55 protein-coding genes (1 of these 55 running past the window's edge) are annotated in these 57671 nt (G+C 45.3%); 23 read left to right on the forward strand and 32 right to left on the reverse strand.

From position 1 onward, the window contains the following. Positions 1-297: hypothetical protein (locus FHS57_RS31660; RefSeq protein ID WP_221225603.1), on the forward strand; the 297-nt coding region annotated here is incomplete at its 5' end. Positions 298-470: 173 nt separating this feature from the next. Here the strand turns inward: FHS57_RS31660 and FHS57_RS10760 are convergent. From FHS57_RS10760 to FHS57_RS10790, 7 genes are all read right to left on the reverse strand, one after another. Continuing rightward, positions 471-959: a hypothetical protein gene (locus FHS57_RS10760; protein ID WP_183973394.1), complete on the reverse strand. Its 489-nt coding sequence runs from the start codon at positions 957-959 to the stop codon at positions 471-473. Positions 960-981: 22 nt separating this feature from the next. Further along, positions 982-2085, reverse strand: a complete 1104-nt coding sequence (locus FHS57_RS10765) for a hypothetical protein (RefSeq protein ID WP_183973396.1) — start codon at positions 2083-2085, stop codon at positions 982-984. A gap of 45 nt (positions 2086-2130) precedes the next feature. Next, positions 2131-2748: a hypothetical protein gene (locus tag FHS57_RS10770; RefSeq protein WP_183973398.1), complete on the reverse strand. Its 618-nt coding sequence runs from the start codon at positions 2746-2748 to the stop codon at positions 2131-2133. Positions 2749-2828: 80 nt separating this feature from the next. Beyond that, on the reverse strand, positions 2829-3560 hold the full coding sequence (locus FHS57_RS10775; protein ID WP_183973400.1) for a hypothetical protein: 732 nt from the start codon (positions 3558-3560) through the stop codon (positions 2829-2831). A gap of 41 nt (positions 3561-3601) precedes the next feature. Then, positions 3602-4102 carry a hypothetical protein gene (locus FHS57_RS10780; RefSeq protein WP_183973402.1) on the reverse strand — a complete coding sequence of 167 codons (501 nt, stop codon included), beginning with the start codon at positions 4100-4102 and terminating at the stop codon, positions 3602-3604. Between the two features lie 130 nt (positions 4103-4232). Next, the gene (locus FHS57_RS10785; protein ID WP_183973404.1) at positions 4233-4892 is read right to left on the reverse strand and encodes a response regulator transcription factor; all 660 of its coding nucleotides are present in this window, start codon (positions 4890-4892) and stop codon (positions 4233-4235) included. 11 nt (positions 4893-4903) lie between these two features. Beyond that, positions 4904-7906 carry a ligand-binding sensor domain-containing protein gene (locus tag FHS57_RS10790; protein ID WP_183973405.1) on the reverse strand — a complete coding sequence of 1001 codons (3003 nt, stop codon included), beginning with the start codon at positions 7904-7906 and terminating at the stop codon, positions 4904-4906. Between the two features lie 216 nt (positions 7907-8122). Between FHS57_RS10790 and FHS57_RS10795 the strand changes: the two genes are divergently transcribed. Beyond that, positions 8123-9667, forward strand: coding sequence for a S8 family serine peptidase (locus tag FHS57_RS10795; RefSeq protein WP_183973407.1), 1545 nt, complete (start codon positions 8123-8125; stop codon positions 9665-9667). Positions 9668-9669: 2 nt separating this feature from the next. Here FHS57_RS10795 and FHS57_RS10800 read toward each other — a convergent pair whose 3' ends face one another. Together FHS57_RS10800 and FHS57_RS10805 are read right to left on the reverse strand one after the other, a co-directional pair. Continuing rightward, entirely contained in the window at positions 9670-10692 is a 1023-nt protein-coding gene (locus FHS57_RS10800; protein ID WP_183973409.1) for a phytanoyl-CoA dioxygenase family protein, read from the reverse strand. A 51-nt stretch (positions 10693-10743) separates the two neighbouring features. Then, a complete protein-coding gene (locus FHS57_RS10805; protein WP_183973411.1) occupies positions 10744-11463 on the reverse strand; it encodes a GntR family transcriptional regulator in 720 nt (239 codons plus the stop codon). A 65-nt stretch (positions 11464-11528) separates the two neighbouring features. Here FHS57_RS10805 and nuoK point away from each other — a divergent pair, with 65 nt between their 5' ends. Further along, positions 11529-11843 (forward strand): NADH-quinone oxidoreductase subunit NuoK, encoded by a 315-nt coding sequence (gene nuoK / locus FHS57_RS10810; RefSeq protein ID WP_028525359.1) that lies wholly within the window; start codon positions 11529-11531, stop codon positions 11841-11843. 105 nt (positions 11844-11948) lie between these two features. Further along, entirely contained in the window at positions 11949-13235 is a 1287-nt protein-coding gene (locus FHS57_RS10815; protein ID WP_183974123.1) for a GWxTD domain-containing protein, read from the forward strand. Between the two features lie 119 nt (positions 13236-13354). On the opposite strand, the gene sppA is transcribed toward FHS57_RS10815, so the two are convergent. Beyond that, the gene (gene sppA / locus FHS57_RS10820) at positions 13355-15112 is read right to left on the reverse strand and encodes a signal peptide peptidase SppA (protein WP_183973414.1); all 1758 of its coding nucleotides are present in this window, start codon (positions 15110-15112) and stop codon (positions 13355-13357) included. 251 nt (positions 15113-15363) lie between these two features. On the opposite strand from sppA, the gene FHS57_RS10825 reads away from it, so the two are divergent. The 3 genes from FHS57_RS10825 to FHS57_RS10835 all read left to right on the forward strand — a co-directional run bounded on the left by FHS57_RS10825 (position 15364) and on the right by FHS57_RS10835 (position 17290). After that, entirely contained in the window at positions 15364-15678 is a 315-nt protein-coding gene (locus tag FHS57_RS10825; protein WP_183973416.1) for a hypothetical protein, read from the forward strand. Then, entirely contained in the window at positions 15657-16316 is a 660-nt protein-coding gene (locus FHS57_RS10830) for an ATP-binding cassette domain-containing protein (protein ID WP_183973426.1), read from the forward strand. Before FHS57_RS10825 ends, FHS57_RS10830 begins: the two co-directional genes overlap by 22 nt. A gap of 170 nt (positions 16317-16486) precedes the next feature. Next, complete coding sequence (locus tag FHS57_RS10835) at positions 16487-17290, forward strand: enoyl-ACP reductase FabI (protein WP_183973428.1); 804 nt, start codon at positions 16487-16489, stop codon at positions 17288-17290. Positions 17291-17336: 46 nt separating this feature from the next. Here the strand turns inward: FHS57_RS10835 and FHS57_RS10840 are convergent, their stop codons facing one another. The 3 genes from FHS57_RS10840 to FHS57_RS10850 form a co-directional block, all read right to left on the reverse strand. Further along, entirely contained in the window at positions 17337-18542 is a 1206-nt protein-coding gene (locus FHS57_RS10840) for an exo-beta-N-acetylmuramidase NamZ family protein (RefSeq protein ID WP_183973430.1), read from the reverse strand. 56 nt (positions 18543-18598) lie between these two features. Beyond that, on the reverse strand, positions 18599-19516 hold the full coding sequence (locus FHS57_RS10845; RefSeq protein WP_183973432.1) for an alpha/beta fold hydrolase: 918 nt from the start codon (positions 19514-19516) through the stop codon (positions 18599-18601). Positions 19517-19751: 235 nt separating this feature from the next. Beyond that, the gene (locus FHS57_RS10850; RefSeq protein WP_183973434.1) at positions 19752-20498 is read right to left on the reverse strand and encodes an SOS response-associated peptidase; all 747 of its coding nucleotides are present in this window, start codon (positions 20496-20498) and stop codon (positions 19752-19754) included. A gap of 91 nt (positions 20499-20589) precedes the next feature. Between FHS57_RS10850 and FHS57_RS10855 the strand changes: the two genes are divergently transcribed. Genes FHS57_RS10855 through FHS57_RS10875 form a run of 5 tightly spaced genes read left to right on the forward strand, consistent with a single transcriptional unit; the run spans position 20590 to position 25422 of the window. After that, positions 20590-21612 carry an aldo/keto reductase gene (locus FHS57_RS10855; protein WP_183973436.1) on the forward strand — a complete coding sequence of 341 codons (1023 nt, stop codon included), beginning with the start codon at positions 20590-20592 and terminating at the stop codon, positions 21610-21612. A gap of 4 nt (positions 21613-21616) precedes the next feature. After that, entirely contained in the window at positions 21617-22060 is a 444-nt protein-coding gene (locus FHS57_RS10860) for a GreA/GreB family elongation factor (protein WP_183973438.1), read from the forward strand. Positions 22061-22074: 14 nt separating this feature from the next. Then, positions 22075-22710 carry an ApaLI family restriction endonuclease gene (locus FHS57_RS10865; protein WP_183973440.1) on the forward strand — a complete coding sequence of 212 codons (636 nt, stop codon included), beginning with the start codon at positions 22075-22077 and terminating at the stop codon, positions 22708-22710. Continuing rightward, entirely contained in the window at positions 22700-23929 is a 1230-nt protein-coding gene (locus tag FHS57_RS10870; protein ID WP_183973442.1) for a DNA-methyltransferase, read from the forward strand. The genes FHS57_RS10865 and FHS57_RS10870 overlap by 11 nt, the downstream gene beginning before the upstream one ends. Before the next feature lie 44 nt (positions 23930-23973). Beyond that, a complete protein-coding gene (locus tag FHS57_RS10875; protein ID WP_229601316.1) occupies positions 23974-25422 on the forward strand; it encodes a tetratricopeptide repeat protein in 1449 nt (482 codons plus the stop codon). 68 nt (positions 25423-25490) lie between these two features. Here the strand turns inward: FHS57_RS10875 and folE are convergent, their stop codons facing one another. Then, positions 25491-26189 carry a GTP cyclohydrolase I FolE gene (gene folE / locus FHS57_RS10880; protein WP_183973447.1) on the reverse strand — a complete coding sequence of 233 codons (699 nt, stop codon included), beginning with the start codon at positions 26187-26189 and terminating at the stop codon, positions 25491-25493. Next, a complete protein-coding gene (locus tag FHS57_RS10885; RefSeq protein WP_183973449.1) occupies positions 26152-26568 on the reverse strand; it encodes a 6-pyruvoyl trahydropterin synthase family protein in 417 nt (138 codons plus the stop codon). The genes folE and FHS57_RS10885 overlap by 38 nt, the downstream gene beginning before the upstream one ends. A 403-nt stretch (positions 26569-26971) precedes the next feature. On the opposite strand from FHS57_RS10885, the gene FHS57_RS10890 reads away from it, so the two are divergent. The 4 genes from FHS57_RS10890 to FHS57_RS10905 all read left to right on the forward strand — a co-directional run bounded on the left by FHS57_RS10890 (position 26972) and on the right by FHS57_RS10905 (position 31416). Beyond that, the gene (locus FHS57_RS10890; RefSeq protein ID WP_183973450.1) at positions 26972-28654 is read left to right on the forward strand and encodes a glutamine--tRNA ligase/YqeY domain fusion protein; all 1683 of its coding nucleotides are present in this window, start codon (positions 26972-26974) and stop codon (positions 28652-28654) included. A 108-nt stretch (positions 28655-28762) separates the two neighbouring features. Next, positions 28763-29455: a response regulator transcription factor gene (locus FHS57_RS10895; protein ID WP_183973452.1), complete on the forward strand. Its 693-nt coding sequence runs from the start codon at positions 28763-28765 to the stop codon at positions 29453-29455. After that, positions 29452-30825, forward strand: a complete 1374-nt coding sequence (locus FHS57_RS10900; RefSeq protein ID WP_183973454.1) for a sensor histidine kinase — start codon at positions 29452-29454, stop codon at positions 30823-30825. The genes FHS57_RS10895 and FHS57_RS10900 overlap by 4 nt, the downstream gene beginning before the upstream one ends. A gap of 93 nt (positions 30826-30918) precedes the next feature. Then, positions 30919-31416: a universal stress protein gene (locus tag FHS57_RS10905; RefSeq protein ID WP_183973456.1), complete on the forward strand. Its 498-nt coding sequence runs from the start codon at positions 30919-30921 to the stop codon at positions 31414-31416. A 47-nt stretch (positions 31417-31463) separates the two neighbouring features. On the opposite strand, the gene FHS57_RS10910 is transcribed toward FHS57_RS10905, so the two are convergent. Next, the gene (locus FHS57_RS10910; RefSeq protein WP_183973458.1) at positions 31464-32480 is read right to left on the reverse strand and encodes a GNAT family N-acetyltransferase; all 1017 of its coding nucleotides are present in this window, start codon (positions 32478-32480) and stop codon (positions 31464-31466) included. Between the two features lie 32 nt (positions 32481-32512). Then, on the reverse strand, positions 32513-34711 hold the full coding sequence (locus tag FHS57_RS10915; protein WP_183973460.1) for a PQQ-dependent sugar dehydrogenase: 2199 nt from the start codon (positions 34709-34711) through the stop codon (positions 32513-32515). Positions 34712-34777: 66 nt separating this feature from the next. Between FHS57_RS10915 and abc-f the strand changes: the two genes are divergently transcribed. Beyond that, positions 34778-36691, forward strand: a complete 1914-nt coding sequence (gene abc-f / locus FHS57_RS10920; protein WP_183973462.1) for a ribosomal protection-like ABC-F family protein — start codon at positions 34778-34780, stop codon at positions 36689-36691. A 144-nt stretch (positions 36692-36835) separates the two neighbouring features. On the opposite strand, the gene FHS57_RS10925 is transcribed toward abc-f, so the two are convergent. The 9 genes from FHS57_RS10925 to ccoS all read right to left on the reverse strand — a co-directional run bounded on the left by FHS57_RS10925 (position 36836) and on the right by ccoS (position 46891). Further along, positions 36836-37894 carry a response regulator gene (locus tag FHS57_RS10925; RefSeq protein WP_028525340.1) on the reverse strand — a complete coding sequence of 353 codons (1059 nt, stop codon included), beginning with the start codon at positions 37892-37894 and terminating at the stop codon, positions 36836-36838. A 4-nt stretch (positions 37895-37898) separates the two neighbouring features. After that, on the reverse strand, positions 37899-39140 hold the full coding sequence (locus FHS57_RS10930; protein ID WP_183973464.1) for a PAS domain-containing sensor histidine kinase: 1242 nt from the start codon (positions 39138-39140) through the stop codon (positions 37899-37901). A gap of 39 nt (positions 39141-39179) precedes the next feature. Further along, on the reverse strand, positions 39180-40541 hold the full coding sequence (gene hemN, locus FHS57_RS10935; protein WP_183973466.1) for an oxygen-independent coproporphyrinogen III oxidase: 1362 nt from the start codon (positions 40539-40541) through the stop codon (positions 39180-39182). 192 nt (positions 40542-40733) lie between these two features. Beyond that, the gene (locus FHS57_RS10940) at positions 40734-41432 is read right to left on the reverse strand and encodes a sulfite exporter TauE/SafE family protein (RefSeq protein ID WP_183973468.1); all 699 of its coding nucleotides are present in this window, start codon (positions 41430-41432) and stop codon (positions 40734-40736) included. A gap of 118 nt (positions 41433-41550) precedes the next feature. Continuing rightward, positions 41551-41985 (reverse strand): FixH family protein, encoded by a 435-nt coding sequence (locus tag FHS57_RS10945; RefSeq protein ID WP_183973470.1) that lies wholly within the window; start codon positions 41983-41985, stop codon positions 41551-41553. Between the two features lie 11 nt (positions 41986-41996). Then, positions 41997-43409: a cytochrome c oxidase accessory protein CcoG gene (ccoG, locus tag FHS57_RS10950; RefSeq protein ID WP_183973472.1), complete on the reverse strand. Its 1413-nt coding sequence runs from the start codon at positions 43407-43409 to the stop codon at positions 41997-41999. Between the two features lie 87 nt (positions 43410-43496). Next, positions 43497-44558 carry a cbb3-type cytochrome c oxidase N-terminal domain-containing protein gene (locus tag FHS57_RS10955; RefSeq protein ID WP_183973474.1) on the reverse strand — a complete coding sequence of 354 codons (1062 nt, stop codon included), beginning with the start codon at positions 44556-44558 and terminating at the stop codon, positions 43497-43499. A gap of 5 nt (positions 44559-44563) precedes the next feature. Continuing rightward, positions 44564-46708, reverse strand: coding sequence for a cytochrome-c oxidase, cbb3-type subunit I (ccoN, locus tag FHS57_RS10960; RefSeq protein WP_183973476.1), 2145 nt, complete (start codon positions 46706-46708; stop codon positions 44564-44566). A 36-nt stretch (positions 46709-46744) separates the two neighbouring features. Beyond that, entirely contained in the window at positions 46745-46891 is a 147-nt protein-coding gene (gene ccoS / locus FHS57_RS10965; protein ID WP_084332276.1) for a cbb3-type cytochrome oxidase assembly protein CcoS, read from the reverse strand. A gap of 172 nt (positions 46892-47063) precedes the next feature. On the opposite strand from ccoS, the gene FHS57_RS10970 reads away from it, so the two are divergent. From FHS57_RS10970 to FHS57_RS10980, 3 genes are all read left to right on the forward strand, one after another. After that, positions 47064-47828: a hypothetical protein gene (locus tag FHS57_RS10970; protein WP_183973478.1), complete on the forward strand. Its 765-nt coding sequence runs from the start codon at positions 47064-47066 to the stop codon at positions 47826-47828. An 85-nt stretch (positions 47829-47913) separates the two neighbouring features. Then, positions 47914-48225, forward strand: a complete 312-nt coding sequence (locus FHS57_RS10975; protein WP_183973480.1) for a type II toxin-antitoxin system HigB family toxin — start codon at positions 47914-47916, stop codon at positions 48223-48225. Between the two features lie 12 nt (positions 48226-48237). Further along, positions 48238-48594, forward strand: coding sequence for a helix-turn-helix domain-containing protein (locus tag FHS57_RS10980; RefSeq protein WP_183973482.1), 357 nt, complete (start codon positions 48238-48240; stop codon positions 48592-48594). A 45-nt stretch (positions 48595-48639) separates the two neighbouring features. On the opposite strand, the gene FHS57_RS10985 is transcribed toward FHS57_RS10980, so the two are convergent. Continuing rightward, the gene (locus FHS57_RS10985; protein WP_183973484.1) at positions 48640-51129 is read right to left on the reverse strand and encodes a heavy metal translocating P-type ATPase; all 2490 of its coding nucleotides are present in this window, start codon (positions 51127-51129) and stop codon (positions 48640-48642) included. 196 nt (positions 51130-51325) lie between these two features. Here FHS57_RS10985 and FHS57_RS10990 point away from each other — a divergent pair, with 196 nt between their 5' ends. The 3 genes from FHS57_RS10990 to FHS57_RS11000 are packed head-to-tail and all read left to right on the forward strand — an operon-like array spanning position 51326 to position 53937. Next, the gene (locus tag FHS57_RS10990) at positions 51326-52477 is read left to right on the forward strand and encodes an acyltransferase family protein (protein WP_183973486.1); all 1152 of its coding nucleotides are present in this window, start codon (positions 51326-51328) and stop codon (positions 52475-52477) included. 37 nt (positions 52478-52514) lie between these two features. Continuing rightward, a complete protein-coding gene (locus FHS57_RS10995) occupies positions 52515-53243 on the forward strand; it encodes a hypothetical protein (protein WP_183973488.1) in 729 nt (242 codons plus the stop codon). Next, positions 53224-53937: a glucosamine-6-phosphate deaminase gene (locus FHS57_RS11000; RefSeq protein WP_183973490.1), complete on the forward strand. Its 714-nt coding sequence runs from the start codon at positions 53224-53226 to the stop codon at positions 53935-53937. The genes FHS57_RS10995 and FHS57_RS11000 overlap by 20 nt, the downstream gene beginning before the upstream one ends. 57 nt (positions 53938-53994) lie before the next feature. On the opposite strand, the gene FHS57_RS11005 is transcribed toward FHS57_RS11000, so the two are convergent. The 5 genes in view from FHS57_RS11005 to FHS57_RS11025 are tightly spaced (at most 36 nt apart) and all read right to left on the reverse strand, a layout consistent with a single transcriptional unit that may run on beyond the window. After that, positions 53995-54273 (reverse strand): GNAT family N-acetyltransferase, encoded by a 279-nt coding sequence (locus FHS57_RS11005; RefSeq protein WP_183973492.1) that lies wholly within the window; start codon positions 54271-54273, stop codon positions 53995-53997. A 14-nt stretch (positions 54274-54287) separates the two neighbouring features. Further along, positions 54288-55166, reverse strand: a complete 879-nt coding sequence (locus FHS57_RS11010) for a pirin family protein (RefSeq protein WP_183973494.1) — start codon at positions 55164-55166, stop codon at positions 54288-54290. 36 nt (positions 55167-55202) lie between these two features. Next, positions 55203-56360 (reverse strand): lycopene cyclase family protein, encoded by a 1158-nt coding sequence (locus FHS57_RS11015; RefSeq protein WP_183973496.1) that lies wholly within the window; start codon positions 56358-56360, stop codon positions 55203-55205. A 29-nt stretch (positions 56361-56389) separates the two neighbouring features. Beyond that, positions 56390-57268, reverse strand: a complete 879-nt coding sequence (gene lipA, locus FHS57_RS11020) for a lipoyl synthase (RefSeq protein ID WP_183973498.1) — start codon at positions 57266-57268, stop codon at positions 56390-56392. Further along, positions 57265-57671: the end of an SGNH/GDSL hydrolase family protein gene (locus FHS57_RS11025; protein WP_183973500.1), read on the reverse strand. The gene runs 640 nt beyond the window's last position; 407 of the gene's 1047 nt are visible here — the last part of the coding sequence; the start codon falls outside the window, past its right edge; it ends in the stop codon at positions 57265-57267. Before FHS57_RS11025 ends, lipA begins: the two co-directional genes overlap by 4 nt.

Below are 57671 nucleotides of genomic sequence, written 5' to 3' on the forward strand. Positions count from 1 at the left end.
GAGCATCGCTTAGCACGTTTCGTGTCGGCGGTTTCTCAAAACCGCCGCGCTAGGGATTTTTACAAACTTGCGAAACTGGGTTTTGAGAAACCCGTGACGCGATGTGAGCATCGCTTAGCACGTTTCGTGTCGGCGGTTTCTCAAAACCGCCGCGCTAGGGATTTTTACAAACTTGCGAAACTGGGTTTTGAGAAACCCGTGGCGCGATGTAAGCATCGCTTGGCACGTTTCGTGTCGGCGGTTTCTCAAAACCGCCGCGCAAAGGATTTTTTACAAATTTGCGAAACTGGGTTTTGAGAAACCCGTGACGCGATGTGAGCATCGCTTGGCACGTTTCGTGTCGGCGGTTTCTCAAAACCGCCGCGCAAAGGGATTTTACAAATTTGCGAAACTGGGTTTTGAGAAACCCGTGGCGCGATGTAAGCATCGCTTAGCACGTTTCGTGTCGGCGGTTTCTCAAAACCGCCGCGCTAGGGGTTATCAAAAACAACCTGCCCCGACGATACACGGTATTTTTTACTGATAAATGTACTGCCCGACATCGAAGGGCCACTGCTATAAACCACTTCTACAATCATGAATCGGTACGAGCTGTAGGGAGGATTTCTGACGGGCACAGCAATTTTATTTACGGCGAGCTGGCCATTATTCAGGGTATATTGGGCTGGAACGGCCGAGCCCACCCGTAAATCATTTTCTCCGCCGAGTATCCCCGTCTCAATGGTTTCATTTTGGGATAAATACACGTTGAACGTCAAATCGTCGATGGGCGTTGAAGGTGAGGCGTGAAAAACGAAGGTTTCGGGGCCAAGGTTTTTAATGGAATACTTAAAAGGTATCGAAGCGATTGAGCAATTGCCAAAAATCACATTTTCAAGCTTTAGGGTGCTGTTGACCGTTTTTTGGCCAAATACTGAAAAAGTAATGGCCGATAAAAGAAGCAAAACAAGAGATTTCATGGGAGAAAAAAGGGTAAATTGGTTACCGCATCATACAAGCAATGCTTGCGACAGGAACCAGTGATTTGAAACTGAAATTTTGCCCGTAAAGGGTTCGTACGCCGTAACTTAACATGACATTGCGGCTAAAACGCCAGTCACCACCGTAGGCCAAGGTAACACTTTTGAAAGAAAATGGATTGTGCGGGTCGCGGGTGAGGACCTCGGCAAAAAAGTTAAACTTAGGGCTGCCGTAGCGCAAACTCGCTCCCAGAAAATACTCCTGTTTAATCGTTGCTTTTACTCCGCTAAAACTCGTATAACGAACCATCCCCGTCAGAAGCCACTTGCGCCCAATGCCTACACAACCGTTGATCCAAGCCGAAAGCCCATCTTGTACCAAATTCAAACTGTCCAGTTTTAGGTTGTCATACAGGTAGGATTTTCCGACGGCTACATCGACAAACGACGCGTTCCAATGTTCTTTCAGGTAGAGGGTTGTCAGTTGCGTAATTCGGTCTTTTTGAAGTTTTTCTAAAGTTTGAATTTTAGTTTGAAGCAGGTCTAACTCCTTCAATACCAGCATTTTTGTTTCGAGGTATTCATTGGTAGTGGGAAGGCGCTTTAGGCTATCTTCCAATTGCGTAACGAGTCCCTTCAGTTGACTCTGTTGTTCGTAAAACTCCTCCGTTGGGCCGCGATAGAGGGCGGGTACGTCGAGGGGATCGTGGCTACGGAATAACGTCACTTTTACGGCTCCTGCCAGTCGGCGATTGAGGTCATCATCTTCCACCGTTCCTGCCGAAATGTCAATGGTCGAGAGCATTTTGGCTAGTTTCGAGGCCGATTGGTATTTCAATAAGTTGGGGCGGTTGTAAAAAATCTCCCAAATTGGCTGCGCCTGAATCGCAATATTAGGTTTAAGTCGCCAGCTTTGGAACGACCAGTCCACCTTAAAATCACGGATATTGCCAGGTTTGATGACTTGAGCGGGTGTGACTCCCAGCAAGTCAAACGCGGCCGAGGTTGGAATAGAAAATTCCAATGGTTTGGAGGCATTGAGACTCGGAATTGGGTTTTCGTCGCTTTGGGCCAATGCAGAAATAGCGTATCCCCAAATTACGATAAAAAAATACCAAAAACGCATGATTGTAGAAGTTCAAATGTGAAAAAGTTGGTTTGCCAAAAAGTCCTAAAACCTCGTTTTAAATTCGGCACTTGTATTTCTCCCGCCGTCTCGCTCATAAACACTGACGCGAATCCCCCAAACCCAGTCAGGAAATTGAACATTTTCGGCTTTGAGCCGAACTTGGTACGACGTGGGCTTGGTAGGAGCTGTAGGTTTGTCAAATTTTGGCCCAAAAACATCCTCTACGGGTATTTTTTTGATGCTGTTTCGTAGGGTTAAATGCTGAGTTGATAACTGTTTGGTAAGTTTGGCAGCATTGATGACCGTCACGGCACTGCTCAAAGGCGGATTGGGATTTTGGTACATGGTGTACCACTCCTGCGAACTTCCTGCGGGGCAATTGTCCATGTCTGTGGCTGAGCGAGCACAGGCAAAAGAGATTTCAGACACTTCGAGTTGTACAGCTTGAATCTGTTGTGCCAAAAAATTGGCAGAGGTCGATTTTAACACAACTTCTACCGTGTATTGGTCACTTTCTTTGATTCGGTTCTTTTGGGAAGTAGTCAAGCACGAGTTCGTATTTTTACAAATCGTAACTTGTTCAATGGTATAGTTTTCGGCAGGAGGAGCCAGATAGCTGACCATTGTCGTTAGGAGGAGACCGAGGCTGATAATTTTCATGTGAATAAGGGCTATAAGCGAAAGAGAAAGTAGAGCTTACGTGTATTGGTAAGCTCTACAATGGATTGATTACAAATGGATTATATGCAGCCAAGTGCGCAGATACCAATGCAAACACCGCAACTTACCCCCGCACAAACCCCAAACGTAATCGCTAATACAGGAAAAGAAAGACCTCCTGTCGGCGCAGCAGTAGCTACTGCCAAGATAGCCGTTGCACCTCCACATACGGCAATGGAGGCCAAGCATCCCGTTCCGCAGTCTGAGGGTACGTCAAAACGGATGCCTTTCGCATCAACGACTGTTCGTGAAGTACCACGTACACATTTTCTAAAACAACGGCCCCAGCTTTGGGCTTTTTGAAGTTTGCCAGAGGCATCCGCAAAAAATTCTTCTGATAGTTCTAAGGCCTTGTCTAAATCTTCAACTCCCTCAGGATAAATCAAATAGGCTTTGTAAACTTCGTCGCCTACTTTGCGCCAAACCATGGTGCCGCCTTGGCCTTTTTTGCTTTTTGGATTGTAGAAATCGAACGCACAAAATAGTACGTCTTGCAATTTTCCATCGGATGTTTTTGCTTGCCCCTTAAAACCCCAAGCGGCTTTTTCGTGTTTGATGCGCTCAAAACTTCGGCTACTCATGGTGGCAGAGAGGTTTTTCCAGCCTGCATCTTTAGAAAATGTAGCCATCATTCCTTCCATTTCTTTGGGAGAAAACTGATAGTAATTGTCTATTTGTTTTTGGGCAAAAACACTGGAAACAAAACATACCAAAACAAAAAATAACCCGACGAATTTGAATGAACTTTTCATGTGAATAGTGTTTAAGTGTTAAAATGATTAGAAAAACTGGGTTATAGAGGTGCAATCATAAAATGCAGTTGAAGGTGAGACGTACGGTCGTAGCAATGAATCGTGCGGCGAACCGTACTGTTGATTTCGGATAAATAAATGCGGTGCTGCTCGGTGTTGTATTTTCGGCCTGAACTTTGGCTACTGAGCGAAACAGTAACGGCAAAATTGGCTTGCTTTTGGTCGCAGGTTGGAATGTCAAAAACCAGCGATTGGTTCAAAACAATAGGGGTATTTTCTTTGATTTTGACGTAGTTGTCGCCAGTACGCTCAAACAGTTTTAGGGTGCGCTCGCGGCTGTCAAAAGAGGTGCCCGTCTGGTTGTCGTTGGCATTACAAAATGCCCCCACCCACACCGACCCGTACAGGTTGTCGGAGCCGCCGATGCTTCCTGATTCTACCAATGAAATCTTCTCGAGCGTCACCCGAAAGCTGCGCGGAGGGTTGCTCCAAGCTTGATCGAAGACGAGAAAAAAGGTGAGCATCAGGATTTGCCATTTCATTCTTTTATGCTGTTTGAGTAAATCAACAGCACAAAATTGCTATACGAAAGGGCTCGAAAAAACATCCCTAAAGGGGAGAAGTGAAAAATCCCCCGTGGGGGGGAGAAAACAGGGGAGTGATCGTAAGCACTCAGGGCTGAACCAGTCCGTTTTCGAGGGCGTATTTGACCAAGGCTGACGTATTTTTGAGGTTGAGTTTATGAAGAATATTCTTGCGATGGCTCACGACCGTCGATTCGCTTACAAATAGCCGTTCGGCAATTTCGGCGCTGGTAAGCCCTTCTACCAACAAAGGTAAAACCTCCTTTTCCCGTGATGTCAACAACTCGATGGGGTTGAGATGATAGGCCGAACGCGCAGGGGCTGTTGTGGCAGTTTTGCGCCGTAGTAACGTATCCAAAATCGCGGGTGACGAATAAAATTGCCCTTTTTCAATCGTCTCAAACGCATTGGCAAGTTCGCTTGAACCTGTGTTTTTTAACACATACCCATCCACACCTGCCCGAATCATCTGTTGGATATTGCTGTAATCGTCGTGCATCGTAACGGCAATTACCTTGATGGTTGGGTTGATTTTTTTGAGCTGAGCCGTTGCCTTTACACCGTCGCAGTGGGGCATGTTGATGTCCATCAATACCCAATCGGCATGGGTGTTTTGGGCTACCTCAACGGCTGTGTCTCCGTTGGAAGCTTCTCCCACAATTTCGACGTTGGGTATCTGCGAAAGCACGTAGCGCAGTCCTTCCAAAAACAATTTGTGGTCGTCAACAATCAACGTTTTACGGGTCATAATGCGTAAAGTTAGTGGTGGGGGATTTCGATCGTAACATGCACGCCGCGCTGGGGGGCGGTATCAAAATGGAGTTGCCCTTTGAGCAATTGGACGCGATTTTCAATATTTTGCAACCCAAAACCCGACGATAACGGTTGTCGCTCAAAACCGCGTCCGTTGTCTTCATAAATGATGACCCAGTGCGCGTCGCGTTGGAGCAATTGCAGCGTAATGTGCGTAGCTTCGGCGTGTTTTAGGGTATTGTTTATTAATTCCTGAATGATGCGAAAAAGGTTGATTTCGATGACTTCGGGGAGCTTTTCGGGGAAATCTAGCCACAAAAGCTCAAATTTTATCAAACCTACCGCGTTGAGTTTTGAATTTACTTCCTCCACGGCCACGCGTAAGCCTTCCTCAAACAGAAGTTTGGGATTCAAATCGCGCAACAAATTACGGATGTCGGCAATGGCTTCGTTGAGCAAGGGAGTTAATTTGGAAGCCCGACTGTTTTGGGAAATATCTATTTCGGACAAATACATCTGCAAGGTCGAAAGGCGCATTCCTAAATCGTCGTGTAGTTCGGTGGCCAATTGTTTTCGTTCGGCTTCTTGGGTTTTGATGATTAGCTCCAAGCGCTCGCGTTGTTGGCGTTGGAGTTGCTGAATGCGCCAGCGATAGAAGCCAATCCCAATGCCAATCAGCAACAACAAATTGAGCAATCGGAACCACCACGTTTGCCAAAAAGCAGGAAGCACGGTGATTTTCAGACGGCGTACTTCGTCGCTCCAAAAACCGTCGCCGTTTGATGCTTTTACCTCAAAAATATACTCCCCAGGAGGCACCTGCACGTACCTGACTAGGTTGTCTGGAGTGGTGTTCCAATTGTCCTCTAAGTTGACCAGTCGGTATTGATAGTTGTTTTTTCCACTACTGAGGTAATCAATGGCAATAAAACCCAACGAAAACGTGTTTTGGTCGGCCTTGAGTGTCAGTTCGCTGGTTTCGCCAATGTACTGTGGAAGCTGGGCAGGTTGGTAATTTATCTCAAAATGAGTGAGTTGGATTTGCGGTTGAAAGGTGTTTGTGCGTATTTCGTTGGGACGGAAATAAGTGAACCCATTGGTGCCGCCAAAGTAAAAAACTCCCTCGCTGTCGGCCATATACGAGCGGTTGTTGAACTCATAACCTTGCAGCCCATCGCTGACGTGGTAGTTGCGAAACTGATGCGTATCGGGATTAAAACTACTCAGTCCACGGTTGGTACTGAGCCAAAGGTTGTGCTGAGAGTCGAGCAACAGCCCATAAATGTAGGCATTGGCCAGGCCATCTTTGGCCGTAAATTTCTGAACGATGCGCCCGTTTTGGTAGTTCAGTAGCCCATTGTTTGTGGCAATCCACCAACAATTACGATAGGCATCTTTGCGGAGTGCAAGGGCATTGCCTCCCACCAAAACCGTTGCTTGTGGGAGCCATTCATGGTTCCGAAGGGTGCCTTTCCAGCATCCTTCGTTGAAGCGAGTGAGCCAAAGTTCGCCTGGGGTAGGCTGGTCAATCCAAAGAATGCTGATGTTTTCTAACCCTTTGATGGGAATGAAAACTTTCTTGGATTTATCAAACAAGAAAAGCCCATTTTCGGTACCAACGAGCAAGTGCGCGGCATCCCATTCGGCCAAGCACCGAAAGATATTGTCGCCCATGTTTTTCTTAGTTGTCAGAAAATAACTTTCAAAAGCCCCGTCACCGAGGTATTTGGCGAGACCGTTGTAGGTAGCAATCCAAAGCTGTTGTTGGGTGTCACGAAAAAAATGGTAAATCGAAGAACTTGGCACTGAACGAGGGTTGGCTGGGTCGGATTTAAAGCATTTTTCGACCAACCCCGTTTGTTTGTTCCAAACGTTGATGCCGCCTTGTTCTGTCCCAACCCACACCTGATTTTTATCCATTTCAATCATCGTCCGAACGTTGGGGTCGCTGAGGGAGTTTTGGGCTTCGGCCACGTATTTGATGCTCCGAAATTTTTTGCCCGTTCCAATGAGCAAGTTAATGCCAAGGGGGTCGGGGTTTGCCCAAACGAGCCCATCTTTTGAGATATAAACCGAAGAAATGGTGTTGTTGCTGAGGCTGTTATTGTCATTTTTTTGGTGAATAAACTGCTGCGCTTTGCCGTCTTTCGATAGCCTAAATAGGCCACTTGAGCTGGTAGCAAGCCAAATATCCCCGTCGGGCGATTCATCCAAATCGTAAATTTCGTTTAATTCTATGCCATTGAGATGGGTAATGTGTTTGAAATCAGTGGTTTTTGGGTTGAAAATCGTCACACCGTTGGAATGGCTGAGGTACATCAAGCCTTCTTTGGCCATCAATATTTTTAAAATACTGATGGGATTGCCTGTGATGTTTTTGGGATGTTTGCTAAAAAAATAGCGCATCTGCCGACTACTTGTATCGTACTGCATGAGTCCTTCAGAAAGGCTCACCCACAAGCGCCCGTCTTTCCCAAATTTGGTGGCATTTGACACCGACAAAAGCCCTAAGTCGTACGAAACGTCGGCGAGGAGGACGGTTTTTTGTTGTGTGTCATAATTAAGTTTTACGATGCCTTCCGACTCCGACCAATACCATACAAAAGGAGGCCGTACCGCAAACGGGCTGCAAGCCGATGGCGTTTTGCGTTCGGGCGCGCTTGGAAAAAATCGAAAGTCGTCGGTTTGGCGTTGGTAGAGGTTAAGTCCGTAATCGGTGCCCAGCCACAGGTCGCCGTTGGGCGCTTCAATCATCGAGTTGACGAAGCCTCCGTGGAGGGCGTTGGGCTGGTCGGTATCCGAATAATACACCTTAAAGTGATGGCCATCGTAGCGGTTGAGGCCGTCTTGCGTTCCAAACCACATAAACCCGCGCGAATCTTTGAGCATGGCATAGACCGAACCCTGCGAAAGCCCTTTGTCGGTGCCTATTCGTTCAATTTGATAGGTTTGACCGAAAAGGTGCAGACTGAGTCCAATATACCAAACTAAAAAAAGGATTTTGCGCATGAGAGCGTAGCGGAAAGGGTTCAGAAAACACTACTAATGTACGGGTGAAAACGAAAAAGAAGGCGCGGTGGTCGCTAAAAAATCTGCTTTCTGCCGCAGATTGGGTGAAATTTAAGAAGTAGTGTATAAAAATTTAGACTTATTTCTTTATTTTGTTGAATTATTGCCAATGTATGAGCTGGCAGTTTTTCTTAACTTATAGACTAAATCTTCGTTATGTACCAAAAGGGCGGTTGTTTGTTGTTGCTTTGGATGTGGGGAGTCGTTACCGCATCTGCTCAAACCAAGTACTGGGTGTTTTTTAAAGATAAAAACCCCCATGACGCCCCTGCCGTGTCGGCTAAGACGCTCGAAAACCGCCGCCTGCAAGGACTTACGGAGTCGGACGAAACCGATTTGCCCGTTAATAAAGAATACCTAAAACAACTCCAAAGTCTTCAGTGTCAGCCCGTCATAGCCTCTCGTTGGCTCAATGCCGTTTCGGCCACCATTCCTGCGCAGCAATTGGAGGACGTCAAGCAGCTTTCGTTTGTTGAAAAAATTCAGCCCATGGACGGGCGTTTTTACATTGCCAAAACCAACGCGCGTCGCCGCTCTACGATGGCACCTGTGATGACCCAAATTCAGGCGGATGAATTTAAAAAAGTGGGCCTAACGGGCAAAGGCATTACGATTGGGGTGATTGATGCTGGTTTTTTTGAAGCAAAAGAGAGCCATTACCTCAAACATGTATTTGACAACAACGCGATTTTGGACAAACGCGATTATGTAAACCCACCTTTGACCCACTCGGATGCGTTTTACAAAACCCAAGAGACATTTTCTGATTTTCACGGAACGGAAGTAATGAGTGCCATCACGGGTACAAGTCGCACCGAAAATACCCAAAGTGGTTTGGCAATTGACGCCCAGTTTTACCTCGCCCGCACCGACCACGGAACGCGCGAATGGCGCGGAGAAGAAGACAATTGGGTGGCGGCGATGGAATGGATGGATAGCTTGGGGGTGCGCCTCATTAATACCTCGTTGGGGTATGCGCAAGGGTTTACTGATCCCAAAGAAAATTACTTGATTTCGCAAATGGATGGGCAGACGAGCGTGATTAGCCGCGCAGCCCAAATCGCAGCCGACAAGAAGGGGATATTGGTGGTGGTATCGGCAGGAAATGAAGGCGACGACCCAAGTTGGCGCATTATTTCTACCCCCGCCGATGCGCAGGGCGTTCTTTCGGTGGGTGCGACCAATCAGCGTTTCTGGAACCGAATCGGATACAGCAGCATTGGCCCCGAATATTTGTCGTACCTCAAACCCAACGTTTCGTGCTTCTCGCTGTACGGCACCTCCTTGGCGGCACCTGTCATTACGGGTTTTGCGGCTTGCTTGATGCAGGCTAATCCTGCGTTGAACAACAAACAACTGATTCAAATCATCGAAAAATCAGCGCATTTGTACCCTTACGGCAACAATTTCGTGGGCTATGGCGTGCCTTTGGCATCGCGGGCTTTAGGGCTTGTTCAAAATTCGGCCGAAGCCAGTGCCACTTATGCCAAAGAAGTCAAAGCGGAGGGTTTGACATATATTCTGAAAATTCCCGAAGCGGGCGATATGGTTTCTTTGTTCCATAAAAAAAGTCCCACACACGTACTTTCGCAAGAAATTGTACGGGTGCGGGACGGCCAACTCACACTCAAACGCCGTGACGGTGAAACACGTACCACCGTTGACCTCAAAAATGAGGTGATTGAGGTGATTTGGGAGTGAGATTACAACTTTTCGCCTGCCTTCAAGATGTTTTCTTGATCTCCAAAATCAGGGTTATTATAAATAGCTACGCCGTTGTGGTGCTCCGTGATGGGTTTCTGAGCGGGGCGGTGGCGGTGAAAAGGCAATGCTTCCTCTGTTGAATAATGGCAAACGTACGATTTACGAGTCTGTTCAGGATTACCGATAATATCGCCGCCGTGGGCCAACGCCGCGTGCCAGATGAGTACATCACCTCGCTTAATGAGCAGCGTATCTTTGGGGTAGTTTAGTTCGGCACATGTTTTGTCCAAATATTCCGCAAATTCAAGCGGCGTTCGAGTAGAGCGCTGGTTATACACAATGCCGTTTCCAAAATTGAATTTAGGCATTTTGTGCGAACCTATGTAGTAGTAAAGTGGGCCAGAATCAATTTTGATGTCTTCGAGCGGAATCCAAGCTGCTGCCAAATGGCTCGGCATTTTGGCCGTTACCCATGGGAAATCTTGGTGCGTAGGCTGCTGGCTTCCGTACAAAAAAGTAAGGCTTTGCATCACCACGGTTTTTTGCTGGAAAATGGCGTCCAAAAACGTCACAATAGCTGGGTGAGTCATCAACTTCTTTCCTGCCACGGAGAGATTATGGAAATCGTTGAGTTTTACATACTTCCCTTTTAGCGCTTCTTTGGGAAATTCTCCAATTTGGCGTTCGCGGACGGGGTCGAATTGGGGAAGGTCAATCCGCGTCCAAATTTTATATTTTGTAGGATTTTCTAATAACTCTTCCACATCCGACCAAAAAACGTTCAGTAATTCTGCTTGAATGGCTTGCTCTAAAACGACATAACCATTTTTCTGCCAAAACTTTAGCTTTTCCGCTAAGTCGTAGGATACCTCGAATGGAGGCTGATAATCTTTGATAAAAGTATCAATGTTTGCATCCGTGCGGTCAATCCAAGGAAGCGTGGCAGCATCAAACTCTGTTTGGGGAAATAACTGTTCTTTGACAGTAAGCGCTTTTTGCTTAATTTGAGATAATACACCCATGATAGAAAGTGGATAGTGGTTTATATCTCAAATATAAAAAAGATGCAGCGATTAAAACCGACCTTTTAATAAGTATTTGTTGGTGCAGGCAAACAAGGACGAAAAAAAGGTAAGATGCGGACGGTTGGTTTCAATTTTCTTTTCGAGACGCAAAATCGGCTTGCCCGTCGGGATACGCATCAGGTGGGCTATCTCATTGGGGGCGGTCATGGCCCATACCTTTTCTTCTCCGCCTTTTACAATTACGTTGTAACGTTTTCGTAAAGTATCAAACAATGACTTGTTTTCTAGGGTAATTCTGTAAAAATTAGGAAGTTCGCTGGCAGGAAGTGCGATTCGTTCGTAAAAAACCACTTCTTTGTTGACCGTGCGGAGGCGTTCGATGTAGTAAAAAGAGGAGTCCGTTTGCTCAGGTTGAAATAAAAAATCGGGCGGAAAACGAGACATCATACCTCGGGTTAGAATTTCGGTCTGAATTTCAGGCACATTTTTCAAATCGTGGTGGCTATGTGGCTCAATCGACAACATCCCCGAGCCCACAGGCAGTGGCAGCACCACACTCCCTTTCCCTTGGTATTTTTTGATATATCCCTCTTCGGCCAGCATCGACAACGCCTGTCGAATCGTTGGCTGAGTAAGCTTATACGCTTGCTGAAGCTCTTTTTCAGAGGGCAATAAGCTACCAATTTCATATATACCATTGTGCAGCTGTTGGCGGAGCGTCTCGTATAAAAACTGGTATTGGGGGAGGCGGGGAGCGGCTTCTGTCATAAGTACGATGAATTGAGGCAGCAAAGGTAGCACCTCTTTTTAAATATTTTTCTTAACATTGCATCATGCAAGTCATCGTACCCCTCCATTACTATCTTATCGTGGCAGCCGCTTTGTTTAGTATCGGCGTAGCAGTCATTATTACCAAACGAAACGCCATTGCGGTTTTGATTGGTATAGAGCTTATTCTCAATGCCGTAAATTTGAATTTGGTCGCTTTTTCTCAATATGACCCCGTGCGTCTTTCTGGACAAATGCTCACGTTGTTTGTGATGGTGATTGCAGCGGCGGAGTCGGCGGTGGCATTGGCTATTTTGTTAAAGGTATATCGGTATTATCAAACCGCTGATTTGGACAAAATTAGTTCGATGAAAAAATAACGCCTAATACGCGATTTGGTGATTACAATCGTTTTAATCAATAAGAAGTTATCGACTGAAGTTTGTAGTCGTAGGGCTTTGTTAAAAATATCCTAAAAAGAAATGATGAAGCGTATGAGAAGCGTTGTATTCCTGTTGATTCTTCTAGGAAGTGGCTTGATGGCGCAAGCTCAGTTTGGCAATAAAAATAAAAAACGGCAAGCCACCGCCACTGATGCCAACAAAAGCGTGGACGAGGTGACAATATTGGGAATCAAAAGCAAATTTTTAGCAAAAGATTCTACCAATGTCACGGTATTTATGCGGGTGGACTTGACCAAACCCAACAACGTTCCTGTGCGTTGGCGAGAATTTACCGAAAAATTTACCCTCAACTACGTAGTGTATCCCGACTTCTCTTCAAGAGAACGGTTAGCGTATGGCAATATTCCGCTGAACGAACAAAATGTGGTGCAGTTGAGTCATACCCGTTTTATGATTCGATTTGAGGTAAAAAGACCTGCCAACCATGCTTCGGGGGTGCTATTGGGTGAAATTTCTGAAATAGGAACCACCAAAAAAGTGCTGAATGACTTGGCCATTAAGTTTCGCGATACGAAGCTTGGCGAGCGGTTTGCCCTGTTTGAACGAACAGGACGCGTGCCGTTGCTTCAAAACTACGTAAACCTAAACGACACGGTTCAGCTTCAAGACATCAACAAGTCGGTGAAAGAGCTGTATGTGATGCGTTATCGCCACGATTTTGAACCTGCCCAGTCGCCGATGAATACCAATCCACGGAATGCCGCCCGAACGTTGGGGGTGGATACAACTTTTAAAATTTCGACAAGCTCACCGCTCATATTTAAGGAAGAAGGGCTTTATTACATGACAGAGGACACGACAGATACGTACGGTGTGGGAATCGTGGTGACCAATAAGCGCTTTCCTAAAATGACGCGCCCTGCCGAGCTCGTTCGTCCTGTGATGTACATGAGTCAGGCCAACGAAATCAACGAAATGCTGGCACCGAAAGACCCTAAAAAATCCCTCGACCGTTATTGGTTGAATTTAATGAACGGGAACAGCGACTTGGCAAAACGTACGATTAGCGCCTTTTATAGCCGCGTCGAAGAAGCAAACCGACTTTTTACAACTTACAAAGAAGGTTGGAAAACGGACAAAGGTATGATTTACATTATTATGGGTTCACCCGACCGCGTGCAACGAAGCAAAGACCGCGAGGTGTGGGTGTATTCGCAGCGGGCTAATTTTTCCGAAATAAACTTCACATTCAACCGCCGCCCCAATCAATTTGTAGAAGATCACTACGAGCTTCAACGTTACGTCGAATATCAACCTATTTGGTATCCAATGGTCGAAGCGTGGCGAACAGGCGCGGTGAGAGATTAGAAAAAAGTGCAGAATGTCGAATTAACCCATTCGACATTCTGCACTCGACACTCAAAAATCGGGTTGTGAGCAACCCTCTGCACAATTATTCGACACTCTGCACTCTACCCTCGACATTCCTACTTAATAGTAATATCAAATGGCAAGCGTGCTTGCGTTCCTTCCATTTGTTGGAGTTTCTTCAAGGTTTTGAGGTAAGGAGCGAAGTCGCCTAGTTTTTGCTGCAACATGGCTTCTTCGGCGTTATTAGAAAACTTCGTTATCATTTCCTCAAACACATTCTTTTCTTTTGGATAGCGAACGCGGTAGTCACCTTCTTTCAATTTGGCCGATTTTGCTGCAATTTCAATCGCTTTGTCTAACCCACCAAACTCGTCGATAAGACCGTTCCCTTTGGCTTCACGACCCGACCATACCCGTCCCGACGCCAATGACTGAAGCTTCTCCAACGGCATTTTACGACCTTCGGCTGCTTTTTTGGTAAATACGGCGTAGATGTTTTCGGTGCTGCGCTGCATACGGCTGTTCTCAAAAGGTGTCATTTCACGCGTTACACTTGGCCAATCAGAGTGGGCGTTGGTATTTACGCGGTCGAAGGTAATCCCCAATTTGTTGCGGAAGGTATTTTGGAAGTTAAACAACACGCTAAATACCCCGATTGAGCCCGTGATGGTGTTTGGATGTGCCACGATTTTGTCGCAACCCATGGCCATGTAATAGCCACCCGATGCCGCTACGTCCGACATAGACGCAATCACAGGTTTTTCTTTGCGGGTCAACTGAACCTCACGCCACATCACATCCGACGCCAAGGCGCTACCTCCAGGGGAGTTGATACGAAGCACGACAGCTTTCACTTTTTTATCTTTGCGGGCCTTGCGAAGCTCATCAACGATTGTCTCCGAACCAATGTTGCCATCGTTGCTTTTACCCGACATGATAGCACCTTCACCGATAATGACCGCGATACGGTTGTCGCTGCTGCCTTCTTTGACGTGTTTTTCGGCTTTTGAATACTTGCTGAGTCCTACAAACTTGATTTTATCATCTTCGCCCAACTTGAGTTCTTTGCGAAGTGCGCTTTCCACCTCGTCGTAGTAGCCCACGTGCGTGATAAGTTTGTGCGTGAGGGCATCTTGCGGAGAGTCAATGCTGAGTGAGTCAGCCAAGTTTTTCAACTGAGTAGGCGTGATTTTTCGTGCTTGCGAAATTTTATCCACCGCGTGGTCGAAAATGTTATTAATCAACACCTGATTTTGAAGACGACTAGCGTCGCTCATGTTTTCGCGAAAGAAAGGCTCTACGGCACTTTTATATTCTCCAACCCGAAAAATTAAAGGCTTCACTTCCAGTTTGTCGAGCGTGCCTTTGTAGAAATCATATTCAGCGCTGAGGCCGTTCCACTCCATTCCACCTGCGGGATTGAGGTAAATTTTGTCGGCAACCGACGCCAAGTAATACGCTTTTTCGGTCATTACTTCGCCGTAAGCATACACAAACTTGTTCGATTTCTTGAAATCAAGAATCGCATCGCGGATTTCCTCAGCGGTAGCCCAGCCCACCATTGGGTATTGTACATCAAGATATACCCCTTTGATATTAGGGTCTTGCTTGGCATTGGCGAGTGCCGAGCGAATATCGAGTAAGCCAAGGACATTGCCTTGCCCGCCCGAAAATTCGGCGAAGGGGTTCTCAACGGCTACTTCTTGAACAGGGTTGTTGAGATTGAGCTTTAACACAGAATTAGTTTCTATCGGTGTGCTATCTTCAGAAGAACCTACGGCGGCTACGATTCCAACAAAAAGGAAAAAGCCGAGGAGAGAAAACAGGAATAGACCGACGATGGTTGCGAAAACGTACTTAATAAACTGCCACATGAGTATAAAAGAGAAAAAATGTAATGGTCAAAAATAGGATTCTTAATTCACCTAACAAACAAAAATACGTTTTGGACTTGCGAAGGAGGAGGGTTTATGTTAAAAGGTGGATTGGTTGTACAAGTGGGAAAATGAGTGTATGGCTTTGAATGACATCGTGGTTGCACAAAAAATGTTAAAAGTCTTAAAGTTTCTTAACGAGCTTAGCACCTAAAAAATAATCTGGATAGTTTGCCAAAAACTTTACACAGATGCTATCGGTTGTGTTGCACTTTTACAAAAACTTTTGGATAATTCTGCACCTTGTGGCGTGGAGCGGCTGGTTGGCCGTGGGCGCACCCATTGGCGAGGAGTGGTGGGGAATGCTTGCGCCTCTTTTTTGGCTTAAACTGGCCTCTTACGGCGTAGTTTGGCTTTTGATGCAGACATTTTCTCGCGAAGGCTACCTCTTTTATCAAAACTTGGGCTATTCGCCAACGACGCTTTTTGTGGGTGCTTTTGGGCTTGACATGGTTTTATTTTTTACTTTATTAACCGCCATTCGATGGATGCTATTACTATTTTAGAGATAGACAGCGTGGAACTGTCGTTTGACGAACGTAAAATTTTACAAAGCGTTTATTTGAAAATTCCTCGGTATCAAATCACGTCTATTTTGGGGCGAAATGGTTGTGGGAAGTCTTCGTTGCTGCAAATTGTGTTTGGAACAATGAGGGCAACGAACAAGTCGGTTAGGGTCAATGGAAAGTACGTCGAATCACTTTACCGACAAGGCAACGTGGCGCGCTACCTGCCGCAGCATCCACTTACTCCGTCGTCGATGAAGGTAAAAGATGCCTTGACTTGGTATGGCGTGGATCTCCATGAAGCGAAGTACGACAAACTTCCGACGCTTATTTCGCAGCGAATGGGGGAGTTGTCGGGGGGAGAAAGGCGCTTTATTGAAGCATTGATGGTGTTGCTTTCGCCCGTGCCGTTTGTGTTGCTCGATGAGCCATTTACCAATTTAGCCCCCATTTATGTAGAAGCACTCAAACAGCATATTGTTGAGCAAAAACAAAATAAAGGGGTTTTAATCACCGACCATTTGCACCGAGAGGTGCTAGATATTGCCGACCAGAATTACTTGATTCAAAGTGGAAGTACGTATTTGCTCACGAACCCCCGTCAGGAGCTGGTCGATAGGGGGTATCTTCCAGGATAGATAACGACTATTTGCCCAAAAATTTGTTACTTTGCCCCGTTAATGATGGTTTACGGTTGGGAGATTTATGGTTTATGGTGGAAGTAATGTCCTGAACAGTAAACAACTAGCTATAAACTTTACAAACTCTAAACGGTAAGCTCTAAACCGAAAATAGCAAACTCAAAAAAATGGCAAACGGAATATTACAAGGGAAACGCGGCATCATCTCTGGTGCCCTCGACGAAAACTCAATTGCGTGGAAAGTAGCCTTGAAAGCTAAGGCAGAAGGTGCTTCTTTCACGTTGACCAACGCCCCAATCGCGATGCGTATGGGCGAAATTAAAAAATTGTCGGAGGCATGTGAGGCAGAAATTATCCCCGCCGATGCGACGTCACTCGAAGATATCGAAAACCTCTACGGCAAATCAATGGACGTATTGGGTGGAAAAGTGGATTTTGTGCTTCACTCCATTGGGATGTCACCCAACATCCGTAAAGGACGTGCTTACGGTGATTTGAACTACGAGTGGTTCCTAAAAAGTGTGGATGTTTCGGCGTTGTCGTTTCATAAATTTTTACAAGTAGCCGAAAAAATGGACGCCATCAACGAGTGGGGAAGTGTCGTAGCCCTTACGTACATGGCGGCTCAGCGTACGTTTCCTTTCTATACCGACATGGCCGAAGCCAAAGCGATGTTGGAGTCGATTGCGCGTAGCTACGGTTACCGTTACGGAAAACTTAAAAAGGTGCGCGTAAACACCGTTTCGCAGTCACCTACCAAAACTACGGCTGGAAACGGTATCGGTGGTTTTGATAAATTCTATGATTTTGCCGAAAAAATGGCTCCGCTAGGAAATGCCTCGGCCGATTCATGCGCTGATTTTGTGACCATGATGTTCTCAGATTACACCCGCATGGTAACGATGCAAAATCTTTTCCACGACGGAGGTTTCTCAAACGTCGGTATCTCAGCCGAAGTGTTGGAAGGATAGTTTTTTACAACTTCCCGAAAGCTTAGAGCTTTCGGGAAGTTCCTTGTTAAGGATACAACAAATACTTCTCCCGCATTTTTTTGTAGTTCGACAAGCCAGGCTCCCAGCTTTTACGAATCTCTTCTTCGCTCGTGCCTGCGATAATCTGCTTTTTAAGGTTCTCCGTTCCCGCCAATTTGTCGAAATTACCCATCTGCTTGCTTTGGCTCATGTCAAAGAACTTGTCTTTGTACGGATAAGCCGCATAGGTTTCAAACAACCACTTGAGGTTCAGTTTTTTAGATTTTACAAACGTATTGGCGTCAAACTTACGAAGGTCGAGTCCATAACATTCTTGGTCTTGGTGAAGCGGAGTTTCGCTCATGCCTTGGATGCTTACGGGCTTGAACGTAAAGCTGTATTTTCCCTTCAACGCAGGTGCACCCAAGACCGTAAAAGGCATGTAGGTGCCGCGCCCTTGGCTCAAAATTGTGCCTTCAAACAAACAGATACTTGGGTAAAGCATGATAGACTGCTGCGTGTTGAGGTTAGGCGAAGGCGGCACGGGCAACACATATGGCATGGCGTGGGTGTAGTTGGCAACCTTGATGATTTTTAATTTACACTGCATCTTGTTGGGAAGCCAGCCTTCGCCGTTAATCATTTGGGCAAACTCGCCAATGGTCATCCCGTGGGTAATCGGAATTGGAAACATCCCAATGCCTGATTTAAGGTGAGGTTCCAAAATAGGGCCGTCAACGCAAAAGCCGTGTGGGTTGGGGCGGTCGAGGATGACGAGTTCTTTGCCATTTTCAGCACACGATTCCATCACGTGTGATAGAGTGTTGATGTAGGTATAAAAGCGAGCGCCCACGTCTTGCACGTCAAAAATCATCACGTCAACGTCAGCCAAATGTTCCTTGGTTGGCTTGCGGTTTTTGCCATAAAGCGAAATGACAGGAATGCCTGTTTTGGGGTCTGAACTGTCGCTGACTTTAGCGCCATTGCTTGCATTGCCGCGAAAACCGTGTTCGGGACCAAAGATTTTGGTGATGGTCACGCCGAGTTTGACAAGGCTGTCAACGCAGTGAGATTTGCCGATGATGGAGGTTTGGTTGACCAACATTCCCACCCGTTTGCCCTTTAAGTAAGGAAGGTAAGTGCTGGTTTGGTCGGCACCCGTCATAATGGTTTTGGCGGGCGGCGCGACAAAAGAGGCGGTTAGAAAAATGGCTAAAAATGAGGCGATAACCGCCTTGAAAAGGTGTTTCATGTTAGATTGTTTTTGAAGAATACGCGATTAAAAGTGGGTAAAGATAACGACTTTACTCATTTATGTTCGCTTTGGCCGCTTCCTTGGGTGGTCGCAGAGGCGGCGGCTGTTCCTGCTATTGTGGTAAAAGGCGTTGAAACCAATTTGCGAACTAAGTCGGGATGTGAATAGGAAATCAGGTGGCCAGCTTCGGGTAAAAAGATGTAATGGGCGGGCTTATCGGCCAGTTGTTGACGCGCAAAATCAAGGTTGCTAGGGTCCACAATCCAGTCTTTCCCACCTTGCACCACAATCGTAGGGACTTGTAGCTTGGACCATTGTGGTTGCAGTTTTTTCAATTCGTTGGCGTGGGCAAATTTCTCAAACGTGGCTACGTTGAGCCGACGAGGCAGCCATGCACGGACAATCCACCACTTGGCAGGTTTGGAAAACCACCAGAATTTTTCTTTGGTTGGGTCGATGGCAGGGGCAAGCATCACCAACTGACTAAACGCGTTGGGGTTCAAAATCGCCATTTGTGCTGCAATCGGTGCGCCAAACGAACGACCCAAAAGAACCGCTTTTTGCTTTGAATGATTCAGCGAAAGGGCCAACATCGCGGCTTTGGCTTGGGTTTCGATGGAGGTTACAAAGCGTTTTTTGCGCAAGCTCGAATGGTTGTAGCCCAAGCGGTCGATGGCAATGATGTGAAAACGACTTTGTAGCAAAGAATCATCGACCATGTTCATGTACCCGTACCAAGCCCCAGGTGCTCCGTGAATGAGCAACAGTGGAGGAAGGGTATCAGCACCCGTAGTCGCCGCAAAAAGCTTGAGACTGTCGTTTTGAATGGTGTAAAAAGTAGGTTTGACGGGGCGATTGGCGTAGTGTTCGCGAATGTCACGGTCGTTTTTTCGCCACGACCGAAAACAAGACGAAAGGCTGCCTGTCAGAAGCACCAAACCCAGCCAGAAAAGAAGTTTACGATTTAGCATAATTAAAAGTATTTGTGCCGTCGGTTGCTCACAATGTGTGTAGCGGTTGCTCACAACCGCGTTTTGTTTAGAGTGTGTAGCGGTTGCTCACAACCGCGTTTTGTTTAGAGTGTGTAGCGGTTGCTCACAACCGCATTTTGTTTAGTGTGTGTAGTGGTTGCTCACAACCGCGTTTTGTTTAGTATGTGTCAGCTTTTGCGTAATAGGGAGGTTGTGAGCAACCTCCTTCACAGGCTCAAAACAAACTCAATTGCTGATGCGATAGTTCAGGGTACGAAACGCGTGTTAATACCTCAGGTACGTTAGACTGACTTTTAGGGTCGCTTATCGACTTGCCAATCGTAAACGCTTCCATCGTGGCATCGTCAATTGGTTTTTTAAACAATTCAAGGTCAAACGCATCCGATTGGGTAGTAAGCCAAACCGCTTCTAACTCTTTTGGTATAATAACGGGCATTCGTTGCTTTGTGTTGTGAATGCGCGCCATGAGCGGATTGGCATCGGTCGTAATAATGCTAAATGTATGCCAAATATCATTGGCTTGGGCAGGATTGTGCCACGTTTCCCATATTCCCGCCATGGCAAAAAGGGGCTGGTTGTGCAGGTGGATAAAGTACGGGTATTTTTGTTTGCCTACGGTTTGCCATTCAAAAAAGCCAGTAGAAGGAATAAGGCAGCGTTGGGCGTGTTGGAGGGCGTACTTAAACGAGGGCTTTTCGTCGAGGGTTTCGATTTTGGCATTCAAAGTACTGCTGCGGAGTTCGAGCGCTTCTTGAGGGCTGCGGGCCCACCGTGGAACCAACCCCCAATGAAAAAATTGCAAACTGTGCGGAGCTTGGGCGGTGATGATGGGCCAGATGGGATAGTCGAAGCCATTAGCGTGGTAAATAGGCTCAAATTCAACGGTTTTGGCCTGTTTTTGTACCTCAAATTGCTTCTCCATTTCTTCAACGGTAGCGGTCAATGAATTGCGAAAACACATGGCTTGTTAAGGGTATAAGTGGTTTTTTCTGTGTAGTTTTGAGCAAAGATTTGTTTTCTTTGCCCACCCTCATTAAACAAACTATGACTCTATGAAATTCAAATTATTGGGAAAATCTGGCCTTCGCGTATCAGAATTGTGCCTCGGTACAATGACTTTTGGTACCGAATGGGGCTGGGGAGCCGACAAACACGAGAGCAAAAAGATTTTTGAAGCCTACGCCAACGCAGGTGGTAATTTCCTCGATACAGCCAACCGCTATACCGAAGGAACATCGGAGACATTCTTGGGAGATTTTATCTCGGCCGACCGTGACCATTTTGTCGTTTCGACCAAATATACCTTGTACGACCGCAACGGCGACCCCAACTACGCGGGCAATCACCGCAAAAACATGATTCGTTCGGTCAATGAAAGCCTTAAACGCCTCCATACCGATTATATCGACGTGTTTTGGGTACACATGTGGGAATTTACCACGCCCGTTGATGAAGTAATGCGCGGATTGGATGATTTGGTTCGGAGCGGAAAAGTGCATTATGTCGGGATTTCGGACACACCTGCGTGGGTCATTTCACGCTCCAATATGCTGGCGGAGTTGCGTGGCTGGAGCCAATTTGTGGCGCTTCAGGTAGAGTATTCACTTTTACAACGTGGTGCCGAACGCGATTTGCTTCCGATGGCCCAAACCCTCGACATGGCCGTGACGCCCTGGGGAGTGATTGGAGGAGGAGCTTTGACGGGAAAATACTTGCGCGGCGAAACAGGGCGCGTACCCGAAAATAGCCTTCGCCGCAGCGAACGCAGCAGCGACATTGCGCAAGAGGTAGTGGATGTAGCGCAAGAATTGGGCGTTACCCCTACGCAGGTAGCGATTAACTGGGTGCGCCAACGGGTGTCAAATGTGATGCCAATTGTGGGGGCAAAACGCGTAGAACAGCTCCAAGATTCGCTCAAATGCCTTGATTTTGTCATTCCTGACGAAATTATGACGCGTTTGAACGAGGTAAGCAAAATAGAATTAGGCTTTCCGCACGATTTTCTTTCGTCGGAAGGGATGAAACAATCCGCTTTTGCGGGTATGTATGACCAAATTATAAATCACCGTCTTTAGTCCGTTGAAACAACAATTACTTACGCTGCTAAAAACGCAGTTTGATACCCGCGTGCAAGCGGCGCAGGAGGCGATGCAAAACGCCCAAGATTCGGCCAATGAAGAAACTAAAAGTTCGGCGGGCGATAAGTACGAAACGGGGCGGGCGATGGCGCAAATTGAGCGCGATCGCCACGCCCAACTCTTTGATCAACTGCGTCAAGAACGCGCCGTTCTCGACCGCATCGACCCCGATTTTGTGTTTCAACGCGTGGGGCTGGGGGCGTTGGTCACGACGTCCGTGGGAGTGTTTTTTGTCTCCGTCAGTGCAGGAATGGTAGTGGTAGAGGGTCAAAAAGTGATTGCGATGTCGCCTCAGTCGCCTTTGGGGGCGTCATTGATGGGGAAGCAAGCAGGCGATTCGTTTCTGTTTCAACAGAAAAAAGGGATTATTGAAGGGTTGACGTAAAATTGGTTTTTCTGATGGAAGAATTGATACAAAAGATAGAAAAACTAGCCGAAGTTTATTCTGTAAACTTGAAAAACAGAATTGACATTAGAATAGAAGAAATGAAAGCAGACGATAACTCACATTATCTCATCTATCGTGTGTTAGGGATTTCGCGCCAAGAAGGGCAACTTATTGATCAATATCAAAATACGGGAAGGTTCTTATACAAATATGCAGGGGCGTTTCTTGAAGAAGCCGCAACTTTATGTTTGAATTTTAAATTTCCAAATGGTATAAAAACCAAAATTGAAAATACAATTGGTCAACGCCCCAAAACTTTTGAAATTGATTTTTTGAATGGAAACGATGCCATAGAAGTAAAGTGGAAAGATGCAACTACCGATGGTGACCACATTACCAAAGAACACACGCGAGTGCAAGTAATCAGAGAACATGGGTACAAACCAATTAGAGTCATGTTTTATTACCCACAACGAGAACAAGCTATTAGAATTCAAGAGACTTTGAAAACGCTCTATAAGGGTGTTGAAGGAGAATATTATGGTGGTGATGAAGCTTGGGAGTATTTAAAAGCATACACAGGCGTTGATTTAAAGCTTATTTTGACACAAATCGCAAACGAAAGAGTACCTGAAAATGGAAATTAATCAAATCTATCACGGAAATTGTGTTGAAAAACTCAAAGAAATTGAGTCTAATAAAGTGGACTTAATTTACTTTGACCCTCCTTTTTTTACGCAACGTAAACACAGTCTTACTACCAAAGATAAATCTAAAACCTACGAATTTGATGATAAATTCAACTCCATTGAAGAATATTTAGGGCTTATCGAAGAGGTATTATATCAATCAAAACGAATTCTAAAAACGACCGGTAGCGTATTTCTTCATTGTGATAAAACAGCATCGCATAACATTAGAGTTGTAATGGATAAAGTTTTTGGACGTGAAAACTTCCAAAGCGAAATCGTTTGGTCATATAAAAGGTGGTCTAATGCCAAGAAAGGGCTTTTGAATGCACACCAAGTGATTTTCTTTTATTCTAAAACACAGGATTTTAAATTTAACACACTCTATACTGACTATTCTGCTACGACCAATCTCGACCAAATTTTACAAGACCGAGAGCGTGATGAAAATGGTAAATCAGTTTATAAAAAGGATAAAAATGGCAATATCGTTTTAGGTAAAGAGAAGAAAGGAGTACCACTTTCAGATGTTTGGGAAATTCCTTATTTAAACCCAAAAGCTAAAGAAAGAACAGGTTACCCGACTCAAAAACCCGTTTTGTTACTAAATCAGATTCTAAGTATTGTAACAGATGAAGGCGATTTAGTGTTAGACCCATTCTGTGGTAGTGGCACGACTTGTGTTTCAGCAAAGCATTTAAAAAGAGAATTTATAGGTATAGATATTTCAATAGATGCAGTTGAACTGGCGAATTCACGGTTAAGAGAAATGGTTATCTCTGAATCAAATCTACTAAATAAAGGAGTAAATGAATACCATGAGAAAACGGAAAAAGAATTAGGTATTTTACAAAATATCAATGCGTTTCCCGTTCAGCGAAATAGTGGAATTGATGGCTTTTTAAAAGAGCATTTTGAAGGGATGCCAGTCCCTGTAAAAATTCAAGGAGAACATGAAATGCTTGAAGATGCGATAGAGAAGCTAGAAAAGGCTTCGTTGGGAAAAGCCTATAAAATGAAAATCGTTGTTCAAACGAAGGAGACTGGCCTGAACCGACTTTTTGGTTTTGAATCGGATGTAACTATTCTAAAATCGCTTGAGTTACAAACCAAAGAATTGATAAAGAAAAACAGCTATAGTGTTTCTAATGAATCTAGAACGCTTTTAGGATGCTGAAAAACTGCTATTTCTTTTTCTTTATTTCGGCACTTTTAAGCTTTATGAATGGTCGCGCAAATGCGCAATCGACCGTTTATTCATTCTCTCCCAATCTTCAGCAAGCGTATCGAGAGGTTTTTAAACTTAAAGTCAATGCCGCCAAAGCGCTTTTTGTCAAAGAAAAATCGCCTAATGCACTTGCCGTCTATGTAGAGAATTACACCGACATGGTGACGTTGCTGGTGAGTGATAACAAGGCCCTGTTTGAACAACTATCTCCCAACGAAGATAAACGCCTTTCGTGGCTCGACGACCAGCCGAGTTCGTCCCCTTATCAGCGTTTTGTGCAAGCCGAAATACGACTCCACTGGGCATTCATTAAACTCAAGTTTGGGAAAGAAATGAGCGCCTCTTGGGATATTATCAAAGCCTATCGGCTACTGGCCGAAAATGCGCGGCTATATCCCGATTTTGTACCTACCTATAAATCGTTAGGGTTGTTGCACGTCCTAATTGGCTCGGCACCGCAGAGTTATCAATGGGTAGCTAAGTTGTTGGGTTTGAAAGGAAATATCCCCCAAGGACTGCGCGAAGTGCAGCGGGTGATTCAGCAAGACAACGTGTTTTCGTTGGAAGCGCAGTTGATTCAAACGTTGCTGCACGCGTATATTTTGACCTATACCGAAAAACAAAATACGGAGCTGCTGCAACTGGTGCATAGCCAGCCCGATAATCTGTTGCTGCATTTTTTTGGAACAACGGTGTCGATGAAAGACGGGAGGGGAGAACAAGCGCTTGGTTTGCTCAAACAACGTCCCAAAGGAAGTGCTTACTTTGCATTTCCATTTTTGGATTATTTGGAAGGTGAAATTTTGCTCCAAAAAGGCCAATACGCCGCTGCCAGAACCCAGTTGAACGAGTTTTTAGGACAATACAAAGGTCAAAACTTCCTGAAAGATACCTATTTGAAGCTGTTTTTGAGCCATTGGCTCGTTGGTGAAGATGCCGAGGCCAAGGTATTTTTAGGAAAAATCGGCAAAGTCGGGGCTGCCTATGTGGAGTCGGACAAAGCAGCGTTGAAGTTTGCCGAAAGCTATGCCAAAGGATTGATTTCTGGCCAACAAAAAATCTTGATGAAAGCACGTCTGTCGTTTGATGGCGGTTATTTGGAGGATGCGGCGGCAACGCTACGAAACGTCAATGAAGCATCGTTTGAGAACGGGAGAGACCGTGCCGAATACCGTTATCGGTTGGGGCGTATTTTTCAACGTCAAGAACATACCGAGGCGGCTATTCCCAATTACGAACGGGCGATTGTATTGAGTCAGGCGCAGGGTTTGTATTTTGGCGCAACGTCGGCTTTGCAGTTGGGATATATTTACCAAGCCAAAGGACAAAAGTCCAAAGCCATTCAGTACTTTCAGCAAGCGCTTAATTATCCCAAGCACGAATACAAAAACAGCGTGGACAATAAAGCCCGCGCTGCTTTGACCCTTTTGGGAGTGGAGTAGCTTCCTACCTTCCCGAAAGTTTGGAACTAATCAACCTCCCGAAAGTTTTGAACTTTCGGGAGGTTTTACTACGATAAATATTTCAAAAATTCACTCTTCGTGCTGTCTTCTTGGAATTTGCCGCCGTAAAACGCCGTCACAGTCGAGCTGGAATCGTCTTGTACCCCGCGAGAAGCGACGCATAAGTGTTTGGCATCCATGACGATAGCCACGTCTTCGGTTTGAAGAATTTGTTGTAATTCTTTGGCAATTTGTACTGTAAGGCGCTCTTGTACTTGCGGGCGTTTGGCAAAATATTGCACAATACGGTTCAGTTTAGAAAGCCCAATCACTTTCCCGCTCGAAATGTAAGCTACGTGCGCTTTGCCAAAAATAGGAACAAAGTGGTGCTCGCAGTTGGAGTAAAAACTGATGTCTTTTTCCACCAACATTTCGTTGTATTTATACTTGTTTTCAAAGAGCGTTGCCTTGGGCTTATTCGCAGGATTTAAGCCTGAGAATAGCTCTTTTACGTACATTTTTGCTACGCGATGCGGAGTTCCGTTGAGGCTGTCGTCGGTGAGGTCAAGTCCAAGGGTTTCCATGATGGCACGAAAATGCCCCTCAATTTTGGCCACTTTTTCTACGTCGCTCAATTCAAACGCGTCCTCGCGCAAAGGCGTATTGTAAGCACTAAATAGGTGATCATCTCCCCAGTCGTCGATGTTGAGTTCACCCAAATCTGCATGGTTAGGCAGGGTATTCCACAAAGTTTCGTTCTGTTTCATAAAGCCGTATTTTCAAATCGAGCGACTCTGCTAAGTGCTCACGTAAGAGGTTATAGATGACAATTGAAATGTTTTCTGCGCTGGGATTCATGTTTTTAAACTCCTCAGTATCCAGATTTAGATTTTTGTGGTCAAACTTGATCAAAACTGTTTCCTCGATTAAATCATTCAACCATTTCAAATCTACAACGTAGCCAGTTTCGGGGTTTACTTCGCCCGTCACTTGCACAATCAGCTCATAATTATGTCCGTGGTAATTGGGGTAATTGCATTTCCCAAAAACACGCGCATTCTGTTCGTCCGACCAGGTCGGATTGTTCAGACGGTGTGCGGCATTAAAGTGTGCCTTCCGAAACACCGCCACTCGTGGGTTGCTCATATAGTGATAAAAATCTGTTCAATTGTTGGTTTTACGTACGTGCCGAGGAGTCGTCAGAAAGTTTGTCTGCAACACCCTCTCGACCGTTGGGCGTGGTACCAATTAGCCCGAAGGTAAGTATCGTTTGTCAACAGTTTATTTAACATTTGCAGGTTTGAAATAGTTTTGAAGTTTTAGTAATAACGGCTAAAAATTATATATATTTTTTGGTAACTTTTTGGAAATGAGTTTGTTGAAAATGATGGATGTTGTTGAAGATGCGATGCGTAGGTTGAAAAAAGTGAGCAAAGCCAGTTATTTTCAGGTGTTCAACCCGAATAAATGTTAGTTTTGTGTTTTCAATACATACAGAAAAGATATGTATTAAGAAAACCGAAGGGTCGAAAAACACGTTAATAGTAGTATGAGTGAAATTGCCAAAGAATCCACCGAAGAGAAATCGCTGAACTTCATCGAACAAATCATTGAAGAAGACATCCGTACGGGTAAACACGAAGGCCGCGTTCTGACGCGCTTTCCACCCGAACCCAACGGCTATTTGCACATTGGGCATGCCAAATCCATCTGTTTAAACTTTGGAGTGGCTCAGAAATACGGAGGAGGTACCAACTTACGCTTTGACGATACAAATCCCGTCACGGAAGATACCGAATACGTTGAGTCAATCAAAAATGACGTTCAATGGCTTGGTTTTCAGTGGGTAAATGAATTTTATGCCTCTGATTACTTTGATAATTTGTATGCTTTTGCCATTGATTTAATCAAAAAAGGATTGGCATACGTGGATGAATCTACCTCAGAGCAAATCGCTTCTTTGAAAGGAACACCTACCGAACCAGGAACTAATAGCCCGTACCGTGATCGTAGTGTGGAAGAAAATTTGGATTTGTTTGAGCGAATGAAAAACGGCGAGTTTCCTGAAGGGTCTCGTACACTTCGTGCCAAAATCGACATGGCGGCGCCGAATATGATCATGCGCGACCCCATCATTTATCGGATTAAATTTGCCCACCACCATCGCACAGGCGACAAATGGTGCATCTATCCGATGTACGATTTTGCCCACGGTCAGTCGGATTCTATCGAACAAATTACGCATTCAATCTGTACGTTGGAGTTTATTCCTCACCGCGACTTGTACGATTGGTGCATCGATAAACTGGAAATTTTCCCCTCAAAACAATACGAGTTTGCGCGCCTCAACTTGACTTACACCGTCATGAGTAAGCGCAAATTGTTACAACTTGTCAACGAAGGGCACGTGACGGGCTGGGACGACCCACGGATGCCAACCATTTCGGGGCTTCGCCGTCGTGGCTATACGCCTGAGTCAATCCGTGAGTTTTGCGACCGCATCGGTATCGCTCGCCGCGACAACCTTATTGACGTGAGTTTGTTGGAGTTTTGCGTTCGCGAGCATCTTAACAAAATCGCGCAGCGCCGCATGGTAGTACTCGACCCGCTCAAAGTGGTCATTACCAACTTCCCCGAAGATACGGTTGAACTTTGCTTGAGCGAAAACAACCCCGAAGACCCCAACGGCGGAATGCGCGAAGTGCCATTTAGCCGTGAGGTTTATATTGAGCGGGAAGACTTTATGGAAAATCCGCCGAAAAAATTCTTCCGCTTGGCCGTAGGACAAATGGTGCGTTTGAAGAGTGCGTACATCATTCGTTGCGACGAAGCAATCAAAGACGAAGCGGGTAATATCATCGAGTTACGTTGTTCATACCTCGAAAACAGCAAGAGTGGGAATGATACCTCAGGTATCAACGTCAAAGGAACGCTCCATTGGGTGTCGGTTTCGGAGGCGTTGCCGATTGAAATTCGCCAGTACGACCGTCTCTTCAAGGTAGAAGATTTAGCGTCGGCGGAAGGAGATTTCAAAGACCACATCAATCCAAATTCGTTGGAGGTGATTACGGGCTACGCCGAGCCATCGCTCAAAGAAGCGACGGTTGACACCAAAATCCAGTTTGTTCGCAAAGGCTATTTCTGTTTAGATACCGACGCTACACCCGATAAGCTTATCTTCAACCGCACAGTTGGACTGAAAGATACGTGGGGAAAAGTAGCAGGGAAATAATTTTCTGAAGTTTTGATAGAAAAACGGCATTGTAGCTTTAGAAGTTGCAGTGCCGTTTTTTGTGGTTAAATTGCAAAGGAATGTTTTGGAAAAGGCACCAACTGAGCTATGAAGAAAATCTTGTTAGTGGAAGACGAAGTCAATGTAGTCAGCTTTATAAAAAAAGGCTTGACCGAGGAGGACTTTGAAGTATCGGTGGCTTTAGACGGTAATTCGGGGGTTCAGATGGCCTTGAGCAGTGACTATGATTTGATTATTCTTGACATTATGCTTCCCGACAAAAACGGTATTGAGGTTTGCAAAGAGCTGCGCAACAACCAGATTCAGGTACCGATATTGTTTTTGACGGCCCTCAATACCGCCGATAATATTGCTTTGGGGCTTAATTCGGGGGCAGATGATTATTTGGCCAAACCCTTCAAGTTCATCGAGTTGGTTGCTCGTATCAAAGCACTTTTACGTCGAGCTAGTCAAGGAGGAGGCGAGGCCAAGGCAAAAGAAAATGTGTATGTGGTGGCCAATTTGAAAGTGGACGATGACTCGAAGACCGTAGAACGAAATGGGGAGCTTATTTCCCTCACTGCTACCGAATATCGGCTGCTGGTCACCTTGCTAAAAAACAAAGGAAAAGTGCTTTCGAGGGTGGATTTGCTGGAGAGCGCGTGGGACATCAATTTTAACCTAGCCACGAATGTCGTGGATGTTTACATCAATTATTTGAGAAAAAAACTTGATTCGGCCTATGAACCCAAGCTCATTCATACCGTGATTGGCATGGGCTATGTGTTAAGAGAAGCATGAAAACCCAACTGAAAATAGCGCTTTTTCTGATTTTTACCAACAGCCTGATGCTGCTTCTGTTTGGGGGAAGTATCTATTACTTTTTGTATAATTATTCCTACACTGATTTTTACAAACGACTAGAAACGCGGGCGACGATTGCGGCGAAGTACAATTTTGATGCTGATAAAATTAATGCCGAGCCGTTTAAAATTATCCGTAAAGAACACCTTGAAAAGCTGTCGGCCGAAAAAGAGTACCTGTATAGGGTCGAAAATAATAATGATTTAGCTGAAATGGCGCAAAAATCAGAACTCCCAATGGCGTTTTTGAAGGAGATTTTGAACAAAGGGAAAGCCACGCGTCAGATGGACGAAACCTTTTTTACGGGAATTCGGCACGAGAGCAAGAATCAAACGCACATTGTGGTGGTATCCGCCAAAAACTACTACGCTTCCAATCACTTGTTGTTTATGCGCAATGTGATTTTACTTGGTGTGCTTCTTATTGCATTGATAACCACCTATTTATCTTTTTTCTTCTCAAGGCGAATTTTCGATCCAATTAAGCACATCACCGATCGGGTGAAACAAATAAGCAAGGATAATATTCATTTGCGCATTGAAGAGAAAAAAAATGATGCCGAAATTAGCCAATTGATTTCTACGTTCAATGACCTACTGAATCGGCTTGAGACTTCGTTTGAAACCCAAAACAATTTTGTTAGCAATGCCTCGCACGAATTTGGTACGCCACTCACGTCTATCATGGGAGAAGCCGAAGTGATGCTCATGAAACAGCGTTCACCCGAGGAATACCAGCAGTCGCTGATGAGTATTTTGGGGCAAGCCGAGCGCCTGAACCAAATCACGCAAACGCTGTTGTATTTGGCCCAAACGGGTTATACCAACAAGCGGGTTAATTTTGAAATTTTACGAACCGATGACCTGATTTGGCAAGTCAAGGAGATGATTGATAAGCTCAATCCCAAGAATAATATCCAAGTTGACTTTAGCCTGTTGCCCGAGAATCCCAAAAAATTGAAAGTGATGGGCAACCGCCAGCTGCTTTCTCTGGCTTTTACCAATATATTAACAAACGCTTGTAAGTACTCCAACAATAAGCCCGTTGTGGTGACGATTGCCTCCAGCGATGACCAAGTTTTTTTGGCATTTACGGACCACGGGATTGGGATTCCCGAGTCAGAACTTCCGTTTATTTATGACCCGTTTTTTAGGGCTTCCAACACCCGAAACTTTGAAGGCTATGGGATCGGATTGCCTTTGACCCGTAATATTATTAAAATTCATAACGGCCAATTGCAGCTTTCTTCGGTCGTAAATGAAGGGACGACGGTTCAAATTAGGATTCCATTGGCAAAAATTCCGTAAAAAAATCATTTCTTATCGAATTCTAATCTGCTTCTTAAATCATTCTTAGTTGGGGGTAGCACCTTTGCATTGGTTTTAAAAACGACTAAGCGCATGGAAAGAACAATATTAGTGCCGATAGATTTTAAAGTTGAGTCGCTAAATGCCCTCAGATTGGCATTGAATACCATCAATGCGGGAAAAGTAAACGTGGTGTTGATGTATGCCAAAATTCCTACAGATTCTATCTCGGATTTTTTGTTTTATTCGCCAGACGAAATGGTGGATAGCCTGATGACGACCGAATTTGAAGAAGCAATTGCCATTCTTAAAAATAGATACGAGTCTCTTTTGGGAAATATTAGTGTCGAACTTTTTCATGGATACAGTGCCAATGCCTTGAGCAATTTCCTAGAGGCACGCAACATTGATAAAATCTATTTCTCCAAAAACTATAAATTAAAACCTGGCAAAAAAGGTTTTGACCCTACTCCATTATTGAAAAAATCAAGGGTGTCTTACCAAGAGGTAGGCGGGGAAAGCGTTGTGGCTGAACGAAAAACCTTGAGCACCCTTTTTAACTATTTCGGACTTGAAATAGCTAATCATTGATTCAGACTTACATATAGATTGACCCACGCGTGATTCGATCGGCATTTTTACACTTTGGTAGAAATGCCGATTTTTCTTTCAAATTGCCATTTTTCGCATTCTTGGGCGCCAAGGTTACGTTTGAAACGCGCCAAACTGGTTTTGGGTTGGCCAGCGGCGTCAACTGAGATACCCAGATCTAAAATAGTTACACCTTCTTGCTGGGAAAATTCGTACAAACCTTTGGTCAACAACACCGAGGGACTGTACTGTCGATAGGCTAGGTTGTCGGCGGGGCAGAAGTGATAGAGTACATTTTTTCCAACGCGGACGGTTAGCCCTAATGAGGCAATTTCTTCACCATTTTTGACACAAAATACCCGAAAAATTTCAGGAAAAACGGTCAACCAAAGCCGCAGCTGCTCTTCACGAAAAGAAAGCGAGTAGCCGAGTCGTTGGCGGTTATGAGCAATAAATTGATACACTTGTTCGGCACTGGGAGATACCCATTCTTCAAACCGAAAATCGGCTTGCAGGCACTTGCGTAATCGCCGCCGTTCGGAGGCGTGAAGGGCTGTCTCAAACGGCTGCGAGGTTACCGAAATGTAGTGATTGATAGAGGACTGGCTTAGCTGAAAACCGTGCCGTACCAACCCGCGTTTGATAAATGAACTACGGGCAGGATGATAACAGCTGGGATAATGACGAATCGACAACGACTTGATGCCTTGCGATACGGCAAACGATTCGATGGAGTTTAACCAAACACTAAAATCGGCATGACTGACAACTTCGGCTACTTCAAACGACCCAAACGATGCCCGTAGCGGGCTGACTCCTTGCTGATTTTGAACAAAAAGATGAAAAAAACCGTAGAGTTCTTGCTGCGTTTCGGCATCGGTGAGCACAAAAGTATAAACTTGCTCGGCTTGCTGGTGAACCACGTGCAAGGGCGTATTGAAGAGCCAAGGCGACCAACGACCCCGAAAATGGGTAAGCGCAGCGGGGTCATTGCCGAACACCAACGAAGAAAAAGCCCGCTGAATAGTGGTCTGAACCTTATTTTTTGGAAGAAGGTGCGTCATTCGTTCGTGTGTTGTCGGGCAAAGATAAGAACTTAATCACAACCTTTAATCTGAGCACTAAAAGTACTACTAGCGGCGCTTTGAAACCCAGGTGCGAGGATAATGGTTTTTCCTGCATAAAATGAAGTACTTCCACTCAGCAGCGTTCCTTTACTTTGAATGACTTCATGGGCTTGATAGGTTGAGGGGGCAATTGGTCCAACTAGCTGAGTTATTGTCGGAGGACAAGATAGAGTTCGTGTTTCTTGAATCGTAAAGTTATGACAATGAACATTAGATACAGTCCATTCATAAATTGTTGCTTGGCTAAGCGAAGATAGAATTGTGGAAAATATTCCTGTAGAATCTGCTGTCAGTACAGGAAGAGTTATCCAATCGGAAGCAGTGTTTTTTACACGATATTTGAGCAAATAACTTTCGTTTTTAGAAGCTAGCCATCGAATTGCAAAGGATGTATTTGTAATGTTGAGAGCAGTTAAGGCAGCGGGGACACTATGAGTTCTTACTGACAATAGAGCGTAGTTACTTTTACACTCAGGATATGTCGTATGTACACAAGCAGTATATACTTTTAATGGGTTAGTGAGTGTGGGTGTAGTTATAAAATTGTTATTAACCGTAAGGCTTGATGATTGAGTGAGTAGAGAGTCGCTGAAAACTTTTAAAGTGTATAGCCCATTACAACCTTTTACTGAGATATTGAGAATAGTGCCTACACAAGCGATTGTGTCAATGGATTGCGGTTGTGGAGCAGGGAATTGGCATGGTATGCAAGTTGTAGATGCAAGTGTGGTAGTAATATCTATGTGAGAATTTGTTGTACTGAAAATACGTACAGTAATGGTTTGCGGGGAAATCGGATTAGGTAGGTCTGCGACTAAAACTCCGTTTGAAGGAATAGTTTTTGAACCTGCTGTATAACTGGCAGTTCCTGTATAGTTAATGCCAAATGTAAAATCATATCTATCAGTGACAGTATTACCTTGGATTGTGAGCTTAGCATCCTTATTAACACTTTGGCCTTTTAATCCGCAACTTGCAGGTACTGCTGCAACATTAATAGTAGGAGTTGAAAGGGTAGATTTAAGCCCAATTTGATAAATTTTCCCTTCATCTAAGCTCGCAACGTACAATTCTCCGCTGGTGTCTTGGCCAAAAGTGACAGGAGAGGAAGTGAGAATACCTTGAAATGTATTGGTGCGCTGACCATTTGGGGAACGAAAAAGTGTCCAAAGTTTACCCATGACCCAATCTGCATATAAATAATGCCCTCGTAGGGCGGGATATAGGTTTCCCCGATAGACATATCCGCCCATAACCGAAGCACCACTTGTAGTATCAGATACCCAGCCTTGATATTCTTGAATTGGATAGATAAGAAGAGTAGTATCACTGCACCCATTAGAGGAATAAGGGTGACTACCTTCATAACATCGCCAGCCAAAATTAGCCCCGCCTAAATTAGGGTGGGCTAAAAAATTGACTTCATCCCAATGGTCAGCGCCGTTGTCTCCAATCCACAAATCACCTGTTTGCTTGTCAAAACTCATTCGCCAAGGGTTACGTAAACCGCGTGCCCAAATTTCGTCAGGAATGCTATCTCCAAGGGTTTGATAGGGATTGGTAGTTGGAATTTTGTAATTGGGTGCAGTACTGACATCAATTCGCAGAACTTTTCCCAGTACAGTTTTGAGGTTTTGGGCATTGCCTGGAGAATCTCCCATGGTTTTACGCGTCCCTAAACCATCATCTCCTGTTGTGATGTATAAGTATCCATCTGGCCCAAAAGCAATTTCTCCACCTGTATGTCCACCAGGAACTAAATAGGGTAAGGTAAGAATCTTGGCTTCTGACCCAGCGAGGGTAATATTAGGATTGGAAGGGTTTCTCTTGAACATTACAATTTGCCCTAGCCCGTCTTGTTTTCGATAATAAACAAAAAAAATACCATTAGAAGAGTAATTAGGAGAAAAACAGAAGCTATAAATCGAAGCTCCAGTCATACTTATATCTAAAAAAGGTGTTGGATGAACAATCCCATTCTGAATGATTTTAATCTTCCCCGTAAGCTCAGAAACAAACAAGCGATTATCGCCCGCAGTTTCAATATCACTTGGTTGATTAAATCCAGCTGCATATTCGGTTAATTGAATTTGAGGTATTTGGTTCTGCGATTTTAGAGTATATGAGAAGAGAAAAAATAAAAATAGACATAACGCTGCCTTTTTCATGATTTAGAAACGGTTTGGTAGTACTCAAATATAAATACCTTACTTGAAAACCGCTAACTTTGTAGCATGATTTCGATTACCAACCTCTCGTATTATCTCGGCGACCGTGCTTTGTACGAAAACGCCTCGCTTCATATCAAGCCCAAAGATAAAATTGGCCTTATTGGTCTGAACGGAACAGGGAAGTCCACCCTGCTGCATTTGATTGTGGGTAACTACCAGCCCGATGCAGGAAATATCTCAAAAGCAGGTGGTTGTACCATTGGGTTTTTGAACCAAGATTTGCTCTCTTATCAAAGTGATGAGCCTATTTTGACGGTAGCCTTGCAAGCGTTTGAGCGTCAATTGGTGCTTCAACGCCAAATTGATGAAGTACTTCATCAGATGGAAACCAACTACGAAGATAAGCTGGTGGACCGACTTGCGCGTTTGCAAGAAGAGTTTGAGGCATTGGACGGCTATACCATTCAGTCGAAAGCCGAAGAAATTTTGGAAGGACTTGGTTTTTCGACAAGTGACCTACAAAAACCGCTACGGCAGTTTTCGGGAGGTTGGCGAATGCGCGTGATGTTGGCCAAGTTGCTGTTACAAAAACCTTCTTTGCTCATGCTCGATGAGCCTACCAACCACTTGGACTTGCCTTCGATTCAGTGGGTGGAAAAGTACGTTCAGAGCTACGAAAATGCGGTGATTGTGGTCTCGCACGACCGTGAGTTTTTGGACAATGTCTGCGATACAATGGTGGAAGTAAGCAACCAAAAGTTAAACTATTACGGCGGGAACTATTCGTTTTATCTCGAAGAAAAAGCCCTTCGTAACGAGATTCAAAAAGGGGCTTACGAAAACCAACAGGCTAAAATCCGCCAAACGGAGCGCTTTATTGAGCGTTTTAAGGCCAAAGCAACCAAAGCAAAGCAAGCCCAAAGCCGCGCTAAAATGCTGGATCGAATGGATCGGGTAGAGGCTGTAGTGGATGAAAATGCCAAAGTGCATTTCCGTTTCCAATTTACGACTCAGCCAGGCCGCCATGTGCTTCAGCTGGAGGATGTATCGAAGGCGTACGGTGAAAAGGAAATTCTGAAACATACCAATATTACGATGGAGCGCGGCGACAAAATTGCGCTTATCGGGGCCAATGGTAAGGGAAAATCCACGTTGTTGAGGGTCATTGCAGGCACCGAGCCTGTCGAAGGCGAGAGGCGACTGGGTCATAATGTGCTTTTTACTTTTTATGCCCAGCACCAGTTGGAGTCGCTTAACATAGAACATACGATTTTAGAAGAATTAAAATACGCGAACCCAACCAAAACCGAAACCGAATGTCGGACGATTTTGGGGTGCTTCTTGTTTACGGGCGACGATGTTTTTAAGAAAATTAAGGTGTTATCGGGAGGAGAAAAGTCGCGGGTTGCGTTGGCAAAAGTGTTGGTGTCTCAAGCCAATTTCTTGTTGCTCGATGAGCCTACCAACCACTTGGACATGCAGTCGGTGAATATCCTCATTCAGGCGCTTCGTCAGTACGAGGGGTCGTTTGTGGTGGTTTCTCACGACCGTTTCTTTGTGGAAGCCATTGCGGAGAAAATTTGGTACATCGAAGAAAAAGAAGTGAAAGAATATCCTGGTACGTACCAAGAGTACGAGTGGTGGCAAGAAGAACGCCAAGAAGAAGCGGTAGCAGCCCCTGTGGAGATGGTGGCAGCGCCGACACGCTCGGCGCCTGCTCCAGCGAAGAATACGTCTTCGGGTTCGTCGCACCAGCAAAAGACGCTTCAGAAAAAAATCACTCAACTCGAACAAGAAATCGACGAGTTGGAAAAACGCAAAAAAGAAGCGGAAGCGCAATTGGCTGACACTGCCATTTACAGTGATGCGACGAAATTGGCCGAAGCGAATAAAAAATACACGGAAGTCCAGCAAAAAATTGCGGCTACCACCGACGCCTGGGAAAATGCTATGATGGAAATGGAGGAGTTGGGGTAGTTAAAACAAAGCCCCTCCAAGTTTCCAAAACTTGGAGGGGCTCAGCATCTATTCGTCGTTTCGTCGGGTTGTGAGAAACCCTCATCACTTCGTCGGGTTTTGAGAAACCCTCAGCACGGCACTACAACCCTCAGCACGGCATTATTAATTCTTCATTCGAGATAGTTTCTCATAATCGAGTACCGTAATCAGACTTCCCTTCATTTCGAGGAGATGTTCGTCCTTAAAATCGGAGAGCGTACGGATGACCGTTTCGGTGGCGGTACCCACGATACTCGCTAAATCTTCGCGGGTGATGGCAATGGCAAAAGGCTTTGTTTTATCTTCTTGGTAGCGATTGGCCAGCATTATCAGCGCTTCGGCTACGCGTTTTCGTACGGAGTTGTAGGCAAGTTTCAGCAATCGTTCTTCTCGTTCGCGCACTTCATTGGAAAGCATTTTGATGAACTTCGTGGCTACGTCGCGGTTGTTGTAGAGAAGGCTATTAAACTCATCTTTGGGAATGATAACCACCTCGCTGTCTTGCAGCGACACGGCCGATTCTTGGTAGGGGGTGTTTTCCAATAAATCTAAATAGCCAAAAAAATCGCCAGGCTTGTGAAGCTCTACAATGTATTCTTTCCCAAACTCATTGGTCTTTGAGTTTTTGATTTTTCCACTTTTTAAGAAATAAACGGCATTGGGATAACTTCCTTCCGAATACACCGTTTCGCGCTTTTTATAGAGCTTCGTTTTTTTGTTTTCTGACAGTTTTTTGAGCGATTCAAACGATTTTACTTCGTTCAAAAATTGCGTTAGCCCTTCCTCCGTTCGTGAATACTCTGTTTTGAGCAAATCGTTTTTGCGTAAGCGCGTTTCGACCGCACTCAACAATTCTACGTCGTCGTAAGGTTTGGTCAAATAATCGTCTGCCCCAAGGGTCATTCCTTTGCGGTAATCAGCTTTTTCAGCTTTAGCCGTTAAGAAAATAAAAGGAATACTCGCCGTTTCAGCTTCTTTACTGAGCAAATGCAACACCCCGTAGCCGTCGAGTTCGGGCATCATGATGTCACAAATAATCAGGTCTGGCTGCTGTTCTTGAGCGATTTTGATGCCTTTCTTACCGTTTTCAGCCGTCAGTACATTGTAGTGTGCTAACTCCAAAATTTCGGTCGTGTTTTCCCGCATATCGGGATTGTCTTCTATCAGTAGAATGGTCTTCATGTGGCTAACAATTCGGAAGGTCGAGAGAGACCGTCGTGCCTTGATTCAGTTGACTCGTAAGTTGAATTTCGCCTTGCATCAACTGAATGTATTTTTTTACAATGTTTAGTCCAAGGCCAGTTCCTTGTATCGTCCCAGAGTTGTGCGCGCGGAAAAAGCGGTCAAACACATACGCTTGGTCTTGTTCGGGAATCCCAATGCCTTGGTCTTGTACTTCAAAGCGAACGGTTTTTTCTTTTTTAGATGAACGTAAGAAAATCTGCTTGCCCGCATCCGAATATTTGGAGGCGTTTGAAAGCAAATTGATGAGTACATTTTTGAGTAAATGACGGTCGATACACACCTCAGAATCACCTTCGTGGGTGTATATAATCTGTTGGTTTTCTTTACAAACCGATTTGAGTTCGTCCACCAATTCTTTGCAAAAATCAGTAACAGGAAACACAATCGGCACGTTGCGGATTTGTCCTTCTTCGAGTTTGCCGAGCGACAAAAAGTCGTTCAGAATTTCGGTGAGATTCGTAACGGTCGATTTGATTCGTTGAACGTGTTTTTGACGTTTTTCGTCTTCTTCGGCGTGCGTATAACGTCCAATCAACGACGCAGATGACAGGATGGTCGCCAACGGCGTACGGAATTCGTGCGAGGCAATCGTCACAAATTTCGTCTTCATGTCATTCAATTGACGCTCTTTCTCCAGCGCCCGCATCACTTCCTGTTTCGACTGCTCAATCTCCTCTAGCGCATGGGCCAGCTCACGGGTGCGTTGCTGCACGCGTTCTTCCAAGTCGGCGTTGAGGCTTTGGATTTGGCGGTGTGCTTCGAGCAGTGCCTCCTCTTGTTTTTTGCGCAGCGAAATGTCGATAATAAAACTTACAATGTATTCGCCATCGCTGGTGGCAAACGGACTTAAACTGATTTCGACAGGAAACTCCGAATTATCTTTACGCTTGGCATTGAGATCTAAGTTTCTCCCCATGTTCCTTGCCTTGGGATGCTGGGAGTAATTCATGCGGTGATCTACGTGATTGCGGGCATATCGTTGAGGAATAAGGATTTCTATTTTCTTACCAATCAACTCGTCTTCGTCGTAGCCAAATAACTCTTCGGCTTTGGGGTTGACCAACTGTATAGCTCCCCACGAATCCACGACAATAATTCCCTCCGTTGCACTTTTAAAGAGTGCATCTAACATTTCGACGTGTCTTCTCATCGCTTGGGTTTGCTGAATGAATATTTCTAACATACCAAATACGGAGGTTACGGTGATTTTTCCAAAAGAATTTTAAAATGTTTGGCTAAAAATGGCTGTTTGTGGTATATCGCCCCACAAACGCGCATCAAACGCCATACTAATATTACGAATAAAAGAGCGGCCTTCGGGCGTCACTTTGAGGTGATAGGGCTCGATGCTGACAAGGCCATCTTTTTCGGGCTCTTCTAGCCGAGCGAGCGCTTCGTACAATGCTTGGCATTGGTCTTTGGCATCGAACCAAGTGGTTTCAAAATGACACATCAACTGCAAAATATGGCGTCGTAGAATCAAATCCTCCCGCGTCAGAACGTGGCCTCTGAAAATCGGTAACTCGTTTGCGTTGAGGCGTTCGTAGTATTTCTCGACCGTTTTTTCGTTTTGACCGTATCCCCACCAACAATCGCCGATGGCCGATACGCCCAAGCCAACCAGCAAACGCGTCTGGGTGGTGGTATAGCCCATGAAATTGCGGTGGAGTTTTTTGTCTTCAAGGGCCTGATAAAGCGTATCGGTTTTGAGTGAAAAGTGATCCATCCCGATGTCGTGATACCCCACTGACTCTAAGGCATTACGACAGGCTTCATAAATCGCTAATTTTTTGGCGGCATCTGGCAAATCGGCCTCGGTAAATTTACGTTGACCTGGTTTTACCCAAGGCACGTGGGCATAGCTGTAAAGCGCAATGCGGTCGGGGCGAAGCTGAATCACGTCTCCGATGGTTTGGGTCATTCCCTCCACCTGTTGTTGGGGCAATCCGTACACCAAATCATAGTTAACCGACGTGTATCCAATTTCGCGCGCCTTTTCTGTTACGTGTTTTACTTGTTGGTACGTTTGAGGGCGATTGATGAGGTCAAGAATAACGGGATTGAAATCTTGCACCCCAATGCTAATTCGACGAAAACCTAGTTCAAACAACGTTTGGAGGTGCGCATCGGTCGTACTAGCTGGGTGTGCTTCAAACCCAAATTCGTGCTCAGGATGGATGTCGGCTTTTTCAAACAAACCCGTAATCAACGTTCGGAGATTTTCAGGGCTAAAAAACGTGGGCGTTCCTCCTCCTAAGTGTAACTCACGGATTTGGGGGCGATTAGGTAGAAAATCGAGGTAAAGTTGCCATTCTTTCAAGACCGCCGCAATGTACGGTTGTTCTACTTTGTGATTGACCGTAATGCGGGTATTGCAGCCACAGTAGGTGCATAAACTTTCGCAGTACGGCAAATGAATATAGAGGCTAATGCCCTCGGACGTATTGCTGATTTCAAATATATCTTTTACCAAGTCTTTCCAACGAGTTTCGGTAAGTGGGGTTTTATCCCAATAAGGCACTGTCGGGTAACTGGTGTAGCGAGGCCCAGGCACGTTGTATTTCTGAAGTAGTTGCGTGTTCATGGTAAATAGGTGTTTTACCAAAAATGCACCCTATTGGAAAAGTAAAATATGACATTGGTCAGGCTGATTGGAAAAATGTCAATGATTGTTTTTATTAAAATATAAGAAAAAGCCTTCAATCGTTTCACCGAAACGATTGAAGATTAGCCTCGGAGAGGCATAACGTTTGTAGTAAAAGATATGAAAACAACCCTACCTCCCCCCGTGACAAATAGGAATCTCCCGATTTTCTAAGCCCAAAATGGGCCAGCCTGTTACTTCTAAGCCACGGAGAATGAGCACGATGGCAACAACAGCCACAAAAGCGGGCATCCATTGGCGAGCACGGCTGCGGAGAGAGGTAGAAAAAAGGTTTTTTACAAATGCCACGGCACTCATAGCGGGAAGGGTGCCCAGCCCAAAGGTTGCCATAAAAAGTGCCCCGTCGGTAGGGCCTCCCGTGGCTACGGAGCTAATGAGTGCCATATAAACCAGCCCGCAGGGCAGAAGTCCATTGAGCGTACCGAGCATAAAAAGGGAGCTAAAACTGCGTTGGTGCAGGAGTGTCCCTAGTTGTTTTTTTATCCATTGTACCCCTTTTTGAAGAAAAGAAGGCGTCCCGAGCTGGTCGAGCCAATGGGAAGAGTACGCCACAGCGGCCAGCATAATTACTCCCGTACCAATCGACAAACTACGTTGGAGTCCTGCCAGATTGAGCGCATTACCAACAAAACCGAGCAAAAAACCGAGGAGGGCGTAAGTAGTAGCTCGACCAAGGTTATACAGTACTATTCCGCCCAATTTTTCCCATTTTGAGCGTTGATGTACGGGGAGTGCCAACGCAATCGGCCCACACATCCCCACGCAGTGTAGGCTGCTCATTAGTCCGAGGGAAAAAGCTAAGTAAAACATGGTTTTGAATGTCGAGTGTCGAGTGAAGAGTGTCGAGTTTAGACGGAGTCGCCCGTGCGATGCAGAATGTCGAATTGGTGGATATTTAATTCGACATTCTGCACTTTGCATTCGACATTCAAATATTAAGCGTTCCTTCGTTCCAGTATCCGATGCCGTTGGCTTGCCAGTCGATTTGAAGCTGGTAGCGACCCGTATGAATCTTTTGACTCGGAATAAACTGCGTTCCATCGGTTCCAACTTGAATAGGCACCGACCTGTCTTTTCGATTGTCGGCGGGGCAATAGAGGTTAATTTTCCCTCTAATGCCCTTTAATTCAGTGGGGTAATGGATACGAATGCCCGTGTCCGTTACTTCCCACGAAAGGGGAGTGGTTAGTTGTTTGGCGCGGTTGATTTTATCAATCTTGCCTTGAAATTGTACTTCTTCCTCGTAATAATTGTCGGTGACGAGGTCAATTTTTTGGACGATGCTCATCCCGACCATCGCTAGTATCATTAAGACAAATAAGCCATAAAAAGCCCAGATGCCTGTTCCCCAAGATAGTTTCATAATTGTAATGTTTATTCTTCTGGTGCAATGAAGGTTGTTTTAAATTCTTCCAATTGTTTGCCGTTGGCGTAAATTCCCAAGGAAACATCGGTGCGGCGTTTGGAGATTTCCGATTTTGGAATCGTAATAAATACCGAACCTTCGACCATTCCAGCGGCTTCGAGGTTGAGATTAGGGATTCCCGCAAATTTTAAGGTGCCTTTGGGGAACAATAACTTCATCTCAGGCTGGATGGGGTGATTGGTTTTATTGAACAATTTGAACGTATAAAGATTGCTAATGGTACCGTCGGGGTTTTCGATGAATCGAGAACCTGGAGCGCGTAAAAGCGTTGTTTCGGTGTCGTTTCGGGTAAAAATAGCGTATCCCAATCCAATCCAAAGCGCCGTCAATACAACCGCGTAGGCAATGGTACGGGTAGTGATGAGTTTGCTTTTGCCCGAAGAAATATTGTTTTCAGAATCGAAGCGAATCAAGCCTTTGGGGAGATTCACTTTTTCCATAATGTTGTCGCAAGCATCGATACAGGCCGTGCAATTGACGCACTCCATTTGGGTGCCGTTGCGGATGTCGATACCTGTTGGGCATACGTTGACACACTGAAAACAGTTGATGCAATCGCCAGCGGTACGTTCGGCACCTTTACGGAGTTTTTCACGTGGCTCGCCACGTTTATAATCATAAGCAATCACGACCGAGTTTTTGTCAAGCAACACCCCTTGCAAGCGTCCGTAAGGACAGACAACGGTACAAGCTTGGTCGCGTAGCCAGGCAAAATTCCAGAAGAAAACCAAGGTAAAAGCGCAGATGCCCAAAAACAGAGTCAAGTGGTCCGCGATTGGCTCCAAGATGATGCGTTCGAGGCGGTCAATCCCTACAAAGTAGCTTAATAGCAGATTGGCAATGGCAAATGACAATGCCATGAAAATAACCGCTTTGAGGGCTCTTTTGGTGATTTTTTCGCTGTTCCAAGGCGCTTTAGCGAGGGCACGCTGGGCTTTCCAATCTCCCTCGATGATGTATTCGATTTTACGGAAAACCATTTCCATAAAAACCGTTTGCGGACAAGCCCATCCGCACCAAACCCGCCCAAAAACGGTGGTAAAAAGAACAATAAAGACAAAGAAAGAAATCATCATTAGCCCAAAAAGCCAATAGTCTTGGGGGCCAATGAAAATTCCGAAAACGATAAACTTACGCTCTAGTATGTTGAACAAGAAGAGGGGTTGGCCATTTACTTTGATAAACGGCAAGGCAAACATCACAGTGAGCTGGAAGATGGTGAACCAAACGCGGCGGTTGTGCCATTTTCCAGTTGGTTTTTGAGGGTAAAACCAATTTCTTTTCCCAGTGGTGTCATCGACCGCCGCAAAACTATCGCGGAACGATTCGTCGAAGTCGGGGTGTGTATCGAGGGGTTGCATGATGAGAATGTAATTAGGAGTGTCGAGTGTAGAATGCAGAGTATCAAGTGAAAATTAATTCGATATTCTGCATTCTACACTCGACATTTACTTAACAGCTACAGTACTATCCGCCGCTGCGGTAGTTTCGGTATAAATTTCTCCTTGAGGAGCTTTCGGATTCGCGGGCTTTGTGCCTTTGATGGAGATGATGTAACTAGCAACTTGTTGCATTTTGAGTGGGTTCAATTGTTTTTCCCACGAAATCATTCCTTTTTCGGGTACACCGTATTTGATGGTTTTGAAGACATTCTTGATACCGCCTCCGTGGAGCCAGTATTCGTCGGTAAGGTTGGGGCCTACAGTTCCTCCACCATCGGCAGCGTGACAAGCGGCGCAGTTGGCCGTAAAAATGGCTTTACCTTCCTCAATTGCCTTCACGTCAGTGGCCAACGTAACAGTATTTTCGTTGATTTTGGCCGCTGCTTTTTCAAGGAACGCGGTTTTCTTCGCTTCTACCACTTGGCTTTCTTTTTCGAGTTCGGCCATCGGTAAATCTCCCCAGCCTGCCATGTGATAGATAATGAGGTAAATCACGGCAAATACAATCGTACCTTGGAACAAGAACGCCAACCAAGGTGGCATACGGTTGTCGAGTTCGTGGATGCCGTCGTAGTCGTGGCCTTTGATAAGGATGCGTTGTTCGTCGGCGAGTTTTACGCCAAAACCCGTCCAACGTTGCCACCAGCGATCACTGAAAATCGGCGCAGATTCACCGCGTAAATCTTCTTTTACTTCTGCATCTCCCTGAGGAGCAGAGATTTTACGGAGAAGCATCATCACTTGCACTAAGAGAACGAGCACGGCCAAAATGACCACAACCAGCAACATGATGATGAGGTAGTTGACCAGTTCTTTGTTGCCTGCTTTGGGGGCTTCGGCGGCTTGGGCAAACACCATTGACGAAACTAAAAGTAACGCAAGAGTTGCAAGCCCACGGCGAACTGTGCCGTCTTCAAGGGGCAATTGGCTTATTTTTTGGACGGTTTTCTTGTCAAGTTTTACAAGGTACCATACCAATCCTACAAAAACGGCCGCAAAAATCAGTAGTCCGATGAGCGGATAAATCGCCACTCCGTCAATCGCCTGGAGATAGTTTCTGAATTTCATGATTTTTATTGTTTTTTGATGTCAGTACCTAAGCGTTGCAAGTAGGCAATGAGCGCAATGATTTCTTTGTCAGCTTTGGCTTTGATACCGTCTTTTTTGAGACTTGCCACGATGCCATCGGCTTGTTTTTGAGCGTCGGCAATGGCTTGGCCTTCAAACCCGTCTTCGTAAGGCACACCGAGGGTACGCATGGCACTGATTTTGGCGGGAGTGGTGCTCAAATCAAGCGCATCCTCAAGCAACCAAGGGTACTTAGGCATGATAGAGCCGGGCGACATGCTCGTTGGGTCTTCCATGTGGTTGTAGTGCCATGAGTCTGGGTATTTTGCCCCCACTCGGTGCAAATCGGGTCCTGTACGTTTTGAACCCCACTGGAATGGGTGGTCATAGACAAACTCACCTGCTTTTGAGTATTCACCATAACGTTCGGTTTCAGAACGGAACGGACGAACCATCTGAGAGTGACACGTATAGCAACCTTCACGGACGTAAATATCGCGACCTTGAAGTTCGAGGGCAGTGTATGGTTTCACGCTTTCGATGGTTGGTACGTTGGATTCTACCATGAAAGTAGGCACAAGTTCAATGACCCCCCCGATGATAACAGCTACCAATGAAATAACGGTAAAGAACACAGGTTTACGTTCAAAAATACGGCTGTGCCAGAATTCGTTGGCGGGAGGATTCCAGATAGATTTGAGCGAAGCCGCGCGTGCTGTCTCGTTGGCGATAAGTTTTCCACTAAGGGCAGTCATGGCTAAGTTGTACGTACCTACCAAGAAACCGACCAAGAACAATGTACCACCAATTCCACGTAAAATATAGAAAGGCACAAGCTGCGTAACGGTTTCGAGGAAGTTCGGGTATTTCAAGAAACCTTCTTCGGTAAATTCTTTCCACATCGACGATTGAGTCCAACCTGCCCAGTACATCGGTACGGCGTAGAAAATGATACCTAATGTGCCAATCCAGAAGTGAAAATTGGCCAATTTTTGAGAGAACAACGGACGTCCGTACAAACGTGGGAACAACCAGTACATGATGGCAAAGGTCATAAAACCGTTCCAGCCAAGCGCTCCTACGTGAACGTGTGCTACAATCCAGTCGGTATAGTGGGCAATGGCGTTTACGTTTTTCAACGAAAGCATAGGGCCTTCAAAAGTTGCCATCCCGTAGGCGGTTACCCCTACTACCATGAATTTCAAAACCACATCCTCACGAACTTTATCCCAAGCACCACGAAGGGTAAACAGACCATTAATCATACCACCCCACGAAGGAGCAATCAACATTACGGAGAACACCGTACCCAACGATTGTGCCCAGTCAGGTAAAGACGTATAAAGTAAGTGGTGAGGGCCTGCCCAGATGTATAAGAAAATCAACGACCAAAAGTGAACAATTGACAATCGGTACGAATAGATAGGGCGGTTAGCCGCCTTTGGCAAAAAGTAGTACATCAAACCCAAATAAGGAGTTGTTAGGAAGAATGCCACCGCATTGTGACCGTACCACCATTGTACCAAGGCATCTTGCACCCCAGCGTACCAAGAATAACTTTTAGTAAGAGAAATCGGAAGTTCAACGCTGTTGACCACGTGCAACATCGCCACTGTGACAAACGAAGCCAAGTAAAACCAAACCGCAGCATAAATGTGCTGTACACGGCGGTTGACCATGGTCATGACGAGGTTGAGAAGAGCCGCTACCCAAACGACCGCAATCGCAATGTCGATCGGCCATTCTAATTCGGCGTATTCTTTCCCTGTGGTAAGTCCTAATGGAAGCGTAATCGCTGCGGCGACGATGATGAGTTGCCAGCCCCAGAAGTTGATGTTGGACAACAACTTACTGTACATTGGCGTGCGGAGTACCCGTGGTGCCGAATAATAAAGCCCCATAAAGAAACCGTTACCGACAAAAGCAAAAATGACGGCGTTGGTGTGAAGGGGACGTAACCTACCAAACGTAGTGTAGGGAATATCGAGGTTGAGGGCAGGAAATGCTAACTGAAACGCGATAAGTACGCCCACCAGCATTCCGACGATCCCAAACACGATAGAAGCAATGGCGAAATTCCGTACGATGGTGTTATCATACTGAAACTCTTCCATGTCAACGGTTGAGGTTGTTTTGGAAATTGGTTCCATGTTGAATTTGAGGAGTTTATGATTAAAAAAGATGAACTATTTTTCGTTGTCGTCGAATAAAATCCGAATCGAAGGAGTGTAATCGTCGTCGTATTGTCCTTGGCGTACCGACCATACAAAGGCGATTAAAAAGCCGCCTGCGACAAACAGACTGATGCAGAGCAGGATGATGAGAGCACTCATAGACGTGTGTATGTTTGAGAATGTTGAAATCAGACCAGCTTGTTAGGACTGACGACCTCCCAAAAGTAGGTTTGGAGGGGCGGGATTAAGATGAGGGAAGTCAGTCCTCAAAACTGACTTTGGTCAGTTTTGGTAGATCTGTGTACCTTTGCCGAACTATCTTCGTGGATTAATGAATATCTTATTTTTTAAACTGACCATTATTCCGTTGGTCATTGGACTGATTACGCTGATTAGCCGCAAGTGGGGGAATCGGGTAGGGGGTGTGGTTGGGAGTATGCCTTGGGTAGCGGGGCCTATCTTGGTGTTTTTTATTTTGGAGCAAGGCAAAGACTTTGGCATACGCTCTATTCCAGGTATTTTGATGGGAATCATTGCCCTGGTGAGTTTTTGTTACTGCTATGCGTTGTTTTCCAAACGGATGAAGTGGTTACCAACGTTGCTACTTTCGTACGTGGCTTTTGCCCTCACTGCTCTTGTGTTGGATGCAATTCCGCTGACAATTTGGGGGATTTACGGCTTGGCTTTGGTCGTGATTACGATTGCCTTGTATTATTTTCCTCGTCCTTTAGTAGGACAAGCGGCTCCTTCCCGAGCGAAGCCCCCGAAGTATGATTTATTGTTTCGGATGTTGGTAGCGACTCTTTTTGTGTTGACCATCACGGGGCTGGCGGCTATTTTGGGGCCTAGCTGGAGTGGTGTCCTGACGCCTTTTCCTATCCTGACCTCTATTTTGGCCATTTTTAATCATTATTTACAAGGCAGTACGGCGGCAATAACGGTCTTACGAGGCATTATGATTGGCCTCGTTGGCTTTACGACGTTCTTGTTTTTGCAGGCGTTTTTGCTCCACGAGTTTTCGGTCGTGGTAGCGTTTCTGATAGCGCTGGTGGTCAATGCCGTGATTAACCTAGTTTCGAGCCGCGTGTGGGGGTAAAAATTCGGTAGATTATAGATTATTTATACAATGAAAGTTTACTTTTAGAGAACTTTTTGTATTTTTGTTTTTAAGACGAACAGGTATGTTTAATATCATAGCACGTAAAACGCTACTATCGTACTGCCTTCTGTATCCAAAAGCAGCCCATGCTTTGCAAGAATGGTACAACGAAATGATCCTATGCGAGTTCAAAAGCTTTCAGGATTTGAAGGCAGTTTACGGAAACGCCAGTTTAGTAGGAGATGACCGTGTTGTTTTTAATATCATGGGGAATCATTATCGGCTGGTGGTCAGGATGGTTTTTGATTATAAAGTGATTCAGATTAAGTGGTTCGGTACCCACACAGAATATGATAAAATAGATGTAAAAACGGTAAAATATCACCCCAAATAAAATCCTGACATTATGGAACTTAAACCGATTAAGAACGACGTAGAATATGAATGTATGATGGAATGGATTGATGAGCAATTTGAACGCAAGCCCGCTCTCAATACTTCAGAAGGAGACTATTTAGAAGTGGCTTTATTGTTGGTGAAAGCCTATGAAGATGTTCATTTTCAGATACCTATCCCTGATCCAATTGATGCTATAAAATTAAAAATGGAAGAACGAGGTTTAAAAAGCAAGGATTTAGCAGACTGGATTGGGAGCAAAAGCTACGTGTCGGCATTGCTGAATCGAAAAAAACCATTGACATTAAAACTTGCGAAACTATTTCACGAACGACTTGGAATCCCTGCACAAGTTCTACTAAACTAATCCCATGAGTTTGCCGCCGCCCTTTAGACGTAGCCAGCCCCCCCCTCATAACCTCCTCAAAGCAGCAATGCGGCTGGAAATCGTGGTAAACAAGACAATTGAAATAGAACTGGCTGGCATCAAAATCGCGGCAACGACGGGCGAAAGATTTCCCGTAAGGGCAAAACTTAACCCAATGATGTTATACACAACCGAAATGATAAAGCTCTGAATCACGATGTTGCGGCCCGCTTGGGCTAGACGAACAAACTGAGGCAGTTTTGAAAGTTGGTTTCCTTCCAAAATCCCATCGCAAGCGGGTGAAAAGTTGTTGATGTTGTCGGAGACGGCAATGCCTACATCGCTTTTGATAAGTGCCCCTGCATCGTTCAGGCCATCGCCTACCATCAAGACTTTGTGGCCTTGTTGTTGTAATTTCTCGATAAATCGAAGTTTATCGTCGGGCTTTTGATTGAAGTTTAGCTGCTTGAGCGAGCCAAATAATTCACTCAATAGTTCGACGTCGGTAGGCTTATCGCCCGACAATAAATAGGTGTTGTAATGCTTCTGTTTTAAACTTTTGAGGGTATCAACGAGGTTGTCGCGGTATTGGCTTTGAATGTCGAAATAACCCAATATTTTGCCATCAAACGAAAAATAAACGTGGCTGCTGTTGCTGTCTTGAAAGGGTGTAACTTCTTGATTATCATTAGAGATAAACGTCGCGGAGCCTAGCCGTACCGTAACATACTCGCCTAGTTTTCCCTCAACGCCTTTTCCTTCCACTTCCTGAAAATCGCTCACCATTTTTTCGTGCGGGACGTGCTGCAACGACTTGGCAATCAAGCGACTCAACGGGTGCGACGATTGCTCGCAAAGGGTACGGACGATGCGTTGTTGAATGTGCGTAAGTGGTTTGCCAATAAACTGAACATGCGCAGCATCAGGCAACGTAAGTGTTCCTGTTTTATCAAAAACAACGGTGTCGATTTTAGACAGATTTTCAATGATTTGGGCGTTTTTGAGGTATAGCTTATTCGATCCAAACATACCCAACATATTACCGTTGGTAAATGTGTCGGAAAGTAACAGCGCACAGGGGCAGGCCACAATCAAAATCGTCGTGATGGCGTTGATGCCTCGTGGTAAGTCCCCCAAAACGGCCCAGTACGCCAAAGCCCCAAATCCCAAGAACAACAACGCCCACGAAAAGTAATAATTGATTTTACCCACCATTGTCTGTTGGGCATTTTGCTGCTGTTGCGTGGCCGAGTCGTTGTTCCAAAGCTGCGTCAGATAACTTTGCGATACTCGCTTGGTCACTTCGACTTCAATGGCTCCCCCGATTTGGCGGCCACCTGCATAAATGAGTTCATTACGCGTTTTTTCAATGGGCGTAGATTCTCCCGAAACAAAACTGTAATCAATCATCGCGCGCTCGCTCACAAGGCGTACATCGGCAGGAATCAATTCTTTGTTACGAATCAAAATCTGGTCGCCAGGCTGTAAGTCGGTTACTAGTAGTTGGTTATTGGTGACTGGGGATTGGGGATTGGTGTTAGATACCTCCTTCGTCGGTATGACAGAGTCTTTCCCTCTGCTCAATAACGTCACTGCTACGGGAAAGTAGGACTTATAATCGCGGTCGAACGAAATAGCGGAGTATGTTTTGTCTTGAAAATACCTTCCCAATAACATAAAGAACACAATACCCGTCATGGAGTCGAGGTAACCGACGCCCGTTTGGGTGCCGATTTCGTACAAACTCCGCACGAACGTGACCAAAATGGCCAATGCGATGGGCGCATCAATGTTGAGGAAGCGTTCGCGGATGGATTTCCAAGCAGAAACGAAGAAATCGGAAGCGCTGTAAAAAAATACGGGCAAGGCCAATACCACACTGAAAACGCTAAACATCGTCTGCAAATGATGGTCGAGGCGGGTATCTCCCAACCCAAAATAATCGGGGAAACTCATCATCATGACGTTGCCAAAAGCAAAACCAGCAATCCCGATTTTGTACAAACGCGTACGGTTGGTTTTGGGAGCTTTCTGCGCTTCAATGTCTTGCAAACTAATGTAAGGTTCGTAGCCGATGTAGGTGAGCAATTCGGCAAGTTTGCTAAGGCTAATTTTTTGTTCGTCGATGACGACACGGGCTTTCTTTTCGGGAAAATTGACCAACGACGAAATCACGCCTTCGTGCAAGCGGTGGAGGTTTTCCAACAAATATACGCACGAACTGCAGTGCATTTGAGGAAAAAACCAGTTGACGTGCGTTTGACGACCGTCGGTAAATTCAAGGATTTTATCGTGAACTTCGGGTAGGTCTAAGTACGCGTATTTGCCTGCGTAGTAATTTTTATCGGGAGATACGCCTGGGTTTTGGGTCAGGTCGTAGTAGTTGCAGAGTTGATTTTCTTGGAGAAGTTCATAAACGGTTTTGCAACCTTCGCAGCAAAACGGCTTATCGTCATGCACGATGACGTGGTCTTCGCAGTCGGCACCGCAGTGGTAACATTGAACTTCTACGGTAGGTGAAATGGATTGCGACATAGAATGGGTATTTTGTAGTGAGTCAAAAATGCAACACAACCGAGCGGAAGGATATGACCAAAGTCAGTTTTTGGGGCTAATATTGGTCAGGATTTGTGGGTTTTAGTGCTTCCCGATAAGAACGAACTTCGATTTTAACGGCAAATAGGGGGGATATGGGCGGAATGAGGTTGTTTTGTGCCAAAAATAAACATCCATGAAAACACCTTCATCTGCTTCGCTCCGCCGCTACGACCTCGATTGGCTGCGGGTTATTTGTATCATTATTTTGCTCTATTACCACGTCGGAATGATTTACGTACCTTGGGACTGGCACATCAAAAGCACCGAAAAAAGCGAAGTCATGCGCTGGGTGATGATTTGGTTGCATTATTGGCGAATGCCTCTGTTGTTTTTCATTTCGGGCGCGGGTACCTACTTTGCCCTTCGCACCCGTACGCTGGGGGGATATGCGTCTGAGCGCGTAAAGCGCTTGTTTGTCCCGCTCGTTTTTGGGATGTTCGTCATTGTACCACCTCAAATTTATTACGAACGGATTTTTAACGGAACTCACTTTGCTTCTTACGCCGATTTTTACCGAACCGTGTTTGACTTTGCTCCCTATCCCAAAGGAAGTTTTAGCTGGCATCACTTATGGTTTGTTGCCTATTTGTTTCTGTACTCACTTATTAGTATCCCGCTATTTGGTTGGTTAAAAACTCCCCAAGGTGAACGTTTTGGTCAAACAATCGAAAAATGGGGTTCTTATAAAGGAGGGGTATTGGCTTATGCATTGGTGTTGATTGTGAGTCAAGTGGCACTCAAACCGTATTTTCCCGAGGAAACTCACGCGCTGTTGGACGATTGGGCGTATTTTACCTTCAATTTGTTGCTGTTTTGGGGTGGGTATTTGTTGGTAAGTCGGCGGGTACTCTGGGAGGAAATGGCACGTCAACGTCGTATTTATGGCCGTGCTACGCTATTTTCGACGATTGTTTTATATACTTTGTACAGCTTACGGCGGTTTGTGTATCCCGCCTGGGATGATGCAACTTGGTACGACGTCGTTTGGGACATCAACGCTTTTTGTTTGACGTGGTTTTCGGTCGTCGCGACTGTCGCCTACGGCTATCAATACCTCAACCGCCCGCATACTGCGCTCAGCCAACTCAACGAGGCGGTCTATCCGTTTTACATCTTGCACCAAACCGTCATTGTCGTGATTGGTTTTTATATCCTAAAGTATAACATCGGTGTTTGGCCTGGTTTTCTTTTGGTAAGTACTTTGTCTTTACTTATTAGTATAGGACTTTATTGGTTGATTATCAGGCGAATAAAAATTTTACGAGTCTTCTTTGGATTGAAGTAATAGTTTCGCAGTTTGCGTCAGCTAAACATTCAGTCACATGCAATACCCGTTGCCCGAAACTTTTGCCGATGGTACCACAGTCGAAATTCGATTAGAAAAAGAAAGTGTGCTTTATGAGCGGAAAATTACGTGGACGTCGGGGTTGATTGAGCAACAAGTGGCGGCGTTGGCTTATTCGGGCGAAAACCTTTTGAGGGATGCAGAGGTAGAAAAGGCAAAGTTGCCGCCTTTTGCGTTAGCGTTTTATAAGTTTTTGTTTTTCAAAGGGCAACTTCCTACCGAGCAAGAACTTTGGACGCAGTACTTAATCGCCCATTTTGGGGTGCTTGACGAAACTCGGATTCATTATTTTCGGAAAGGGACGTGGCGTGTTTACAATGCCGATGCGGTGAAAGCAAGGTTGTTGCGCAGCTTTCCGTCGTTGATTCGAGACTTTCATTTTTTTGTACTTTGCCAAGAATCGGGGCGGTTTCAAGAAGTAAAATATTCCTTGCGCGACGACTATTTCAACGGTGTGGACCTGACTTTAACCTACCTCAATAAAACGTTTCGAGTAGCAGTCATGCTCAATTCCGAACGGGCAAGGCAGTTTAAAGAACAAAAATACAGTCGCCATGCCGCAACGTCCGAACAAGAAGTGGTTATGCTTTTTGATTTGCCCCGAAGCGAACAAAACAACGGAAAAATAAAGCTATTTTCGTCCCAACACATCCAACAACTCATCACTGAATTAGAAAAAAGAACGCATGAATTACCACGTATTTGACGATTACGAAGCCCTTTCAGAACACGCCTCTGAGTTTATTTTGAACTACGTTCGCCAAAAACCAACGGCGACGATTTGTGTAGCCTCGGGTGAAACACCATTGTTGACCTTCCAAAAAATTGTAGCCAAAGCCCAGCCTGGCGATTTTGACCAAGCGACCTTTGTGGGCTTGGACGAATGGGTCGGCATCTCGCCCGACAACCCTGGAAGTTGCCGCTCGTACATCGACGGGCCGTTGATTAAACCTCTTGGCATACCTGCCGAGCGCGTTTCGTTTTTTGACAGCCTCACCGATGATTTGGCCGCCGAGTGCGACCGTGTCAACGAATTTATCGCAAGCCGTGGCGGCTTGGATGTGATTATGGTGGGAATTGGAATGAACGGGCATTTGGGCTTAAACGAACCTGGAACGTCGTTTGAAACCTATGCGCACGTGTCTGATTTAGAGGAGGTAACGGCTTCAGTGGGGCAAAAGTATTTTGAGTCAAACACTCCATTAACGCAAGGAATTACGGTGGGACTGCGCCATGTGTTAGAGGCAAAAGTTGCCATTGTCATCGCCAACGGAGCGAAGAAAAAAGCGATAATTGAGCGCGTCCTCAACGAACCAGTAGGCGAAAACCTACCCGCTTCGGCCTTGAAACTGCACGCCAATAGCTACTTATGGGTGGATGCAGCGGCTAATCCCGCTTAGATTTTATGTCTTATTTTTCTGCAACTGTCAAAATGAAAATGCTCATTTTGACAGTTGCTAAAGAACATCCCTTATCTCTTCTTTTTTGTCAAAAACACTTTTGGCAAACGGGCACAGAGGGATTATTTTTAAGTTTTTTTCTCGTGCAAAATCTACGGCAGCCATCACCAGTTGTAGCCCTACATTTTTGCCTTTGAAATCGGGATTTACCTCTGTGTGGTCAATAATAAATTTGTCACTCCCCGCCCAAGAATAAGTCATTCTACCAGCTTCTTTACCATCTTCCGAGGCTTTAAAAAAACCTTTAGATTCTCTGTTAAATTGTTCAATAGTCATGATTGAGTTGTTTTTTAAATTTTAAATGTTGGATAAGGAACAAAGTCAGTTTCGCCCGAAATCTTAGGGAAAGTTTGATTTTTCCAATCTTGCTTTGCTTGGGCCAATCGCTCTTTTCTTGATGACACAAAGTTCCAATCAATAAATCTTTCCTCAGGAAATGCTTCTCCACCAAAAATATAGACCGTAGAATTTGCGGCCATATTGAACTGGCAAAGTTTTGTATCTTTGGCAATCAATAGTTGTTTTGGTTCATACACATTGCCCTCGCTCGAAATGGTGCCATCAAGGATATACAAGGCACTTTCTCCGTAAAGCATACCGCCAATGCTCACTTGGGCGGCTTCTTTACTTTTTATCTCGATAAAATAAAGTGGACTATGCACTGGCACAGGGGAAGTTTTCCCAAATACCTCGCCAGCAATTAACTTAAATGACAAACTTCCATCTTCCCAATGTGGTATATCTTCGGCAGGGGTGTGGGTAAAAGAAGGTGCTATTTCTTCCAATTCTTTTGGTAAGGCGACCCAAATCTGTAAACCGTGGAGCGTTTTTGAGGAATCTCGTAGCCGTTCGGGTGTTCTCTCAGAATGCACCACCCCACTACCTGCGGTCATCAAATTAACTGCACCAGGTTGTATCTCTAGCTCACTCCCAATACTATCGCGATGGAGGATTGCTCCTTCAAATAAGAAAGTAAGGGTAGAAAGACCAATATGTGGGTGAGGTAACACATCCATATTTTCCCGTTCACTCATTTTTACGGGGCCCATGTGGTCAATAAACACAAAGGGACCCACCGACCTTTTTTGGCGAAAGGGAAGTAGCCGCCCCACCATAAAGTTGCCGATGTTGGCTGCCCGTTCTTCTATAATTAAATTGATGTTTGACATAATTGACCAGATGATAGGTTTATTGGGATTCCCATCTTAGATTTTTTTGCGAAGGGCATCAAACAGCCCCGCCGTAAAGGCACCAAGCGGAACGGTTGACATGATTTTTAAATCGTCCATGAGCGTGGTGTCTTCATCCAGAAAGGCAAATAAGCGTGGCGTTGGGTTTTTCTGGTAAAGCGCGGTAAATACCTCTTTTCCCGAAGCACGACTTTTGAGAAGAACGTTTAGCAAGGTGCTGTCGAGTAGGTCTTTAAAGCGTTTTTTGAGGGAGCGTTTTGGGGGAAGAGGCTTCCCAATGGTGACCAAATTTTTGACCAATTCACGCGTAAAACGCTGCGTACGCTGAAACGCATAACCCGTCGAGGCTTTGACGTAACCCCCTCCCGTACCAATGCGAAAAACATGCTCTCCGTCCAGCGAAGGCGTAGGTTCGTCGGTCATTGGAATAACGCCAAACTCTTCGTGTTCAATCCGAAAGTCACTAATTTTTAGGAACTCCTTGATATAAGAATGAAGTTCGGCGTCGTATTCGGTTGTGGGCAGAAGTTTGTCCGAAAAAATGGTGTATTCGACCATCGCCCGCGTTGGACTTTCGGGCAACACATACATAAACCGTACACCGAGACCGCGTTGTTCAACCCGATAATCCATCATAATGGGACAATTGGGGTCAAAAATAGGTACGTCGGTTTCGATTTCCCACCCTTTAAAATGTTGCAGCAGGTTATGGCAATCGGGTAAATTTAGCTTCAACGAGTAGGTACTATCAAAGACGTAACCGCCCAGGTATTGGTTGTGTTCGGTGATGATAAAGCCACCGTTGGGTGTGTCTTTGACTCGCTCGATGCGCTCTTGAACGAAGGTAATGTTGGGATTTTTGGCTAAATCGGTTTTGACAAAGGTGTAAAAATCAATCCCTCGCAGCCATTTGTAGGAATAAGGCCCTAGCTCAAGCGCCGACGAAAAGTTTGTTCCATGAAAATACACCTGATTCCATTGGCGATGCACAATCGAATCAAACGGACTTTGGCGGTCTTTTTCCCAAAAACACCAAGTCCGATCATTCTGGGACTTGGTGTCTTGGTCAATAATGAGGATGGATTTATCGCGCAGTACTGTTTGGTTCATGTAATAGGCCAAACTAAGTCCTGCTAATCCACCGCCTGCGATGATGAAGTCGTAGTTTTGCATGTACTATTATTCATAGTGGCCTTCGAGTTTTAAATCGGTACGTTGACGTGGCGTTCAGAGTGGTAGCTCGAACGCACCAACGGCCCTGATTCTACGTATTTTAAGCCACGTTTGAGCCCTTCCTCGCGGTACATCGCAAAGGTATCAGGGTGAATCCACTCAATCACCTCGTGGTGCATTTTGGTCGGTTGCAAATACTGACCCAACGTAAGAACGTCCAAACCGTGCGCTACTAAGTCGTCCATGGCTTTAAACATTTCTTCTTGGGTTTCGCCCAAGCCAAGCATGATGCCCGATTTGGTGCGTTTTCCGTAGGCTTTGGTACGTTTGATTTGTTCCAAACTACGTTCGTATTTGGCCTGTGGGCGTACGGCACGGTACAACCGAGCCACGGTTTCGACGTTGTGCGATACCACTTCTTGCCCTGCCGAAATCATCCGTTCCAGCGCTTCCCAGTTGCTTTTGGTATCTGGAATAAGTGTTTCGATGGTAGTAGCGGGGCTCAATTCTTTGGTCAAAACGACGGTTTGGTGCCAAATTTCAGCGCCACGGTCTTTTAATTCGTCGCGGTTGACCGACGTAATAACGGCGTGTTTTACCCCCATTGTTTTGATGGCTTCGGCCACACGGCGTGGTTCGTCGGCATCGTATTCGTTGGGGCGGCCCGTGGCTACGGCACAAAACGAGCAGCTGCGGGTACAGACATTCCCCAAAATCATAAACGTGGCGGTACCTTCGCCCCAGCATTCACCCATGTTAGGGCAGTTTCCACTTTCACAAATGGTGTGGAGCTTATTGGTATCCACAATCGTCCGAACTTTACGGTATTCTGGCCCAGTCGGAAGTTTAACTCTTAGCCAATCGGGGCGTTTTTTACGCTCAGATGCGATAACAGGAAGTTCTATCATTGCTTTATTGCGTGATTTATCACGAATTGTAAACGGTTCATTAAGGTTTGGGCACATACTCGGTGCCCGAGGTGGTTCCAATGCGCCTCATCCTTGGCTCGACAACAAATCCCAGCGCGTTCTAGTTTCGCAATCGCTTCTGGTACGTTGCCAAGTATCTCAATTCCATTTTGTTGCATCAATACTTCGTACTGTGTTTTTGATTGGGTGGGACGAAGTAGCGGTGCATCAACGGGGAAGCTAACGAGTGTGGCATTGTTTTTTTTACAAATTAACTTAATTTTTTGAATGCCTAAGTCAGTTATTTTTTCTGCTTGATGATAATCTGCGGGCTTAAATTCCTCATGTTGAGCCTGATTAGCGGCTTTTTGAGAGGATGAGCCTTGGAGTAAAATCTTTATTT

It is taken from the genome of Runella defluvii (assembly GCF_014195535.1).
Taxonomy (GTDB): Bacteria; Bacteroidota; Bacteroidia; order Cytophagales; family Spirosomataceae; genus Runella; species Runella defluvii.

Excerpts from the sequence above, each read along its gene's own strand:
- FHS57_RS10760 (WP_183973394.1), bottom strand. The coding sequence starts at position 959 with ATGAAATCTCTTGTTTTGCTTCTTTTATCGGCCATTACTTTTTCAGTA.
- FHS57_RS10765 (WP_183973396.1), bottom strand. The coding sequence starts at position 2,085 with ATGCGTTTTTGGTATTTTTTTATCGTAATTTGGGGATACGCTATTTCT.
- FHS57_RS10770 (WP_183973398.1), bottom strand. The coding sequence starts at position 2,748 with ATGAAAATTATCAGCCTCGGTCTCCTCCTAACGACAATGGTCAGCTAT.
- FHS57_RS10775 (WP_183973400.1), bottom strand. The coding sequence starts at position 3,560 with ATGAAAAGTTCATTCAAATTCGTCGGGTTATTTTTTGTTTTGGTATGT.
- FHS57_RS10780 (WP_183973402.1), bottom strand. The coding sequence starts at position 4,102 with ATGAAATGGCAAATCCTGATGCTCACCTTTTTTCTCGTCTTCGATCAA.
- FHS57_RS10785 (WP_183973404.1), bottom strand. The coding sequence starts at position 4,892 with ATGACCCGTAAAACGTTGATTGTTGACGACCACAAATTGTTTTTGGAA.
- FHS57_RS10790 (WP_183973405.1), bottom strand. The coding sequence starts at position 7,906 with ATGCGCAAAATCCTTTTTTTAGTTTGGTATATTGGACTCAGTCTGCAC.
- FHS57_RS10795 (WP_183973407.1), top strand. The coding sequence starts at position 8,123 with ATGTACCAAAAGGGCGGTTGTTTGTTGTTGCTTTGGATGTGGGGAGTC.
- FHS57_RS10800 (WP_183973409.1), bottom strand. The coding sequence starts at position 10,692 with ATGGGTGTATTATCTCAAATTAAGCAAAAAGCGCTTACTGTCAAAGAA.
- FHS57_RS10805 (WP_183973411.1), bottom strand. The coding sequence starts at position 11,463 with ATGACAGAAGCCGCTCCCCGCCTCCCCCAATACCAGTTTTTATACGAG.
- nuoK (WP_028525359.1), top strand. The coding sequence starts at position 11,529 with ATGCAAGTCATCGTACCCCTCCATTACTATCTTATCGTGGCAGCCGCT.
- FHS57_RS10815 (WP_183974123.1), top strand. The coding sequence starts at position 11,949 with ATGAAGCGTATGAGAAGCGTTGTATTCCTGTTGATTCTTCTAGGAAGT.
- sppA (WP_183973414.1), bottom strand. The coding sequence starts at position 15,112 with ATGTGGCAGTTTATTAAGTACGTTTTCGCAACCATCGTCGGTCTATTC.
- FHS57_RS10825 (WP_183973416.1), top strand. The coding sequence starts at position 15,364 with ATGCTATCGGTTGTGTTGCACTTTTACAAAAACTTTTGGATAATTCTG.
- FHS57_RS10830 (WP_183973426.1), top strand. The coding sequence starts at position 15,657 with ATGGATGCTATTACTATTTTAGAGATAGACAGCGTGGAACTGTCGTTT.
- FHS57_RS10835 (WP_183973428.1), top strand. The coding sequence starts at position 16,487 with ATGGCAAACGGAATATTACAAGGGAAACGCGGCATCATCTCTGGTGCC.
- FHS57_RS10840 (WP_183973430.1), bottom strand. The coding sequence starts at position 18,542 with ATGAAACACCTTTTCAAGGCGGTTATCGCCTCATTTTTAGCCATTTTT.
- FHS57_RS10845 (WP_183973432.1), bottom strand. The coding sequence starts at position 19,516 with ATGCTAAATCGTAAACTTCTTTTCTGGCTGGGTTTGGTGCTTCTGACA.
- FHS57_RS10850 (WP_183973434.1), bottom strand. The coding sequence starts at position 20,498 with ATGTGTTTTCGCAATTCATTGACCGCTACCGTTGAAGAAATGGAGAAG.
- FHS57_RS10855 (WP_183973436.1), top strand. The coding sequence starts at position 20,590 with ATGAAATTCAAATTATTGGGAAAATCTGGCCTTCGCGTATCAGAATTG.
- FHS57_RS10865 (WP_183973440.1), top strand. The coding sequence starts at position 22,075 with ATGGAAGAATTGATACAAAAGATAGAAAAACTAGCCGAAGTTTATTCT.
- FHS57_RS10870 (WP_183973442.1), top strand. The coding sequence starts at position 22,700 with ATGGAAATTAATCAAATCTATCACGGAAATTGTGTTGAAAAACTCAAA.
- FHS57_RS10875 (WP_229601316.1), top strand. The coding sequence starts at position 23,974 with ATGAATGGTCGCGCAAATGCGCAATCGACCGTTTATTCATTCTCTCCC.
- folE (WP_183973447.1), bottom strand. The coding sequence starts at position 26,189 with ATGAAACAGAACGAAACTTTGTGGAATACCCTGCCTAACCATGCAGAT.
- FHS57_RS10885 (WP_183973449.1), bottom strand. The coding sequence starts at position 26,568 with ATGAGCAACCCACGAGTGGCGGTGTTTCGGAAGGCACACTTTAATGCC.
- FHS57_RS10890 (WP_183973450.1), top strand. The coding sequence starts at position 26,972 with ATGAGTGAAATTGCCAAAGAATCCACCGAAGAGAAATCGCTGAACTTC.
- FHS57_RS10895 (WP_183973452.1), top strand. The coding sequence starts at position 28,763 with ATGAAGAAAATCTTGTTAGTGGAAGACGAAGTCAATGTAGTCAGCTTT.
- FHS57_RS10900 (WP_183973454.1), top strand. The coding sequence starts at position 29,452 with ATGAAAACCCAACTGAAAATAGCGCTTTTTCTGATTTTTACCAACAGC.
- FHS57_RS10905 (WP_183973456.1), top strand. The coding sequence starts at position 30,919 with ATGGAAAGAACAATATTAGTGCCGATAGATTTTAAAGTTGAGTCGCTA.
- FHS57_RS10910 (WP_183973458.1), bottom strand. The coding sequence starts at position 32,480 with ATGACGCACCTTCTTCCAAAAAATAAGGTTCAGACCACTATTCAGCGG.
- FHS57_RS10915 (WP_183973460.1), bottom strand. The coding sequence starts at position 34,711 with ATGAAAAAGGCAGCGTTATGTCTATTTTTATTTTTTCTCTTCTCATAT.
- abc-f (WP_183973462.1), top strand. The coding sequence starts at position 34,778 with ATGATTTCGATTACCAACCTCTCGTATTATCTCGGCGACCGTGCTTTG.
- FHS57_RS10925 (WP_028525340.1), bottom strand. The coding sequence starts at position 37,894 with ATGAAGACCATTCTACTGATAGAAGACAATCCCGATATGCGGGAAAAC.
- FHS57_RS10930 (WP_183973464.1), bottom strand. The coding sequence starts at position 39,140 with ATGTTAGAAATATTCATTCAGCAAACCCAAGCGATGAGAAGACACGTC.
- hemN (WP_183973466.1), bottom strand. The coding sequence starts at position 40,541 with ATGAACACGCAACTACTTCAGAAATACAACGTGCCTGGGCCTCGCTAC.
- FHS57_RS10940 (WP_183973468.1), bottom strand. The coding sequence starts at position 41,432 with ATGTTTTACTTAGCTTTTTCCCTCGGACTAATGAGCAGCCTACACTGC.
- FHS57_RS10945 (WP_183973470.1), bottom strand. The coding sequence starts at position 41,985 with ATGAAACTATCTTGGGGAACAGGCATCTGGGCTTTTTATGGCTTATTT.
- ccoG (WP_183973472.1), bottom strand. The coding sequence starts at position 43,409 with ATGCAACCCCTCGATACACACCCCGACTTCGACGAATCGTTCCGCGAT.
- FHS57_RS10955 (WP_183973474.1), bottom strand. The coding sequence starts at position 44,558 with ATGAAATTCAGAAACTATCTCCAGGCGATTGACGGAGTGGCGATTTAT.
- ccoN (WP_183973476.1), bottom strand. The coding sequence starts at position 46,708 with ATGGAACCAATTTCCAAAACAACCTCAACCGTTGACATGGAAGAGTTT.
- ccoS (WP_084332276.1), bottom strand. The coding sequence starts at position 46,891 with ATGAGTGCTCTCATCATCCTGCTCTGCATCAGTCTGTTTGTCGCAGGC.
- FHS57_RS10970 (WP_183973478.1), top strand. The coding sequence starts at position 47,064 with ATGAATATCTTATTTTTTAAACTGACCATTATTCCGTTGGTCATTGGA.
- FHS57_RS10975 (WP_183973480.1), top strand. The coding sequence starts at position 47,914 with ATGTTTAATATCATAGCACGTAAAACGCTACTATCGTACTGCCTTCTG.
- FHS57_RS10980 (WP_183973482.1), top strand. The coding sequence starts at position 48,238 with ATGGAACTTAAACCGATTAAGAACGACGTAGAATATGAATGTATGATG.
- FHS57_RS10985 (WP_183973484.1), bottom strand. The coding sequence starts at position 51,129 with ATGTCGCAATCCATTTCACCTACCGTAGAAGTTCAATGTTACCACTGC.
- FHS57_RS10990 (WP_183973486.1), top strand. The coding sequence starts at position 51,326 with ATGAAAACACCTTCATCTGCTTCGCTCCGCCGCTACGACCTCGATTGG.
- FHS57_RS10995 (WP_183973488.1), top strand. The coding sequence starts at position 52,515 with ATGCAATACCCGTTGCCCGAAACTTTTGCCGATGGTACCACAGTCGAA.
- FHS57_RS11000 (WP_183973490.1), top strand. The coding sequence starts at position 53,224 with ATGAATTACCACGTATTTGACGATTACGAAGCCCTTTCAGAACACGCC.
- FHS57_RS11005 (WP_183973492.1), bottom strand. The coding sequence starts at position 54,273 with ATGACTATTGAACAATTTAACAGAGAATCTAAAGGTTTTTTTAAAGCC.
- FHS57_RS11010 (WP_183973494.1), bottom strand. The coding sequence starts at position 55,166 with ATGTCAAACATCAATTTAATTATAGAAGAACGGGCAGCCAACATCGGC.
- FHS57_RS11015 (WP_183973496.1), bottom strand. The coding sequence starts at position 56,360 with ATGCAAAACTACGACTTCATCATCGCAGGCGGTGGATTAGCAGGACTT.
- lipA (WP_183973498.1), bottom strand. The coding sequence starts at position 57,268 with ATGATAGAACTTCCTGTTATCGCATCTGAGCGTAAAAAACGCCCCGAT.